The sequence below is a fragment of the Amycolatopsis sp. NPDC003861 genome (assembly GCF_053605405.1).
Window position 1 is genome coordinate 1 of the sequence record NZ_JBSGJD010000025.1, and the last position, 53,573, is coordinate 53,573.

The following is a 53,573-nucleotide window of genomic DNA, read 5'->3' on the forward strand; positions in this document are numbered from 1 at the left end:
CGGTGCGTCAGACGCACCGAACGCCACATTGGGGCGCTTTGGTCACTCCGCCACGATGGCCGCGCGGGCTGCCTCGGCGCGGTCGGCGTACGCGCCCACCAGCTGTTCTTCGGCGTCGTCGAGGTACTTCAGCAGCAGCTGTTCCGCGCCCGGGCCGTCGCCGGCCTCGATGCGGTCGAGGATCTCGTGGTTGCGGGGCAGGTAGCGCTCGTGGAAGCGCCGCGGCTCGGCCATGATGTGGAACACCAACCGCAGCTCGGCGGTCAGCCGCCCGACCAGTTCGTTCACCCGCTCGCTGCCCGACAGCGCGGCGAGCTCCTGGTGGAACCAGACGTTCGCGGTGCCGAGGTCCTTCCAGTTGCCGGTGCGCGCGGCCTCGTCGCCGATCTCGACCTTCTCCTTGATCCGCGCGAAGGACGCCGGCTTGGCCTTCAGCCCGCGGACCGCGGCGCACTCGATGATCTTGCGCACCCGGTAGATGTCGACGACGTCCTCGACGCTCGGGATGCGGACGAAGACCCCGCGGTTGAGCTCGTGGGCGAGCAGCCGCTCGTGCGTGAGCAGCCGGAACGCCTCGCGCAGGGTGTTGCGGGAGACGCCGAGCGCGTTGCCGATGTCCTGCTCCGAGAGCCGCCCGCCGGGCAGGAAGAACCCCTCCGCGATGCGCTTGCGGAGGACGCCGGCGACCCGCTCGGCCGTGCTCTTGCGCGTGACCAGGCCGCGGTCGGCCTCCAGGCCCGAAACCACGCCGTCTTCGATGACCACGAGGACAAGGCTACCCGCCACTCGGGGGACGATCCAATCGGCATCTTGTGGAATTGTTCAACAATCTCTACCGTGTGAGGTACGCCACGATGAGAGACACTGGCCAGGAGGTGCCCCATGACTGCCACAGCTACCGAGGCCCGGCCGTTCGACTGGTTCCGCACACTCGGAAAACGCGGACGCCGCGCCTTCCTCGGCGCGTTCGGCGGGTACGGCCTGGACTCGTTCGACTACCAGACCCTGCCGCTCGGGCTCGCCGCGATCACCGCGTTCTTCGGCATTTCGAGCGGCGAAGCCGGCCTGCTCAGCACGACGACGCTGGTCGTGTCGGCCGTCGGCGGCGTCGGCGCCGGCATCCTCGCCGACCGCATCGGCCGCGTCCGGACGCTGCAGATCACCATCGCGATGTACACGATCTTCACCGTGCTCTGCGGCTTCGCGCCGAACTTCGAGACGCTGCTGGTCTTCCGCGCGCTGCAGGGCCTGGGCTTCGGCGGCGAGTGGGCGGCGGGCGCGGCCCTGGTCGCCGAGTATTCGCAGGCCAAGTACCGCGGCCGGACCGTGGCGTTCGTGCAGAGCGCGTGGGCCGTCGGCTGGGGCCTCTCGGTGATCGTCTACACGATCGTCTTCAGCTTCGCGAGCGACGACGTGGCCTGGCGGATCATGTTCTGGACCGGCGTCATCCCGGCGCTGCTCGTGCTGTGGGTCCGCCGCAGTGTGCAGGACGCCCCGCGCGCGGAGGAGCGCCGCGTGGCCGTGCGGACCCGCGGTTCACTGGCCCGGATCTTCCGGGCCGACCTGCTGCGGACGACGTTCTTCGCCTCGCTGCTGGCCACCGGCGTCCAGGGCGGCTACTACGCGATCAACACCTGGCTGCCCGCCTACCTGAAGAAGACGCGTGAGCTGACCGTGATCGGCACCGGCGGCTACCTCGTCTTCCTCATCACCGGCGCCTTCGTCGGGTACGTCTGCGGCGGCTACCTCACCGATCTGCTGGGCCGTAAGAAGACCTTCCTGACGTTCGCGCTGCTCTCGGCCGTGCTCATCGTCGCCTACACGCAAATCCCGAAGGGCGCCAACGGCCTCGTGCTGGTGCTCGGCTTCCCGCTCGGCTTCTCGATGTCCGCGATCTTCAGCGGCTTCGGCGCGTTCCTCGCCGAGCTGTACCCGACCGCGCTGCGCGGCACCGGGCAGGGCTTCACCTACAACTTCGGCCGCGCGGTCGGGGCGATCTTCCCGACCATCGTGGGCTTCCTCGGTGCGGGCGGCGCGATCGTGATCGGCGCGGCCGGGTACGGCATCGCGGTGCTGGCCCTGCTCGGCCTTCCCGAAACCAGGGGTATCGAACTCGTCGACTGAGGGGGAACTCATGACGACCTTTGACGAACCGGCCACCTACACGCCGGCGCAGGCCCGGGCGGCGTTCCGCACCGGCACCGCCCACCCGACCACGGGCTGGGCCAACGGCTTCACCCAGACCAACCTGATCGCCGTGCCCGAGGACTGGGCCTACGACGTCCTGCTGTTCTGCACCCGCAACCCGCAGGCGTGCCCGCTGCTCGACGTCACCGACCCCGGCGATCCGGAAACCCGGCTCGCCGAGGGCGCGGACCTGCGCACCGACCTGCCGCGCTACCGGATCTGGCAGAACGGCGTCCTCGCCGGCGAGGTCTCGGACGCGACCGGCCTGTGGCGCAGCGACATGGTCGCGTTCTCGATCGGCTGCAGCTTCACGTTCGAGACGGCGCTGGCCGCCGAGGGCGTCCCGCTGCGGCACGTCGACCAGGGCCGCAACGTCGCGATGTACGTGACGAACCGGCCGTGCGAGCCCGCCGGGCGGCTGTTCGGGCCGATGGTCGTGTCGATGCGGCAGATCCCGGAGGACCGGGTCGCCGACGCGATCCGGATCACCCGCGCGATGCCCGCCGTGCACGGCGGCCCGGTGCACATCGGCGACCCGGGCGCGCTGGGCATCGACGACCTTTCGCGGCCGGACTTCGGCGATCCGGTGGACGCCGAACCCGGCGACGTCCCGGTGTTCTGGGCCTGCGGGGTCACCCCGCAGGCGGCGCTGATGGCGTCCCGGCCCCCCTTTGCGATCACCCACGCACCGGGGTACATGTTCATCACCGATCGGTACGACAGCGAATACCGGGTGGGGTGAAATGGATCTGAACAGCGATCTCGGCGAAGGCTTCGGCGCCTGGAAGATGGGCGACGACGAAGCCATGCTCGACATCGTGACCAGCGCGAACATCGCGTGCGGCTTCCACGCCGGAGACCCGTCGGTGATGCGGCGGGTGTGCGAACTGGCGGCCGAGCGCGGCGTCGCGATCGGCGCACACGTCGGGTACCGCGACCTGGCCGGCTTCGGCCGGCGCGCCCTCGACATCGCGCCGGACGACCTGGCGAACGAAGTGCTCTACCAGATCGGCGCGCTGGACGCGTTCGCCCGCGCGGCCGGCAGCCGCGTGACGTACGTGAAGCCGCACGGCGCGTTATACAACACCGCGGCGGTGGACACCGAGCAGGCCGCGGCGATCGTCGACGGCCTGCGCCGCTACGACCCCGCGCTCGCGCTGCTGTGCCTGCCGAATTCGGAAATGCAGCGACAGGCGGAGGCAACGGGCGTGGTGGCGTACGCGGAGGCGTTCGCGGACCGCGCCTACACCGCGGAGGGCAAGCTCGTGTCGCGCAAGCAGCCGGGTGCGGTCATCCACGACGCCGACGTGGTCGCCGAACGCGCGGTCGGCATGGCGACCGGCGGCGTCGTGACGGAGAACGGCACCAAGCTCGAGGTGCGCCCGGATTCCCTGTGCGTGCACGGGGACACGCCGGGCGCGGTCGAGCTGGCCCGGCGGATCGAGGCGGCGCTGACCGGGGCGGGCATCCAGCTCGGCGCGTTCACCGGATGACCGTCCGGCTGCTGCCGTGCGGGCGGCGCGCGGTGCTGGTGGAGACCGCCGACGTGCTGGGCTACCAGACGGCGTTGGCCGGCCTGGCTCCGGACGGCGTCGAAGAGCTGGTCCCGGCGGCGCGGACCCTGCTGGTCCGCTTCGACCCGTCGGTGACGAACGCGGAAAGGCTGGGTGAGCTGCTGCGCGAGGTGTCCCCTGTGGACAGTGTGGCGGCGGACGCGGGAGAGGTGGTGATCCCGGTGGTGTACGACGGCGAAGACCTGGCCGACGTCGCCGCGGAGACGGAAATGAGCGTGCCGACGCTGGTTTCCCGGCACACCGCGGGGACGTACGTCTCGGCGTTCTGCGGCTTCGCGCCGGGGTTCGCCTACCTCACCGGGTCGGACCCCGCCCTGCACGTGTCCCGCCGGTCTTCGCCGCGCACCCGCATCCCGCCGGGTTCGGTGGCGATCGCCGGCGAGTACAGCGCGGTCTACCCGAGCGCCTCCCCGGGCGGCTGGCGGTTGCTGGGGAGGACGGACGTGCCGGTGTGGGACGTCGAGCGCGACCCGCCGAACCTGCTGCCACCGGGCACCCGCGTCCGGTTCACGGCGGTGCGGTCGTGAAGCTCGAAGTCGTCCGGCCCGGCTTCACGACGACGGTGCAGGACCTCGGCCGCCCGGGCCACGCGGCCCTCGGCGTCGGCCGCTCCGGCGCAGCCGACCGCGGCTCGTTCCGGCTGGCCAACCGGCTCGTCGGGAACCCGGCCGGGGCGGCGGCGCTGGAGGTCACGCTCGGCGGGCTGGTGCTGCGGGCGTCGGCCGTGACGACGGTGGCGGTCACCGGCGCTTCGTGCCCGCTGTCGAAGGGTGGGTTGAACGGGCCGATCACGTTGTGGCCGGGGGAAGAGCTGACGGTGGGCACGGCGGTGTCGGGGCTGCGGTGTTACGTCGCGGTGCGCGGCGGGATCGACGTGCCGCCGGTGCTGGGTTCCCGGGCGACGGACACACTCGGCAAGCTCGGCCCGCCCCCGGTGACGGCCGGGATGCTGCTGCCGATCGGCCCGGCGCCCGGGGAGTTCCCGGTGGTGGACCTCGCACCCCGGGCGTCGCTGCCGGCGGAACCGGTGCTGCGCGTGACGCCGGGCCCACGCCGCGACTGGTTCGCGGAGCCGGAGAAGTTGTTGTCCACTGTGTACACGGTGTCGCCGGACTCGGACCGCGTCGGCATCCGCCTGACCGGACCACCGTTGTCCCGGGCGCGCCACGACGAGCTGCCGTCGGAGGCGTGCGTGCCGGGATCGTTGCAGGTCCCGCCCTCGGGCCGGCCGATCCTGTTCCACGCCGACCACCCCACGACGGGCGGCTACCCGGTGATCGCGGTCGTCGAGGAGGAGGACCTCGACGTGGCCGCCCAGCTCCGGCCCGGCCAGACCGTGCGCTTCGCTCGGGCCTGAGCTGCAGCTTTCACGTGAAAGCGTCGAAGCTTCCGTCCCGCGTCGTGAGTGGCAGGCGGTCAGCCCCGCCTGCCACTCACGACCAATAAAATTCGCGTACGCATCTCGATCGTGACCGCACGCAACGCCCCCTCCCACGAGAGAGCTGTCACCAGCCTCAAGTCGTGGGGCGTAACCGTCAACGAGGCATTCTTTCTGGGCGGAATCGACAAGAGTGTCATTTTGGACATCATGAAGCCTCATGTGTTTTTCGACGATCAGGCAAGGCACCTTCGAAAGACGACGCAGATTCCCAGCGTCCACGTGCCATTCGGAATAATCAATGAGAGATCAACCGCTGATAAGCGCAGCGACAACAGTACAAGCTGACCGCCACCAGCCAAGCCATCACAACAAAGATCCTGACTTGGCCGCCCCGCTCCGGCCGGCAACTACGCTTCCGTCCCGCGTCGTGAGTGGTAGGCGGTCAGCCCCGCCTGCCACTCACGACCACCAGCCAGGCGACGTTCGTGGCCGCGATCGCGAGCCACGCCGCCCAAGCCGCGCCCGGGACCAGCCAGGTGGTGACGACCCCCAGTGCCACCGTCACCACCACCGGCCACGCGCGCTGGGACCGCCGCGGGAGCCGCTCGGCGAGGTAGGCGTCCAGGGCCTCGACGACTTGGTCGTCGATCTCGTCGCGCAGCCGCGCGTCCAGTTCAGACATGCGCCGGCACCGGCCGCGGGGCGGCCACCGACAGGCAGGCCAGCGCCAGCGGCACCTCCAGCGCGGCCATGAGCAGCGAAAACACCACGTCGTCGCCGGCCGTGACTACGTCGAACCAGGCGTCGGCCAGCAGCAGCGTCGCCGTGGCCGTGGCGACCAGCGGCGTCCACGGGTCGCCGCGGCCGAGCAGCCAGGCCGTGAGCAGCAAGCCGGCCGCCTCGGCCGCGTCGAAGCCCGTCCAGGCCAGCCGCCAGTGCTGTGCCGCCGCGACCTCCGGCAGCGTCGTCCCCAGTACCGCGATCCACGGCAGCAGGCACAGTCCTGCGGCCCAGAAGAGCTTCTTCATGCGAACCCCCGAGTTCTCTCCCGACCCAAGGTAGCGATTGCAGAGGTTCTTTGCAAACAATCTCTGTAGTATCCTTCGGGCGTGGTCGAACGTCCCGAAAAGCGCGTCCTCACCGGCGCGGACCTCAAGGCCTTCTACAAGGCACTGGCCAACCCGGTGCGCCGCGACATCCTGTCCTACCTGGGCAAACACGGCGAAGCGAACTCGACGAGCGTCGCGAAGGCGCTCGGCGAGAGCACCGGGACGACCAGCTACCACCTCCGCAAGCTCGCCGACCTGGAGCTGATCGAGGAGCTGACCGACCGCGGGGACGGCCGCGAGCGCTGGTGGAAGTCGCGGTCGAAGGACCTCTACACCCCGCCGGACCTCGACCTGGCGCCGGACGAGCGCGAAGCGATGCTCCAGCTCGGCGCGCTCAAGATGAGCCACGACCTGGGTCTGGTCACGCGGGCGTACGCGGGCTACGAGAACTCCGAAGGGTGGAACCACATCTTCCGCGCCGGGCTGCACCTGACGAAGGAGCAGGTCACGTCGTTCGTCGAGGAGTACCAGAATCTCGTGTGGAAGTACGCCACCGAGCCGGGGCAGCACCCCGTAGGCTCGCGAGCGGTGGCCGTCCGGTTCATCGTGGTGCCGGAGGAAGAGTCCACAGAGGACTAGAGCCCGGACACCCGGAGCGTGATGTTCAGCCGGCCGTCGAGGCCCAGCGCCGGGTCCGCCGTGCCGGGCAGCGTCTTCGGGACGCCGTGGTAGGCGAGCCGGGACGGGCCGCCGAACACGAACACGTCACCCGATCGCAGCTCGACGTCGGTGTACGGCCGGCCGCGGGTTTCGGTGTTGCCGAAGCGGAACACGCACGCGTCGCCGAGGCTGAACGACACCACCGGGTCGAGGCTGCGCTCGTCCTTGTCCTGGTGCAGCCCCATCTTCGCGGCGGCGTCGTAGAAGTTGACCAGCGCGATGTCCGGCTCGTAAGGCCGGGCCTCGCCGTACGCGGCCGCCAGCGCGCGGCGGCCGAGGTCGCCGAGCCAGTCCGGGAACGGCAGCACCGGCTTGCCTTCGCCGGTCGTGCGCGAGTAGCCGTACGGGTACCAGTGCCAGCCGAGGCAGACCGACTTCACCGACATCACCCCGCCGTTGGGCAGCCGAGTGTGCCGGTAGCCGGACCAGCCGCGGCAGGCCGCGACCAGCGCACGTTGTTCGTCGAAGCCGAGCCAGTCGGGCAGGTGCACCGCTCCGGGCGCGAGCTCGGCGCGGGGGCGCGGCAGGAGGGCGTCCATTACTTCGATTGTGCCGGAGACTCCCGCCGCACACGTTCGGTGATCGAAGAAGGCACCACGCGATGACCGCGGAACGTGACATCCGCGGTGGCGAACAGTCGCAGAAGCCGCCCGATCGGACCAACGGAAAGACCCTGCGACCGCATCCCCTCGCTTTGGGCCACCATGGCCTCGACGTTCCCACACCTGAATGTCACAAACCAGCGTGGATCAGCTACGAACGCGTCTCTTGACCGCGGCGCCGCCGATCAGTCACGGAACGTCACAACGGTGACGCCCGCCTGCGCCGGAACCGGGTCGTTCATCGCGGCCAGCGCGGCGGGGACGTCGTCGAGCCCGATGCGCCGGCCGATCAGCGCGGCGAGGTCGATGCCCGCCGTCTCGACGACGCGCAGCAGTTCCGGGTACTCGTGCGCCTGGAGCCCGTGGATGCCGACCAGCTCCAGCTCGCCGCCGATGACGCGGTGCATCGGGATGGGCGCGACCCCCTGCGCGGGCGGCATCAGGCCCGCCTGGACGTGCCGGCCGCGCTTGCGGAGGCTGCCGACCGACGCGGCGCAGGTCGACGGCGCACCGAGGCAGTCCAGCGAGACGTGCGTGCCGCCGCCGGTCAGCTCGCGGACGTGCGCGGCGACGGCTTCCGGGCCGTCGAACGCCGAGGAATCGACGGTCCTGGCGGCGCCCGACTTCGCGGCGAGCTGCAGGGCGGCCGGTGAAACGTCGACGGCGACGACCTTGGCGCCCGCCGCGACAGCGAGCAACACCGCGGAGATCCCGACGCCGCCGCAGCCGTACACCGAGACCCACTGGCCCGCGGTGACGCGCCCCTGCCGCAGCACCGCGCGGAACGCCGTCCCGAACCGGCAGCCCAGCGCCGCGGCCTCGGCGGCGCCGAGTGTGTCCGGCAGCGCGACCAGGTTCGTTTCGGCGTGCTCGATGGCGACGCGCTCGGCGAACGACCCCCAGTGCGTAGCACCGGGCTGGAACTCTCGGTCGCAGATCTGCTGGTCGCCGCGGGCGCACTGGGCGCAGCTGCCGCAGGCGCAGACGAACGGCACGGTGACGCGCGCGCCGAGCTCCCAGCCGCGGACGCCGGCGCCGAGCGCGACGATCCGGCCGGCGAGCTCGTGCCCGGCGACGTGCGGCAGCGTGACGGCGGCGTCGTGCCCCTGCCAGGTGTGCCAGTCGCTGCGGCAGACGCCGGTGGCGTCGACCTCGATCACCGCACCGCCCGGCGCGGCCACCGGCTCGGGCACGTCCCGCACGACGGGCGGGACGCAGAACTCCTCCATCACGACAGCTCGCATGCCGCGAGCCTAACCGTCGCTCAATTGAGCGCGTGGAACCTCGTTCTCGCCCGCGGCGGGCCGAGGAGTTTGCTGAGCGAGCCGTCGGGCACGTTCAGGATGTCCTCGAGATTCCGCAGGGCCTCCAACGATTCCGGCCGCTCGGGCCGGCACCGTCCGGACTGCCAGTGGCTGAGGGTGGCCAGGCTGACCGTGGTTCCCCTGCCGCGCAAGCGATAGCGGATCCGCTCGAGGCCGAGGCCGCGGGCCCGGATCGCCGCCCGCAGGGCCACGTCGAACGGTCCGGCTGCCAGCAGCCGGCTCAGCTCCGCCTGTTCCCCCCGGTCGATGGTGCGTGTTCGCTGACCGGTCATCACAACGCTCCGAAGCACTCCCGATTACAGAACATTGGAGCGTAGGCGCAGCTTCCCAAGATCGGAAGGGCCCTCACCCACCTGCCTTGCGCGTCTCGTCCGCGATCGCCGCAAACGGTTCCGCGTAGCCGGAGTTGATCGTGACGTAGGAAATCCCCCACCGGTCCCGCCACCGGAGAAGCGTTTCCGCGGCCGCGCCGGGATCCTCGGGCAGGACGGTCACGGCACCCCCGGCGGCGAGTTCGGGCACGTCGACCCCGGCCCACCGCGCGATTCCCGGCGACGGCGCGGTTCCGACGGCCATCAGGTTCAGGCCGAGTTCGATGTCGGGAAGGCGCGCCCCGGCGAGTTCTCGGAATCGATCCACAATGGACTGCGCTTCGGTTTCGGTGGTCCTCGGCATCCAGGTGAAGGTGACGATGTCGGCTTCTTGCGCGGCGAGCGCCAGCATTTTCGGCCCACCGCCGGCGAGCATCAGCCGAGGCCGCTCGCTGTCCCGCTTGAGGTGCGCGACGGTGGCGGCCATCCGAGTGATCCGCTCACCCGGTGAGGGGAATTCCCGCCCGAGGCTGTTCGCGTGCCCGTCGGCCCCCGGACGTCCGACGCCGAGCCCGAGCTCGAACCGTCCGCCCGTCTGCTGGTGCAGGGTTTTCGCCTGCCAGTCGAGAGCCCGGGCGTCGCGGAACGGATCGGCGAGGACGAAGGTGCCGATGGTGAGGTCGATGGTGACCGCGGCGGCCGCCCCGAGCAGGACGAAGGGATCGGCGGTCCCGACGGGATCGGTGGCGAGCAGGGTGTCGAAGCCGAGCTTCTCGACCCGTTCGGCCTGGGCGGTCCAGGACGTGAGATCAGGCGCATGACCGGCGACGACGCCGAAGCGGAAGGAGTTCATGCGGCCATGGTCTTGCGGAGGCGGTCGTCACCACATCCGCTCCACGACGTCACCCGCGCGTACGCCCCTCAGCGCAGGGTGACCGACAACGCCTGCGCGATCTCCTTGCCGATCGCGTGCGTCGCCGCGTCCGGGGGCGAGCCCACCTTCACCACCATCGGGCCGCCGAACGGCTGCCGCTCCACGACCTCGATGCGCTCGCCGAGGTTGATCGCGTGTTCCGTCAGGTACCTCAGCAGCTCCGGGTCCGTGTCCCAGACCCGGACGATCTCGCCCACCGCGCCCGGCGGCAGGTCGTCCAGGATGCGAACCGGCAGCTCCTCCACGCTGCCGTCCGGGGCCGGGATCGGGTCGCCGTGCGGGTCGCGGACCGGGTTGCCGAGCTTGGCCGCGATGCGCTCGACCAGCCTGTCCGACACCGCGTGCTCCAGCGCGTCCGCCTCCGCGTGGACCTCGTCCCACGTGTAGCCGAGCTCCGACACCAGGTACGTCTCGATCAGCCGGTGCCGCCGGAGCACCGACCGCGCCAGCAGCCGGCCGTCGGCGGTGAGCTCGATGCCGCGGTACGGGGCGTGGGTGACCAGGCCGAGCTGGGACAGCTTCGTGACCATCCCCGACGCCGAGGACGGGCTGACCTCCAGCCGGCCGGCGAGCGACGCGTTGGTGACCGCCTCACCCCGCTCGACCAGGCCGTAGATCACCCGGACGTAGTCCTCGACCGACGAGGACCTCCGGACCGAACCATCTCCCATGCCGCATACGATACGGGGCCGCGTACTTTCTCGTGAAAGTTCACGGCCGCCAGCGGTAGCGGATCCAGCCCGGCACCGGTTCGGCGCCGAGCTGGGCGTAGAACGCCTCACCTTTCTCGTTGCCCGCCTGCATGTCCCACTCGACGCGGCCGGTCGTGCGGTTGCGCAGCTCGTCCAGCAGCTCGCCGCCGAGCCCGTGGCGGCGGTGCGCGGGCCGGACGAACAGGTCGTCCAGCCAGATCCCCGGCCGCGCTTCCCAGGTGGAGAAGTTCCAGCTGCAGAACGCGAAGCCGGCCACCGTCCCCGGCTCGCCGGGCGGGGTCGCGATCAGCACCCACGCCTTCGGGTCCGGCCCGAACAGGTGCCCGCTCATCTCGGCGCGGTCCAGCTTCAGGTCGTGGTTGTCCTCGTAGACGGCGTGCTCCTCGATGAGCGCGCAGATTTCCTCGATGTCTTCGAAGACGGCGTCGCGGACGGGCATCTCGCCTCCCGGTTTTGTCGGTGGTGGTCGTTACGGTCGGGCATGGAAGAGACGGAGGTGGTCGATGTCCCCAGAGGAGAAGTTCGAGGACCTGGTCGACGAGTTCACCGGACGTCCGGGCATCACGCCACCCGGCACGACCGGCGGGTTCGGGCGCACGGCGCTGCGTGCGCACGGCCGGATCTTCGCGATGTTCGTCCGCGGGCAGCTCGTGCTCAAGCTGCCCCGGGTCCGGGTGGACGAACTGGTGGAGGGCGGGCACGGGGTGCGCTTCGACGCCAACAAGGGCACCCCGATGAAGGAATGGCTGGCGCTGGCCCCGGGGTCGCCACACCCCTGGGCCGAGCTGGCCGAGGAGGCACTCGAACACGTGGGAAGGAAGTGAGTCATCACGCTTGATAACGCAGTTCGCCGCCGACGGCGGTGCCTTGCACGGTGAGGCCGTCCGAACCGGACTCGTCCAGGGGCGAACCGGACAGCACGGCGAAGTCGGCGAGCTTCCCGGGTTCGAGCGTGCCCAGGTCACGCTCGGCGAAGGTGGCGTACGCCGAGCCGTACGTGTACGCGCGCAACGCCTGCTCCGGCGTCAGCGCCTCTTCGGGTGCGAAGGGCGCGCCTGACGCCGTGCGCCGACGCACCATGTCGGCGAGGGCGAGCAGGGGCGCGCCGTTCACGACGGGCCGGTCCGAAGACGCAGGGAGCACGCAACCCGCGTCGAGGACGCTGCGCAGCCGGTAGCACCACGGGACGCGCGCCTCGCCGAGCGCGGCGCGCATGCCGTCGCCGAGCTCGTTGACGAACCGGCCCTGCGGCGACGGGATGATGCCGAGCGAGGCGAGCCGGCGCAGCTCCGCGGGCTGAAGCACCGCGCAGTGCTCGATGCGGTGCCGGTGGTCCGTGCGCGGCGAAGCGGCCAACCCGGCTTCGTAGGCGTCGAGGACGACGGTGATCGCGCGGTCGCCGATCGCGTGCGTCGCGATCTGCCAGCCCGCTTCGTGGGCACGGCGGATCGTGCGGGCCAGCTCGTCCTCGGGCACCTGGAAGTAGCCGCGGTTGTCCGGCTCGCCGTCGAAGGGCTCGTGCATCGCACAGGTGCGCCCGACCAGGGAGCCGTCGGCGAACAACTTCATCGGGCCGACGCGCAGCCACTCGTCGCCGAGGCCGGTGCGCAGGCCGAGGTCGAGGCCGAAGCCGGCGTCGTCGGGCAGGTCGTGCAGCACGCTCGCGGCGACCATCACCGTGCTGCGCACGCGCAGCACGCCGGTGTCGCGCGCCTGCTGGTAGGCGGCCAGCTCGGCGGGCGTCTCGCCGACCAGGCCGCCGCCGATCCCGGCCTCCTGGACGCTGGTGATGCCCTCGGCCAGGTACCGCTCGGACGCGCGCGCGAGCCCGCGCACGACGCGGTCGACCGGCGTCGGGTACGTGAGCGGCCGCAGCAAGAGCTGGGCCTGCTCGCGGAGCAGGCCGGTGGGCGAGCCGTCGGCGTCGTGCACGACGTCGCCGCCGACCGGGACGTGCGCGAGGTCGAGCTGGTCGAGCACGGCCGAGTTGACCACGGTCATGTGCCCGGACGTGTGCTTAAGCCGCACGAGCATGCCCGGCGCGGCGCGGTCGAGGCCGCGCCGGTCCGGGTGCCCGCCGGCCAGCTTGTTCTGGTCGTACCCGCTGCCGACCACCCAGCTCCCGGCCGGCAGCGTCGCGGCGCGCGCGGACACGGCGTCGTAGACCTCCTCGACGCTGCGGCAGTCGCCGAGCGGGACGTCGTCGAGGCCCATGCCGAACCACGCCATGTGGTTGTGGGCGTCGTGGAAGCCGGGGACGACGAAGCCGCCCGCGAGGTCGACCCGGGAGCGCGCGGACAGCCCACGGGCGTCGTCGCCCAGCGCGACCACCCGGCCGTGCAGGACGGCAAGTGCGCTGGTGACGCCCGCGCCCGTCCACACCGTGGCGTTCTCGTAGACCGCGTCGACCTTCATGGCTCGGAGGCTATCGATCGATCGATCGAACGTCTAGCATCGGCCTCATGCCCACCGTGGAGTTCGCCGTCGAGGACGGCATCGCGCACATCCGGCTGAACCGGCCCGAGCGGCTGAACGCGGTCGCCGCCGTCCTGGTCGAAGACTTCCTCGCCGCCCTCGACGCGGCCGCCCGCAGCGATGCGCGCGTCGTCGTGCTGTCCGGGAACGGGCGCGCCTTCTGCGCCGGCCACGACCTCAAGGAACCCACCCCCGAGGGTGATTCGCGGGCGCGGCTGGACCGGCTCCAGGACGTCACGCGGCGGCTGCGCGGGCTGCGCCAGCCGGTGATCGCGGCGGTGCACGGCTACGCGATCGGCGCCGGCGCGGAGTTCGCGCTCGGCTGCGACCTGATCCTGGCCGCCGAGGACGCCGTGTTCGCCTTTCCCGAGGTCTCGCTCGGGCTGAGCGTCACCGGCGCGGCGTCGCGGCTGCTCCCGCTGCTGGTCGGCCCGCTCAAGGCGAAGGAACTCCTGCTGCTCGGCGAGCGCTTCGACGGCCGGAAGGCGGCCGAGCTGGGCATGGTCAACGCGGCCGTCCCCGCCGAGCAGTTGCAGGCCGAGGCGCTGAGCTGGGCCAAGCGGATCGCCGAGCACCCCCCGGCCGCCGCGGCGATGGCGAAGCGGGTCCTCGACACGCCGATCGACGTCGAGCCCGCCCTCGAACTCGAGGTCAGCCACGCCCTGATCACCGAGCACTCGGCCGCGGTCGCCGCGTCCACCGAAGCCTTCCGGAGCCGGGCGTGACGCCGCTGGCCGAGATCGGGACCCTCGCGCAGCTCGTCACCCGGGCGGCCGCGCTGTGGCCGGAGCGCACCGCCTGGCTCTTCGACGAGCACGACCGGCGCTTCACCTTCGCCGAGGTCGATCGCGAAAGCTCCCGGATCGCCGCGGCGCTGGCCGAGCGCGGCATCGGCTCCGGCGACCGGGTCGCGGTGATGCTGCGGAACGTGCCCGCGTTCCCGCTGACCTGGCTCGCGCTGGCGAAGATCGGCGCGCAGCTGGTGCCGGTCAACACGAACTACCAGGAGTTCGACGGCGCCCACATCCTCCGGCACTCCGGCGCGAAGCTGGTCGTCGCCGCCGCGGAGTTCACCGGCCTGCTCGGCCGGATCGGGGTGACCGAGGTCATCACCCCGGACGAACTCCGCACCGACGCCGAACCGCCGGAATTCACCCCGGTGCCCGAATTGCCGGTCAACATCCAGTACACGTCCGGCACCACCGGCGCGCCCAAGGGCTGCGTCCTGCCGAACCGCTACTGGACCACCCTCGCGGTGGGCCTGGCCACCGACTTCCCGGCCGTCGGCGAGGACGACGTCATCCTGACCGCGCAGCCGTTCCACTACATCGATCCACAGTGGAATGTCGCGTTGGGACTGGCGGGCGGCGCCACCCTCGTCGTGCTGGACCGGTTCCACCCCAGCACGTTCTGGGCGAAGGTGCGCGAGCACGGCGTCACCTGGTTCTACTGCCTCGGCCTGATGCCGACGCTGCTGCTGCGGCAGGAACCGTCCGAAGCCGACCGCGACCACCGCGTCCGCGCGATCTGCGCGTCCGCCATCCCGCACGACCTGCACGCCGAGCTGGAGGCGCGCTGGGGCGTGCCGTGGTACGAGGCGTTCGGGATGACCGAAACCGGCGGCGACATCCGGATGACCGCCGCCGACCACGACGAGACCGTCGGCACCGGCTGCATCGGGCGGCCGAGCCGCGATCGCGAGGTGCTGATCGCCGGCGAGGACGGGAAGCCGCTGCCGCGCGGGGAAACCGGGCAGCTGCTGATCCGCGGCATCGGCCTGATGCACGGCTACCACGACGATCCGGACGCGACGGCGAAGGCGTTCGAAAACGGCTGGTTCCACACCGGCGACCTCGCCCGGATGGACGCCGCCGGCCGCGTCTACTACGTCGGCCGCACGAAGGACATGATCCGCCGCAGCGGCGAGAACGTCTCCGCCGACGAGGTCGAGCGCGCGCTGCTGCTGCACCCGGCGGTGCAGCTGGCGGCCGTCGTCGCGGTGCCCGACGAGCTGCGCGGCGAGGAGATCAAGGCGTACGTCGTCTGCGACGGCGACCGGCCGGACCCCGCCGAGCTGGCCGCCTTCTGCGCCGGGAAACTGGCCTACTTCAAGGTTCCGCGGTTCTGGGCCTTCGCCGAAGCGCTCCCGATGACGCCGTCGGAGCGGGTGGCCAAGGGCGAGCTGCGGAAGGTCGCGGACCCGCGCGCCGGGTCCTGGGACGCGAAGGCGGCAGCATGGCGGTGAGCAGCCGGGAGCGGGTGCGCGCGGCGGCGGTGAAGCTGTTCGCCACCAAGGGCTTCCACGGCACCGGCATCCGGGATCTGGCGCAGGAGGCGGAACTCTCCTCGGCGAGCCTGTACCACTACATGGGCACCAAGGAGGATCTGCTCGCCGAGATCATGCACACCGCGCTCAACCGGCTGCTCGACGCCGCCCGCGAGGCGACCGCGGGTGGCGGCGACCCGGTGCACCGGCTGCGCACGCTGGTCGCGCTGCACGTCCTCGCCCACGCCGTCGGGCCGGCGGAAACCCGGGTGGTGGACAACGAAGTCGACGTGCTGTCCCCGGCCGCGCGCGAGCCGGTGGTGGCCCTGCGGGACGCCTACGAACGGCTGTGGGCGGCCGCGATCGACGAGGGCGTGGCGGCCGGGGTGTTCCGTGTGGAGCACCCGGCGGTGACCCGGCTCGCGCTGCTGGAGATGTGCAGCGGTGTCGCGAGGTGGTATTCCCCACGCGGCCCGCTGGCGCTGGACGAGCTGGCGGAGCACTACGCGGAACTGGCGTCGAGGGCGCTGGGCTGCACGTCCGCGCCCGGCGTGACCGACTTGCGACGGTGCCGGGAAATCGTCGCGAAAGAGTGGGGCGTGTCCGTTTAGCGGCGCTTTTACCTGTGTACGCCTTGCCCAGACGGCGCGGGTGGGGGACGCTCGAAGGGTGACTGAGGAAACGATCCAACTGGAACTGGACGACTCGGGTCTCGCGCCGGGCCTCCCGGCGCCGGCACACCCCCGCGATCAGGTGCAGGATGTCCCCTATCGCCCCGTCGAGTTCCGTGACGACGATCTCCCCGCGGCTCTGGAGCGCTGCGCCAAGTGGCTGCGTCAGGCACAGGAGTGGCTCGGCGAGCCGCTCGACGTGCTGGCCATCCACCTCGACTACGACGACCGTCAGGGTTCGCCGTACTACGACGTGAAGCTCCTGTGCAACGAAGAGGACCTAGCGGGCGTCCCGATCGCCATTCGCAACAAGAAGTAAGCAGGTTGAAGCGCCGTCAGGGCCGCCGAAAGGCGGCCCTGACGGTTTCGTGCGTTCTCAGCCCAGCGTGCCGCCGACCTTGACGTGCCCCTTGAGCAGGTTGCGCGCGATGGTCCGGCGCTGGATCTCGTCGGTGCCTTCGTAGATGCGCAGCAGCCGCAGCTCGCGGTACCACCGCTCGACCGGCAGCTCCCGCGTGTAGCCCATCCCGCCGTGGATCTGCAGGACGCGGTCGACGATCTCGTTGGCCTTCTGGCCGCCGTACAGCTTGGCCATCGACTGCGCGTGCCGCGAATCGAGGCCCTGGTCGACCTGCCAGGCGGCGTGCAGCACCAGCCACCGCAGCGCTTCCAGCTCGACCCCGGAGTCGGCGATCATCCACTGGATGGCCTGCCGCTCGGCAATCTTCTGCCCGAACGTCTCGCGCGTGTTGGCGTGCTCGATGGCCATCGAGATCAGCCGCTCGCACGAGCCGATCGCGCGGGCGGGCAGCAGGTAGCGGCCCTGGCCGATCCACTGCATGGCGAGCTCGAAGCCGCGCCCCTCCTCGCCGAGGATCTGCGTTTCCGGGACGCGGACGTCCTGGAAGATCAGCGACGCCGGGCCCCACTCGCCCATGGTGTCGATGTATTCGGACTTCCAGCCGGCCTCGCGGTCGACGAGGAAGCAGGTGACACCGCCGTTCGCGCCCTTCTCGGGGTCGGTGATGGCGAAGACCATGGTGAAGTCGGCCTCGTTGCCGCCGGTGATGAAGGTCTTCTCGCCGTTGATGATCCAGTCGCTGCCGTCCTTGCGGGCGGTGGTCCGGATGGCCTTGGCGTCCGACCCGGCGCCCGGCTCGGTGATCGCGAAGCACGACTTGCGCTCGCCCGAGATGGTCGGCAGCAGGTAGGTCTGCTTCTGCTCTTCGTTGGCGTGGAACAGGATGTTGTCGGCGGCACCCCCGAAGCGGAACGGCACGAAGGTGCGGCCGAGCTCGGCTTCCAGCAGCGCGGCCATCACGGCGGACAGGCCCATGCCGCCGTACTCCTCGGGCGTGAGGACACCCCAGAAGCCGGACTCCTTCGCCTTGAGCTGGAGGTCCTTGAGCTCCTCGCCGGTGAGGCCGGGCTGGTGGGCGCGCTCGCGCCGGAGGACTTCCTGCTCGAGCGGGACCAGCTCCCGCTGGACGAACGTGCGGACCCAGTCGCGCACTTCCCGTTCTTCGGTGCTGAGTGAAAAGTCCATGGGGTGGCTGCTCCTCCGACACTGGCTAAGCGCTTGCTTACTCCCATAGTGCGGCACGCGCCACCCGGGCGCAAGGACGGCGGGACCCACCGGGGCAGCCGGAGCAGCCCGGGAGGCGGCATCCGGGGGCAGGACGGGCGGCCACGGACGGGCTTACCGTGTCCGCGTGACGAAGGCGACGCGCACCGGCGAGCAGGAGCCGCGCGCTGCCGCCCGGGCGATGCCCACGCCGGCGTTCGCCGCACGCTCCGACCCGCGGGGCGCGCTGACCGCGGGCTCCGCCCTCGCCCTGCAGCGCCAGGCGGGCAACCACGCGCTGACCGGGCTCCTGGTGCAGCGCCAGAGCGCACCCGCCCGGGCCGCCGGCCGCCGCGTCACGACCCCGTTCGGCCGGTTCGTGGTCGTCGATCGCGACGCACGGGGTGACGACCGGATCACCCGCGCCGAGCTCGACGCGGCCACGCGGACGTGGTCCGCGATCACCTCCGGCCAGTCGCCGCTGACCATCTCGGACACCCAGACCTTCGGCCGCACCTACCCCGGCTTCCGCGAACGCGTCCTCGCCGCGCTCGCCGCCCTGATGTCCCGCCGCCACGGCCGCCGGCTGGTCGTCGAGCTGGCCGCCGGATCGCACCGGGTGCGGATCGAGCCGTCCGAGGCCGTCGCCCTGCTGCAGGACGGCGGCGAAACCCAGGCTCTCGACCAGGCCGGCGCGCACGATCCGCACACCGGCTCCGACGTGGTGATCAGGCTCGACCCGGCGTGGAGCGCGGTCCACGTCCTGGATGCGCACGGCGCGGCGCTGACCGTCCCCGACGTCGTGCGCGTCGGCCACGAACTGATCCACGCCCGCCACGACACCGCGGGTACGAACGCGAGCACCCGGCCCGCCGCCGATCCCGCCTACGACAACCGCGAGGAGGAGAACACCATCGAGACCGGGGACCTCACCGAGAACCAGCTGCGCGAGGAACACCACGTCGGCGCCCGGCCCGGGCAACCGGCACCGCGGCGCCACGGCCACCACGGCTACGGCCGGTCCCTCGACCCGCTGCCGAGCCTCCCGTCCGTGCCGCGCCGGCTGTGACACCCCTGTCCTGGGCCCGATCCCGTGACAACGGCCGCCGGGCCCGGAAGGATCGGAGGGGTGATGGAGATCGAGGTCCGCTGGTCGTCGCCGTTGCCCGCCGAAGATCGCTTCCTGCGCCTGCTCGACGACGTCGAGCAGGGGCGGTTCGAGGCGTACCGGCAGGAGGCGGACAAGCGGCGGTTCCTCACCGGCCGCGTCCTGGCGAAGACGGTCGCGGCCGAGCGGCTCGGCCTGGCCATCGAGACGGTGGAGTTCGACGCGACCTGCGAAGACTGCGGCAAGCCCCACGGGCGGCCCCGGATCCCGGGCGCGGACCTGACGCTGTCGATCTCCCATTCGGGCGACCTGATCGGCATCGCGGCGACGCCCTCGGTCCCGGTGGGCCTCGACGTCGAGACGGCCACCCGCCGAGCGGACGACGGCCTGATCGAGTACGCGCTGAGCCCCGCGGAGGCCGAGCACCTGGCCGGCCTCGACGGGACCGCGAAGGCGGCGGCGTTCTTCGTCTACTGGACCCGCAAGGAGGCGGTGATGAAGGCCACCGGCAAGGGCCTGCGCATCCCGCTGCAGAGCATCACGTTCTCGCGTTACGACGAGCCGGCCAGCCTGGTCGCCTCGGGCGACCCGGCCCTGGACCCGGCGACGACCCGCCTGGTCGACCTGAAGGCCACCGACGGGTACCGGGCGGCCATCGCGGTGCTGACCACCGAGGAGCTGTCGGTCACCGAGGAACACTGGGTCCCGTAGCTCCGCCCGGGCTCAGACCGGCAGGTCCGCCAGCCCCATCGCCGTCAGGAGCGTCCGGAACTTCGCCGTCGTCTCGTCCAGCTCCGAGCGCGGGTCCGAGGCCGCGACGATCCCGCCGCCCGCGTACAGCCGCATCGAGGTCGAGGCGATCTCCGCACAGCGGATCGCCACCGCCCACTCGCCGTCGCCCGCCGCGTCGACCCAGCCGACCGCGCCCGCGTAGTAGTCGCGGTCGAACGGCTCCAGCTCCTGGACCAGCTCGCGCGCGCCCTCCGTCGGGGTGCCGCAGATCGCCGGGGTCGGGTGGAGGGCCGCCGCGAGGTCCAGCGCCGTGATGTCCGGGTCCGCCAGCTCGCCGGTGATCGGGGTGCGCAGGTGCCAGATCGCCGGCGTGGTCACCAGCTCCGGGCCGGCCGGGACGTCCAGGGTCCGGCAGAACGGCCGCAGCGCCTCGACCAGGTAGTCGATCACCACCGCGTGCTCGAGCTGGTCCTTCCGGGACGTCCGCAGCGCCTCGCCGTTGGCCCGATCGACAACCGGGTCCGCCGAGCGCGGCATCGACCCCGCGTGCGGCGACGAGAACACCGTCCGGCCGGTGCGACGCAGCAGCAGCTCCGGCGTCGCCCCCACGAGTGACCGGCCGCCCGGCAGCTCGGCCGCATACGTGAAGTGGCGGGGATTGCCCACGGCCAGGTTCCGCACGATGCTCTCGGCGGGCACCGGCGCGGAGAACTCGAGGTCCAGGGCCCGAGCCAGGACGGCTTTGCGCAGGTCACGGTCCTCAAGAGCGGAAACGGCGGCACGCACGGCCGCCATGTGCGACGCCGGAGACGGCACCGCACGGACCCGCACGGGTGCCGGCAGGGCCTCTCGCGGCAGTGAAGGCGCCCCCGAGGACCGGTGGACGGTCCGGGGCACCACGAGGTGGCCCGGCACCTTCGTGTCGGGCCCGGTGTCGAACGGCAGGACGCCGACGGCCAGCGGGGCACCCGTCTCGGCCAGGACACCGGGGATCGCCGAGGCGAGCCGCCGCGGGTCCGTCTCGGTGACCGTGCGGATCGTGCCCTGCGCGAGGAGTGCGCGCGCGGCCGTCGTGAACAGGAAGTCGCCTCGCTGGTAGCGGGCGGCGAGGTCAGCCGGGGTCACCGGATCAGGAGAACTCACAAGACCAGCCTCCCAGGCGACGGGAGATCCGCGAGGGAAGTGTCGCCAGCGACACTCCCCTCGCGGTCAGCTCCTGGTGACGAGCTACTTGAGCGCGTCGATGAGCGCCTCGCGCTGGCGCTCGCCCAGGCCGGCCGCACGCCGGTCCGGGTCGATGCCGGCCTGCTCGAGCAGGGCGGCGACCTTCACCGCGCCGAGGCCGGGGACGGCCTTCAGCAGCTGGGTGACCTTCGTCTTCCCGATGGTCTTGTTCTCCTTGGCCTGCTTGAGCACCTTTTCGATGCTCTCCTTGCCGGACTTGATCGACGCGAGCAGCTCCGAACGCGCCTTGCGAGCCTCGGCGGCCTTGGCCAGGGCCTCGGCGCGCTGCTCCGGAGTCAACGTAGGCAGAGCCAACGTAGTGTCCTTTCCTCTCAGGTCTCCGCTTTCGCGGCCGACAGCTTTTGTGAGTGCTTGCTCCTGCAAGCGCTGCTCAGCCGTCTCTTGCCACGGGCCCAGTAAACGCCACCCGCTTCCTGGCCGTGCAACCGACACGCACTTATTACCCCCGGAGGTGATACCGGGCAACCCGCTCCGGCCTGCGGAAACGCTCCCAAGAAGCGCTTCACGTGGCCCTTCTCACCCGGAAGTGGAGCCTCCGTTACCCGCTGTTCTCGTGCACATTTCCTTGCACATAAGGAAAAGCCGAAAAAGAGATGATCTTGATCATCGTCCGGTCGTCGCCCGATCGCGCGACGACCGTGACCGAACGGAGCCGTTGTTGACCATGCCCGCTTCACCCGATCCGCACTAGAGTCGGCGCAACCCCAGTTCACCGGCGAGCGACCCCCGGGAGCGACCATGTTGAGCACCATGCAGGACGGCCAGCTGTCGCTGGCGAACCTGCTCCGTCACGGCACGTCGGTGCACTCGGCGAGCGAAGTCATCACCTGGACCGGTTCAGAAGCCCGCCGCGAGACCTACGGCGACCTCGGCAGGCACGCCGCCCGGCTCGCGAACGCGCTCCGGGGCCTCGGCGTGACAGGCGACCAGCGCGTCGGCACGTTCATGTGGAACAACGCCGAGCACATGGCCGCCTACCTGGCCGTTCCGGCCATGGGCGCCGTGCTGCACACGCTGAACATCCGGCTGTTCCCGGAGCAGCTCGTGTTCGTCGCCAACCACGCCGAGGACCACGTCGTCATCGTCGACGGCACCCTCGTCCCCCTGCTGGCCAAGCAGCTGCCGCAGTTCAAGACGGTCCGGCACGTCATCGTGGCCAACGGCGACGCCGCGTCCCTCGAAGCCCCCGACGGCGTCGAGGTGCACTCCTACGCCGAGCTGCTGGCCGCCCAGCCGGACACCTTCGACTGGCCGGACGTGGACGAGCGCTCGGCCGCCGCGATGTGTTACACGTCGGGCACCACCGGTGACCCCAAGGGCGTCGCCTATTCACACCGGTCGATCTGGCTGCACTCGATGCAGGTCTGCATGAGCGACAGCATGAACCTCGCGCAGAGCGACAAAGCGCTGGCCATCGTGCCGATGTTCCACGCGATGGCGTGGGGCCTGCCGTACGCGGCGCTCATGGTCGGTGCGTCGCTGCTGATGCCGGACCGGTTCCTCCAGCCGGCGCCGATCTCGGCGATGCTGGCCGCCGAGAAGCCGACCTTCGCCGGCGCGGTCCCGACCGTCTGGCAGGGCCTGCTCGCCCACCTCGAAGCCCACCCGCAGGACATCTCGCACCTGCGCGAGGTCGTCGTCGGCGGGTCCGCGGTGCCGCCGTCGCTGATGCACGCCTTCCAGGAGCGGCACCACGTGTCGATCCTGCACGCCTGGGGCATGACCGAGACGTCGCCGCTGGGCAGCGTCGCCCGGCCGCCGGCGTCGGCGACCGGCGACGACATCTGGAAGTACCGCTACACGCAGGGCCGCTTCCCGGCGTCGGTGCGCGCGCGGCTGATCGACGACGACGGCGCGGTGCTGCCCTGGGACGACGACGCCGTCGGCGAGCTCGAGGTCCAGGGCCCTTGGATCGCGGCTTCGTACTACGGCGGCACGGAAGTCGACCCGGACAAGTTCCACGACGGCTGGCTGCGCACCGGCGACGTCGGCAGGATCAGCGCCGACGGCTACCTGACGCTGACCGACCGCGCCAAGGACGTCATCAAGTCCGGCGGCGAGTGGATCTCCTCGGTCGACCTGGAGAACCAGGTGATGGGCCACCCCGCGGTGGCCGAGGCCGCGGTCGTCGGCATCCCGGACGAGAAGTGGGACGAGCGGCCGCTGGTCGCCGTCGTGCTCAAGGAAGGCCAGAGCGTCACGCCGGAAGAGCTGCGCGACTACCTCAGCGACAAGGTCGCGAAGTGGCAGTTGCCGGAGAACTGGACGTTCGTGGACGAAGTGCCCAAGACCAGCGTCGGCAAGTTCGACAAGAAGCGGATCCGCGCGTCCTACTCCGAGGGAAAGCTCGACATCGCACAGCTCTAACGGGTAAATCTCCGGCGAGTCTCATGCCTCTGGCGGTCACCATAGGGGACCCTGACCCCCCTATGGTGGCCTTCGGAGCACGTCGGAGGAGTTCTGGGGATGCAGCGGAACAGGCGGAATTTCCTCGCACTGGCGGGAATGGGCGCGCTGGCGACGGCCTGCGGGTCGAACACCGGGCGGCAGGGTGACCCGCCGCCCTCGACGGCGTACTCGGCGGGCCCGCCGCCGTCCCAGGCTTCGAAGGTCGCGCTCCAGCAGTGGTACCACGCGTACGGCGAGGAAGGCGTCCAGGACGCCGTCAAGCGGTACGCGGCGAGCTACCCCGGCGCCGCCGTCACCGTGCAGTGGAACCCCGGCGACTACGACTCGAAGATCGTCACCGCGCTGCAGAACAGCAAGGTGCCGGACGTCTTCGAGGCGCAAGTCAAGATCGACTGGGTGCGGCAGAAGCAGGTCGTCCCGCTCGACGACGTCATCGGGCCGGTCAAGGACGACTTCAGCCCGGCCGTGCTGGCCGCGCAGACCGTCGACGGCCGGGTCTACGGCATCCCGCAGGCCACCGACACGCAGGTGCTCTTCTACCGCAAGAGCCTGCTGCAGGCCGCGGGGGTGCAGCCGCCGCAGACGGTCGACGAGCTCATCGACGCCGCCGGGAAGCTCACGAAGGACGGCGTCAAGGGCTTCTTCGCGGGCAACGACGGCGGCGTCGGCGTGCTCACCGGCCCGCTGCTGTGGTCCGCGGGGCTCGACTTCCTGAAGAACGGCAACCGCGAGGTCGGCTTCGACGACCCGCGCGCGGCGACCGCGCTGGCGAAGCTGCACACGCTGAACGCCAACGGTTCCCTGCTGCTCGGCGCGCCGGCGGACTGGTCGGACCCGGGCGCGTTCGTCGACGGCCTGACCGCGATGCAGTGGACCGGCCTGTGGAACGTGCCGAAGATCCGCCAGGCGTTCGACGACGACTTCGGCGTCCTGCCCTTCCCGAAGCTGGACGGCAGCGGCGCGCCGTCGGTCCCGGTCGGCGCGTACGGCGCGATGGTGAACGCCAAGAGCGCGCACGTCACCGAGGCGAAGGCGTTCGTGAAGTGGCTGTGGATCGACCAGACGCAGGACCAGCTGGAGTTCGCGACGAAGTTCGGCTTCCACGTGCCGGCCCGCCAGAGCCTGATCGGCCGCGCGGACAACCTCAAGTCCGGCCCGGCCGCCGACGCGGCCCGGTTCGTCAAGGAGAACAGCCACCTCGTCGGCGGCCCGGTGTGGACGCAGCAGTCGAACACGGCGCTGTCCGACGCGGTCGCGAAAATCGCCAAGGAGGGCGCGGACCCGACGGCCCAGGTGAAAACCGCGGTCGAGGTGGCGAAGGCCGAGCTGAAGCGCCTCTTCGAATGAAGCGGCGCGATGCGCGCGCGTTCTGGCTGTTCGTCGGGCCGTTCCTGATCGGGTTGGCGATCTTCGCGTACCTGCCGATCGGCTGGAGCGCGTACCTCTCGTTCTTCGACGCGCGCAACACGGTGACGCCGACCGAGTTCGTCGGGCTGGACAACTACGGGCACATGCTCACCGACGAGCCGTTCCTGTCGAGCCTGGGGACGTTCAGCGTGTTCGCGGTGTTCATCGTGCCGCTGACGTTCGTGTTGTCGCTGGCCCTCGCGCTCGGCGTCAACCAGCTGCGGTTCGCGCGGGCGTTCTTCCGGTCGGTGTTCTTCCTGCCGTTCGCGTGCTCGTACGTGGTGGCGTCGCTGATCTGGAAGACGTCGCTGTTCTCGGGGGTCCGGTACGGCCTCGCGAACACCGTGCTCGGCCTGTTCGGCGCCGACCCGGTGGCCTGGACCGGAACGGTCGACCCGCCGCTGTACTGGGTGGTGCTGGTGACCGCGCGGCTGTGGCTGCAGCTGGGCTTCTACATGATCCTGTTCATCGCCGCGCTGCAACGCATCCCGGCCCAGCTGTACGAGGCGGCGTGGCTCGACGGCGCCAAACCGGGCTGGCAGGTGTTCCGGTACATCACCCTGCCGCAGCTGCGCGCGACGGCGGTGGCGGTGCTGCTGCTGAACTTGATCAATGCCTACCAGGCGTTCGACGAGTTCTACAACATCATGGGCGACGCCCGCGGCTACCCGCCGTTCGCCCGGCCGCCGCTGGTCTACCTGTACTACACGTCCCTGGGGTCAGGCGGCCAGGACCTCGGCCGCGGCAGTGCCGGCGCGGTGATCCTGGCGCTGATCATCGCCCTGGTGACGCTGTTGCAGGGCCGGGTGCTGCGGTTCGGGCGTGCCTCATGAGGGCGTTCCTGCGGTGGATTTGCCTGGTGGTGGCGGCGGTGTTGTTCCTGCTGCCGTTCTACCTGCTGCTGCGCAACGGCCTGGCTTCGCGATCGGATATCACTTCTCCACAGTGGACGTTCTTCCCGTCCACAGTGCACTGGGAGAACTTCTCGCGGCTGTTCTCGCTGTCGGACGTCCCGTTCGCCCGCAGCCTGCTGAACTCGGCGCTGGTCGCGACCCTGCAGACGGTCGGCCTGCTGGTGATCTGTTCGCTGGCCGGTTACGGGCTGGCGCGGATCCCGTACCGGCACGCCAAGATCGTGTTCTACGCGGTGCTGGCGACGCTGATGATCCCGACGTCGGTGACGTTCGTGCCGAGCTTCGTGGTCGTCTCGTCGCTGGGCTGGCTGTCGGACTTCCGCGGCCTGGTGATCCCCGGGCTGTTCAGCGCGTTCAGCGTCTTCCTGTTCCGGCAGTACTTCCTGGACTTCCCCCGTGAGCTGGAGGAGGCCGGCCGGGTGGACGGCCTGTCCCGCTGGGGCGTGTTCTGGCGGATCGTCGTACCCAATTCGAAGGGCTTCTTCGCGGCGATCGCGGTGATCACGGTGATCGGCAGCTGGAACGCGTTCCTGTGGCCGCTGATCATCGCGCAATCACCGGATTCGTGGACGGTTCAGGTGGCGCTGTCGGGGCTGCTGACGGCCCAGAACCCGCAGCTGAACCTGCTGTTCCTGGCGGCCGCGGTGTCGATCCTGCCGATCGTGCTGCTGTTCGCGTTCCTGCAGCGGTACCTGGTGCGCGGCGTGGCGGAGTCCGGTTTGAAGGGCTGAAGCGGGTCCGCCGAAATGACCACGACCTTCGGCGGTACAGCCATCCCGACACCTGTGACAAGGTAGCTCGAAATGTCACGTTCACCGTCCGGTCACCGGCGTCCGGCACGGTGCCGGTCAACCGAGAAGACTGGGGAGCGAACTCATGGCCGAACTCACCCGGCGCACCTTCACCACCGCGGGCGCCGCCGGTGTCGGGCTGCTGCTCTGCACGCCTGCCGCGAACGCCCTCGACCGCGCCCTGCGGCTCACCAGCACGCGCTCGGTCAGCACCGCCGGCACCACGCTCGAGCAGGTCGCCACCGGCGGCGGCACCAGCACCTACTCGCGCCTCTCCGCGGGCCCCGGGTGGCCGCTGGTCGTCCGGAGCGATCTCGCCACCGCGAAGAGCGGGCGCGACGACCGGCGCCGGGCGCTGTCCGCCTTCGTCCAGTTCACCGACCTGCACATCACCGACGCCGAGAGCCCCGCGCGGTTCGAGTACCTGCACCCCTTCATCGGCTCGGCGCACCGGCCGCAGGAGGCGCTCGGCACCGTCGCCACCAGCGCGCTCGTCGAGCGCGTCAACAGCGTGCGGCAGGGGCCGTTCACCGGGCGGCCGTTCGACCTGATGGTCACCACCGGCGACAACACCGACAACCACGAGCTGATCGAGCTCGACTGGTTCCTCAAGGTCCTCAACGGCGGCACGGTCACCCCGAACTCCGGCGACAAGAACGCCTACGAAGGCGTCCAGAGCTCCGGCAACGACGAGTACTGGAACCCCTCGATCCCCGGTGTGGGCGACAACTACTCGGCGAAGGGCTTCCCGCAGCTGCCCGGCCTGCTCGAAGCCGGCCTGCGGACCTTCACCGCGCCCGGCCTCGACGTCCCGTGGTTCTGCACCTTCGGCAACCACGACGACAGCATCGTCGGCTCGCTGCCGGCGCAGATCCCCGGGATCGACGCCTGGTACACCGGGAAGTACAAGGTGATCGGCAAGGACGAGACCACCTCCAAGAAGCTCGCCGACGCCATCAAGAAGGGCTCCGGCGTGCCGGTCGCGGAGCTGTTCGGCGGCAGCGGCACCATCCGCGAGGTGACGCCGGACGCGCGGCGCCGTCCGTTCAGCACCGGCGAGTTCGTCCGAGCCCACCTCGACAGCGCCAACACCGGCCCCGGCCCGGTCGGGCACGGCTTCACCAGCGCCAACGCCGACGGCCAGAACGTCTACTACACCTTCCGGATCGCGCCCGGCATCACCGGGATCAGCCTCGACACCACCACCGACGCCGGGTTCGCCGACGGGTCGATCGGGCTCGCGCAGTACTCCTGGGTCGAGTCGACGCTCAAGCGCAACAGCTCGACCTACTACGACTTCTTCGGCCGCAAGGTCACCCACTCCGTCACCGACGAGCTGTTCCTGCTGTTCAGCCACCACACCAGCGGCTCGATGGGCAACCTGCTGCCGGATTCGCGCCACCTGCTCGACCCGCGGCTGGACGGCAACGCCTTCGTCGCGCTGCTCAAGCGGTTCCCGAACATGCTGGCCTGGGTGAACGGCCACACGCACCTCAACAAGATCACGCCGCACGCCGGGAACACGCCGCAGCAGGGCTTCTGGGAGATCAACACGGCGTCGCACGTCGACTTCCCGCAGCACGCGCGGATCGTCGAGGTCGCGGACAACGCCGACGGCACGTTGTCGCTGTTCACGACGCTGATCGAGGCCGAAGCGCCGTACGCCGTGGACTACGACGCCCGGACGCCGCAAGCGCTTGCGTCGCTGTACCGCGAGCTGTCCTACAACGACATCCACACCGACCTGGGCCGCGTCGGCGCGGCCGAAGACCACAACACGGAGCTGCTGCTCGTCAACCCGCTGAGCTGAGGTGCGGCACAGTGGTCGCATGACCGATCTTGAAGGCACGCAGCTCTTCCACCGCTCCATGCCGTTTTCCGAACGCCTCGGCGTGGAGGTGCTGGAGCACGGGCGGGAGCTCGTCCGCAGCCGGCTGAAGTGGGACGAGAGCCTCTGCACGCTCGGCGGCGCGCTGCACGGGGGCGCGCTCATGGCGCTGGCCGACTCGACCGGCGCCGTGTGCGCGTTCCTCAACCTGCCCGAGGGCGGGCAGGGCACCACGACCGTCGAATCGAAGACGAACTTCCTGCGTGCCGTGCGTTCGGGCTACGCCGTTGCGTCGTCCAGACCATTGCACGCGGGCCGCAAGTTCGTCGTGGTGGAGACCGAAATCCACGACGATGACGGCAAGCTGGTCGCGAAAGTGACACAGACGCAGGCCGTCCTGTAGGTACCTGTTTACAGACCCGGCCGGAACGGCGAAAATCCCTGGCAACTGGGTGGGTCTATCAGGGAGCCGCGATGCGCGCACGTGAGTTGTTCACCTTATTGTCAGTGGTCGTGTTATCTGCCGTAACCACGCAAGTCGCCGAGGCCACGCCCGTCCGGCCGCACGACGACGAGGCGATCGACTACCACGAGTGGACCGGCGGCCGCTTCCACGAAGGCGGCTTCGCCGGGGTCGCGCTCACCCGGGACGGCCTGCGCATCACGCACCCGGCCGGCACGGTCCAGCACACCGAGCCGGAACTCGGCACGACCAGGACGTACGAGTACGGCCAGTGGACGTCGCCGGAGTACCGGCAGGGTTTCGGCGCGACGCAGCTGGTCGCGTCCTGGAACGCGAAGACGCCCGCGAAGACCTGGCTGCAGGTCGAGGCGCAGGGCCGGACGTCGGCGGGCGCCGAAACGGCGTGGTACGTGATGGGCCGGTGGGCCAGCGGCGACGCCGACGTCCTGCGCACCAGCGTCGACGGCCAGGACGACGCGAACGCGCTGGTCGACGTGGACACGCTGGTGATGAAGACCGGCGTGACGCTGAAGTCCTACCACCTGCGGGTCAGCCTCTACCGCGAAGCCGGGTCGGGCGCGACGCCGTCGGTGAGCCTGCTGGGCGCGATGACCTCGGCCGTCCCGGACCGCTTCGAGGTCCAGCCGACGAAGCCCGGGCGCGCCACCGGGATCGAGCTGAAGGTGCCCGCCTACGCGCAGAACCTCCACAAAGGACAGTTCCCGGAGTACGGCGGGGGCGGCGAGGCCTGGTGCAGCCCGACGTCGACCGAGATGGTGGCCGAGTACTGGGGCAAGAAGCCGTCGGCGGCGGAGATGTCGTGGATCCCGGCGGACTACGTCGACCCGCAGGTGGCCTTCGCCGCGCGCTACACCTACGACCACGCCTACGACGGCACCGGCAACTGGCCGTTCAACACGGCGTACGCGGCTTCGCGCGGGCTGCGCGGCCACATCACGCGGCTGCACTCCCTGAACGAGCTGGAGAACTACATCGCGCGGGGCATCCCGGTGATCACGTCGCAGTCGTTCCTGTCGTCGGAACTCGACGGCGCCGGCTACGGCACGTCGGGGCACATCATGGTCGTCGTCGGCTTCACGAAGGACGGCGACGTGATCGCGAACGACCCGGCGTCGAGCAGCAACGACCGCGTCCGAAACATCTACCAGCGCGATCAGTTCGAGAAGATCTGGCAGCGGACGAAGCGGTACCGCGCGGACGGCACCGTGGCGAGCGGCCCGGGCGGCGTCGCGTACATCATCACGCCGGCATGACCACCGGCCGGGTCCGGCGGGGCGCCTTCCCGGCGCCCCGCCGGGCTCACCAGGTCTTGCCGGCCTGCTCCCGGATCGCCCGGTTGATCCGGTTGAAGAAGCCGGTGAGCGCGATGTGCGTGACGATCGCGGACAGCTGCGTCTCGTCGAAGTGCCCGGCGGCGGCCGCCCAGATCTCGTCGGTCACGCCGGGCTGGCCGTCTTCGATCCGCGTGGCGGCCTCGGTGAGCGCGAGCGCGGCCCGTTCCGGCTCGGTGAAGAACGGCGTTTCGCGCCAGGTGACGACGCTGTGCAGGCGGTCGTCGGTCTCGCCCTGCCGCTTCGCCGACCGGACGCCGGCGTAGGTGCAGGGGGCGCAGCCGTTGATCTGGCTGGCCCGCAGGTGGACCAGCTCGAGCAGCAGCGGATCGGCCCCGGCGCGGTGCACTGATTTGTAGAGCTGCTGGACCGCGCCGGTCACGTCGGGATCGCTCTGGGTCGTCAGCCGTGGTTCCATCGGTTCCTCCATCGGTTACCTGTGCCCCTCCGGGCCCGTCATGTCCACGACGGAGCGGAAGCGAGGAAGGTAACGACCATGTCCGACAGGTTGGCTTCGACGTTCGAAGCGCAGCGAGACCGCCTGCGCGCGGTGGCCCACCGCGTCCTCGGCTCCCACGCCGACGCCGAGGACGTGGTCCAGGAGGCCTGGTTGCGCCTGTCCCGCCAGGACGAGGCGACGATCGAGAACCTCGAGGGCTGGCTGACGACGGTGGTCGGCCGGATCAGCCTGGACGTGCTGCGGGCGCGCCGAGCGCGACCCGAGGGGCTGTACGAGGAGGTCGTCGTCACGGTGGCGGCCTCCCCGGAGGAGGACGCGGAGCTGGCCGACTCGGTGGGCCTGGCGCTGCTGGTGGTCCTGGAGTCCCTCGGCCCGAGCGAGCGGCTGGCGTTCGTGCTCCACGACCTGTTCGCGGTGCCGTTCGAGGAGATCGCCCGCATCCTGGGCAAGTCGACGGCGGCGGCCAAGATGCTGGCCAGCCGGGCCCGCCGCAAGGTCCGGACGCCCTCGCCCCCGACAGGGCCTTCCCAGCACGAGGTGGTCCAGGCATTCCTGACGGCAGCCCGCGACGGCGACTTCGAGCAGTTGCTGCGCGTACTGGACCCGGAGGTCCGCTTGACGGTGGACACCCCGGACGGAGTGGTGGTGGTCCTGGGGGCGACGAACGTGGCAACGGGAGCCCGCTTCGGAGCGGCGGCAGGGGGCCGCGCGGTGTTGGTGGGCGGCTTGCCGGGCGTGGTGGCATGGCGCCCGGACGGAACGCCGCTGTCGGTGGTGGCATTCACGGTGACGGACGGCCGCATCACGAACATCGCGGCGGTGGCCGACCCGGCGAAGCTGGCGTCGATGGCGCTCCCGGAGCCGCCGGAAACTGTCGGTGGTGCCCGGTAAGCTGGATACCGGGGGCCGGAGGCCCACGCACGACCTGCACTGAGCCGCGGTTTCCGGCGCCGACCACCCGCGCGGCGGCCTTGCGCGACAGTGGCCACGCGGGCAGTAGCCGCCGCGCCGGGACTCCTACGCGGTAGAGGCCGCCCGCCATGCCGGGGCTGTTGCGCGGCAGTGTTCTTCCAGTGCAGCGTGGAGAGGCTGTCGTCCGGGAAGTCCAGCGCCGGGGGCGGCGGCGGGCCCAGCAGCGGGCGGGGCATGGTTTCAGCGGTTTGGCACGGGTCGCATGCGAGGTCGCCTGCCCGGGCGTGGCGGGCCGCTGCTGCGTGAGACGTCCCGGGCGCGCGGCTGCCTTACCAAAGCGATCGTCGAGTGGGCGGCGAGGCACCCCTTCGCCTGGGTCGCGGGCCACCACCCGGGCCCGGCCCTCCTGCTCACCGTCGACCACGCCACCGGCCTCACCGGCCAAGACCTCGCCGCCATCGCCGACCGGCGACGCACAGTTGCGTAACACGCAACATGTTGCGCAAAACCTCACTCATGCGGATGTCGCCATCTCCGCATGATCCGTGATTAGCTGCGGTCGACCAGCAGCGCAGCCGGAAGGTGGTTCGAATGCCGTACGAGGTCCAGGGGGTCGTTTCGCGGGCGAAGGGCGAGCCCGTCTCGCTGGAGACCGTCCTCGTGCCCGATCCCGGTCCCGGCGAAGCCGTCGTGAACGTCCAGGCCTGCGGGGTCTGCCACACCGACCTGCACTACCGCGAGGGCGGGATCAACGACGACTTCCCGTTCCTGCTCGGCCACGAGGCCGCCGGGGTCGTCGAGGCCGTCGGCGAGGGCGTCACCGATCTCGAGCCCGGCGACTACGTCATCCTCAACTGGCGCGCCGTCTGCGGCACCTGCCGGGCCTGCAAGCGCGGCAAGCCGTGGTACTGCTTCGCCACCTTCAACGCCACCCAGCCGATGACCCTGCAGGACGGCACCAAGCTGTCGCCCGCCCTCGGGGTCGGGGCCTTCCTCGAGAAGACGCTTGTCCACAGCGGACAGTGCACGAAGGTCGACCGGGCCGCCGAGCCCGCCGTCGCCGGGCTGCTCGGGTGCGGGGTGATGGCCGGGCTCGGTGCGGCCATCAACACCGGCGCCGTCACGCGCGGGGACTCGGTCGCCGTCATCGGGTGCGGCGGGGTCGGGGACGCCGCCATCGCCGGGGCGAAGCTGGCCGGGGCCACCACGATCGTCGCGATCGACATGGACGACCGGAAGCTCACCTGGGCGAAGGACTTCGGGGCCACCCACACGCTCAACAGCAAGGGCCTGTCCGAGGCGCAGGTCGTCGAGGCCATGCAGGACGCCACCAGCGGCTTCGGCCCCGACGTCGTGATCGACGCCGTCGGCCGTCCCGAGACCTGGCGGCAGGCCTTCTACGGGCGCGACCTGGCCGGCACGGTCGTCCTGGTCGGCGTGCCGACGCCGGAAATGCGGCTGAACGACCTGCCGTTGATCGACTTCTTCTCGCGCGGCGGCTCGCTCAAGTCCTCCTGGTACGGCGACTGCCTGCCCAGCCGCGACTTCCCGATGCTCGTCGACCTCTACTTGCAGGGCCGGCTGCCGCTCGACAAGTTCGTCACCGAGCGGATCGGCGTCGACGGCGTCGAGCAGGCCTTCGAGCGCATGCACCACGGCGACGTCCTGCGCAGCGTGGTGACCTTCTAAACCAGCTTCCCGGGGTTGAGGATCCCGGTCGGGTCCACGGCGGATTTCGCCGCGCGCAGCACCTCCACGCCCAGCGCGCCGATTTCCGCGTGGAGGTACGGCGCGTGGTCGACGCCGACGGCGTGGTGGTGCGAGATCGTGCCGAGCCCGGCGATCGCTTCGCACGCCGCGGCTTTCGCGCGCTGCCACTGCCCGACCGGGTCCGCTTCGTCGCGGGCCGTCAGCACCGTGAAGTACAGCGACGCCCCCGTTTCGTACGCGTGCGAAATGTGGCACATGACGATCGAGCGGCCCAGGGCCGCCGTCAGCGCCGCGCGGACGTCGTCGCGCAGCTCGTCCACATTGGACCAGTAGGCGGCGGTCTCCAGCGTCTCGACGCAGACACCCAGGTCCAGCAACGTGTCCCGCTGCCGGGGCCCGGAGAACCGGCCGTGCCGCCACGACTCGCCGAGCGCCTTGCCGACGCGCACGGCACCCGAAGCCTTCAGCCGCCGGGCCGTCTCCCGGCGCCGCAGCGCCACGTCGTGCGCGGTGCCTTCCCAGCCCACGATGAGGAAACACGGCCGGCGCACGCCCCGCACGGCCAGATAACGGCGCAGCGCCGCCGTCTTCAATCCTGCGTTCAGCGCGAGGGACACTTCGGTCTCGTCCACATCGGACAGCCGGGTGACGTCGGCGAGCGCGTGGTGCTGCGCGAGGTCCCGCACCGCTTCGGCGCCGGCCGCCCAGCCCGGCAGCGCATAACCCTCGTAGCGCCGGACCGCCGGCGCCGGCCGCACCCGCAGTGCCACCTCGGTGATCACGCCGAGCGTCCCCTCGCTGCCGATCGCCAGCTGGCGCAGGTCCGGCCCGGCCGCCGACGCCGGGGCGACGCCGAGCTTCCACGCGCCGCGCGGGGTGGCCAGCCGCACGCCGGTCACCATGTCCTCGAAGCGTCCGTAGCCCGACGACGCCTGGCCGGCCGAGCGCGTCGCCGCGAAGCCGCCGATCGTCGCGCGCTCGAACGACTGCGGGATGTGCCCGAGCGTCAGGCCGTGCCCGGCGAGCAGCCGCTCCGCCTCGGGGCCGCGGACGCCCGCCTGCAGGACGGCGATGCGCGACTCGGCGTCCACCGACACCAGCGCGTCGAGCCGGACGAGGTCCAGCGCGATCACCGACGTCTTCTCCCCGCTCAGCGCGGCGACCCCGCCGACCACCGACGTCCCGCCGCCGAAGGGCACGACGCCGATGTCGTGCTGCACGCAGACGTCGAGGACTTCCTGGACCTCGTCGGGGCCGGCCGGGAGCACGACGGCGTCGGGCACCGGGAAGTCCGCCGAAGGCGAACGGCGGCGCAGGAGGTCGAGGTAGGACAGCCCGGTCGCCCGCGCGAGCCGCGCCGGGTCGTCGACCTGCACGTTTTCCGCGCCGACGACCTTGGCCAGCGCCTCCTCGGCAGATTTCGCGAGTTTCGTCGACGGTATTTTTACCGGCAAGTCGTCGGTTGGGGCGGCATCGGGGGCCACCGGACCGATACGCTGTTCAAGCCACTTGGCCGCCCGCGCGGGCAGCGGGGCGGCGCCGGCGGCTTCCGCGGTCCAGGACCGGCGGAGGCGGTGGTCAATGAGAGCGTTCACGACTACAGTGTGACACATGGACGTAAAACGTCACACCACGCAGACGGCGGGTTCGTCCGCGCTCGCGGACACCCGCAACCGCCAAACGGCGACGCGAGTGGCCGATGACGTGCTGCTCGACGCCGCGCGCTCGTGCGTGCTGGCCGTCGGTGTGCGCCGCACCACACTCGCCGAGATCGCCCGCACCGCGCGCGTCAGCCGGATGACGGTCTACCGCCGGTTCCCCGACGTCCGCAGCGTGCTCGCGGCGCTGATGACCCGCGAGTTCAGCGGGCTGCTGCGCACGGCGAGCGAAAGCGGCGCCGACGCGGCGACCAGCCGCGACCGCCTGGTGCTCATCGCGGCGGCCGGCGTCCGCGCGCTGTCGACCGACCCGCTGTTCCGCACGCTGCTCGACGTCGACCCGGAGCTCGTCCTCCCGTACATCGTGGAGCGGCTCGGCGCGACGCAGAAGTTCGCCGAGCAGGCGCTGCACGGGCTCCTGGAGGCCGGCCACCGGGACGGCTCGATCCGGCGCGCGCCGGTCGCGGTGCAGTCGCGGTCGGTGCTGCTGGTGGTGCAGTCGTTCGCGTTTTCGCTGCGCCCGGCCACCGCGGACGTCGACGAGGCGGCGCTGATGGCGGAGTTCACCCACGTGCTCGACGCGGCACTGCGGCCATGACGTCCGGCTCGCTCAACGCGCGGCGCCGCGAACGCGAGCTCGCGCGGCTGGCGTCGGGCGAGCGCGTGGACATCGCGGTGGTCGGCGGCGGCGTCACCGGCACGGGCATCGCGCTGGACGCGGCTTCGCGCGGCCTGTCGGTGGCGCTCGTGGAGGCGCACGACCTGGCGTTCGGGACGTCCCGCTGGTCGTCGAAGCTGGTCCACGGCGGCCTGCGGTACCTGGCGCACGGCGAACTCGGGCTGGCGCACGAGAGCGCGGTGGAGCGCGGGATCCTGATGACGCGCACGGCCCCGCACCTGACGCGGGCGATGCCGCAGCTGTTCCCGTTGTACCCCAGCACCTCCCGGGCTCAGCAGGCTCTGGTCGCGGCGGGCCTGCGCGCGGGGGACGCGCTCCGCCGGGCGGCGCGCACGCCGTCGTCGGTGCTGCCCCGGCCTCGCTCGATTCCCGCCGCACTCGCCTTGTCCCTGGCTCCGGGGCTTTCTTCCCACGGCCTGCGCGGCGCACTGCTGGCCTACGACGGCGCTTTGGTCGACGACGCGCGGTTGGTGGTCACCCTCGCCCGCACGGCGGCGTCGTTCGGCGCCCGGATCCTGACCCGGCTCTCGGCCACTGCGGTTTCGGCGGACCGGGTCCAGGCGCGCGACGGCCTTTCGGGATCCACAGTGGACATCCACGCCCGGCAGGTGATCAACGCGACCGGGGTGTGGGCCGGAACGCTGACGGGCGCGGTGCGGCTGCGGCCCTCGCTCGGTTCGCACCTGGTGCTGGCGCCGGGGACGGTGCCGATGGGGACGACATCGGTGAACATCGGCGTGCCCGGCGAGACGAACCGGTTCGTCTTCCTGCTCCCGCAGCCGGACGGGCGGGTCTACTTGGGACTGACCGACGAACCCGTCGCCGGGCCGATTCCGTCCGTGCCGGCGGTTCCCGAGTCCGATGTGGACTTTCTGCTGTCGCTGGCTTCGTCCGTTCTGTCGCGGCCGCTCACGCGCGCCGACGTCGCCGGGTCCTACGCGGGGCTGCGGCCGCTGGTCGAGGGAACGGGCGGCCGGTCGGCGGACCTGTCCCGCAAGCACGCGGTCCTGGCCGGTTCCGACGGGCTGCTGACCGTGGTCGGCGGCAAGCTCACGACGTACCGCCGGATGGCCGAGGACGCCGTCGACGCGGCCGTCCGCCTGGCGGGCTTGCCGGTTTCGCCCTGCCACACCGCGCGCTTGCCGTTGCTGGGGGCGGCTCCGCGGCCCGAGTTGTCGTTTGTGGACGCCGCGCCGCGGCTGGTGGAGCGGTACGGCACCGAAGCACCCCGGGTGGCGGCGCTGGGCGAGCTGGACGCGGAGTTCGCGGCCCCGGTGGGCCCGGGAACGGAGATCACGGCGGCCGAGGTGGTGTGGGCGGTGCGGAACGAGGGAGCGCTGGACGTCGAGGACGTCCTGGAACGCCGGACGCGGCTGTCGCTGATCCCGTCGGACGCCGAAGCCGCGCGGGCACGGGTGGCGGAACTTGTCGACAAATCGCTAGCGGGGTTGACCTGAGCACGTCAACCCTTCTTGATGTTCTCTTAGGTTGACGAGTCGTTGGGTTTTTGCAACAGTTGGCTGCATGAGCCCGGTCAGACGCGGCAAAGAGCTGCCGATCTACAACCGGCTTCCCGTGCTCCGGGCCGAGCGCGGGATGACCCGAGCCGCGCTGGCGAGCGCCGTCGAAGTCAATCCACAGACCATCGGCGCGCTCGAACGCGGTGATCACTATCCGAGCCTGGACCTGGCGTTCCGGATCTGCGCGGTGTTCGACCTGCCCGTCGAGGCGGTCTTCAGCCGCGCGCCGTTCACGCCTCTTTCCACCCAGGTCTACCGCGAGGGGGGAGCATGACCGAGCAACCGGGCCGTCTCACGGCCTACTGGGAACGCCAGCTCGACAAACTCGAAGAAGCCGAACAGAACCGAGCGCGGAAGCTGCCGGGCTGGCGCACCCGGAAGCACCGCCGGACGCTCGTCGTCGTCCTGGTGCTCGCCGACCTGGCTCTGGTCGCCGGGGCCTCGCAGTTCGAAAGCCAGCCCAAGTGGGCCTTCCCGGCCTTCTGGCTGACCGGGCTGGTCGTCGGCGGGTGCGCGTTCCTCACGCTGCGCATCCTGACCGGCCGGATGTGCGGCAGCTTCTCGCGGCTGCTCGACGAACGCGAGCGCGAGTGGCGCCACCGCGTCACCTACATCGGTTACCAGGCGCTCAGCTACCTGATGCTGATCGCCATGCTGTACGGCCTGTTCGCCGCCGGCACCCCGGAACGCGGCGCCATGATGCTGTCCGCGCTGCTGGTCACCGGCACCACCATCCCGGCCATCGTGCTGGGCTGGTCGCTGCCGGACGACGACCCCGAAGACTTCGAAGAGGGGATCGGAAATGCCTGAGGGGACCCTGGAGATCGACCGGATCTCCAAGCGCTACGGCGCCAAGGTCGCGCTGGACGGCGTCTCGTTCGACGTCCGCGCCGGCGAGCTGTTCGGCTTCGTCGGCAGCAACGGCGCCGGCAAGACCACCACCATGCGGATCGCGCTGGGCGTGCTGGCCTCCGACGGCGGTGAGGTGCGCTTCGACGGCAAACCGGTCACGCACGAGACTCGTACCCACATCGGCTACATGCCCGAAGAACGCGGGCTGTACCCGAAGATGAAGGTGCTCGACCAGCTCGTCTACCTGGCCGAGCTGCACGGCCTGAACGCCAACGAGGCCCACCGCAACGCGGAAACCTGGATCACCCGGCTCGGCCTGGCCGAGCGCCGCAAGGACGAGGTGCAGAAGCTGTCCCTCGGCAACCAGCAGCGCGTCCAGCTCGCTGCCGCGCTGGTGCACGACCCGGCCGTGCTGGTGCTCGACGAACCGTTCTCCGGTCTCGACCCGCTCGCCGTCGACGTGATGAGCGGCGTCCTGCGGGAGAAGGCCGCCGCGGGGGTGCCGGTGGTGTTCTCCAGCCACCAGCTCGACCTCGTCGAGCGGCTGTGCGACCGGGTCGGGATCATCCGCGGCGGCCGGATGGTCGCCGTCGGCACGGTCGACGAGCTGACCGCGGGGGCGCGCAGCAAGCTCGTCGTCACCGCGCCCGCCGCGTCCCCCGGCTGGGCCGCGGGCCTGCCGGGGGTCGGGGTCCTGGAGCAGAACGGCGGGACCACCGTGCTCGACCTCGAACCGGGCGCGGACGACCAGGCCGTGCTGGCCGCCGCGCTGGCGACCGGGCCGGTCACCGAGTTCAGCCGCCGTCGCCGTTCGCTCACCGAGCTGTTCCGCGACGCGGTGTCCGAGAAGGGGGAAGCGCGATGAGGACGTTGAGTGGCCGGCGCGCCGTCTGGCTCGTGCTGAAGCGCGAGCTGAACACGCGGCTGCGCACGCGGTCGTTCGTGGTCGGCACCGGCGTCCTGCTGGTGCTGCTGCTGGGGTACGTCTTCTTCCAGACGTCGCTGGCCAGTTCGTCGGACAAGAACACGGTCGGGCTGACCGGCCAGGCGATCGGCATCGCCCGCCAGCTGCAGACCGAAGCGGCGCTTTCGGGCCGTGAGATCAGCACGGTCGTCGTCACCGATCCGGCGGAGGGCCGGGAGAAGGTCGAAGACGGCGACCTCGACGCGCTCGTCTCGGGCAGCGCTGCGCAGCTGACCGCCACCTACAAGTCCTCTTTGGACGACCAGCTGCGCCGGGTGCTCGACCAGGTCGCCCAGCAGCAGGTGCTCGACGGCGTGCTGTCCTCGGCGCAGCTGGAGCCGGCCGAGGTGATGGCCAGGGTCAACGGCACCCACGTCCAGGACGACGCGCTTTCGCCGCAGCCGGCGGACCAGACGCAGCGGCTGGTCGTCGGGCTGGTCGTGGCGTTCCTGCTGTACATGAGCATCATCACCTACGGGATGATGGTCGCCCAGGGCGTGGTCGAGGAGAAGTCGAGCCGGGTCGTGGAGATCCTGCTCGCCAGCGTGCGGCCGTGGCAGCTGCTGCTGGGCAAGGTGATCGGGCTCGGCCTGGTCGGCCTGACCCAGCTGGTCATCCTCGCGGTGGTCGGCCTCGGTGCGGCGTCGGCGACCGGCGTGTTCACGCTGTCCGGCTTCGCGACGGGCGCGGTGCTGTGGGGCCTGCTCTGGTACCTGCTGGGTTTCCTGTTGTACGCCACCATCTACGGCGCGCTGGGCTCGCTGGTCTCCCGGCAGGAGGACACCCAGTCGGTGGTCGGGCCGCTGAACATCATCCTGGTCGTCGGGTTCATCGCGGGGTTCAACCTGCTGGTCCAGAACCCGGCGGGCTCGGCGACGCGGATCGTCTCGCTGATCCCCCTGCTCTCCCCGATCCTGATGCCGGCCCGCATTGCGACGGGCGCGGCGGCGGGCTGGGAGATCGGGCTGTCGCTGACGCTGACGGTCGCCCTGGTCGCGCTGCTGACCTGGATCGGCGGGAAGATCTACGGCAACAGCGTGCTGCGGATCGGCAGCCGGATCAAGCTGACGGAGGCCCTGCGTGGCTGATCACGACGTGATCTTGCCGTACCGCTCCAAGGAAACCTGGCGCTCGTGGCTGTGGTCGACCATGGGTTCCGGGTACTCCTCGGGGCGCTCCTTCAGCTTGTGGACCGCCTTGCCCGGCACCGAACGCAGCTCCGGCACGTACTTGCGCACGTAGTCCCCCTGCGGGTCGAACTTCTCCCCCTGGGTCGTCGGGTTGAAGATGCGGAAGTACGGGGCCGCGTCGGTGCCGCAGCCCGCCACCCACTGCCAGTTCAGCTGGTTCGACGCCAGGTCGCCGTCCACCAGGTGCTTCATGAAGTGGCGGGCACCCAGCCACCACGGCAGGTGCAGATCCTTCACCAGGAAGCTCGCCACGACCATCCGCACCCGGTTGTGCATCCAGCCCTCGGCGAGCAGCTGCCGCATCCCGGCGTCCACGATCGGGTAGCCCGTCCGGCCCTCGCACCACCGCGCGAAGGCCTCGGGGTCGTCGTCGTGCTTCATGCCGTCGAACCGCTTGTCGTAGTTCTCGCGGGCCGTTTCCGGGCGGTGCCACAGGACGTCGGCGTGGAACTCGCGCCAGCAGATCTCGCTGCGCAACGACTTCGCGCCCACCCGGTCGTCGCCGGACAGGTCGGCCAGGATCGTGCGCGGGTGGATGCAGCCCCAGCGCAGGTACGGCGAAAGCCGCGTGGTGCCTTCGCGGTCCGGGCGGTCGCGATCCTCGTCGTAGGTCTCGATGCCGTCGTCGAGGAAGGCGTGCCAGACGTCCAGGGCCGCCTGCTCGCCCGGCTCGGGCAGCGCCGCGGAAACCTTGGGCGGACGCGGGATCTTCAGCGACTTCACCGGTTCGATCCAGTCCACAAGGGCCGGTCCGGTGTCCGCGGGCGAAGGCCAGCCACGGCCGGTCCAGGCGCGGAAGAACGGCGTGAAGACGCGGTACGGGCTGCCGTCCGGCTTGGTGACGCGCCCCGGCGTCACCGCGTACGGCGAACCCGTCTCGACCCACTCGATGTTGTGCTCCGCCAACGCTTTCGCCACCGCTTCGTCCCGGCGACGGCCGTAGGGACCGGTGTCCGCGCTGACGTGCACCGCGGCCGCGCCGATCTTGCGCGCCGCGCGGACGACCTCGGCCGCCGGGTCGCCGCGGACCAGCATCAGGCGGCCGCCGAGTTGCTCGTTCAGCTTTTCGAGACAGCCGTACAAGAACGCTTCCCGCGGCGCGCCACCGGGCTTCAGCAGCGCCTCGTCGAGGACGTACAGCGCGAGCACGTGCTTGCTGTGCTTCGACGCCTCCAGCAGGGCAGCGTGGTCGCCCAGCCGCAGGTCACGGCGGAACCACAGGACAACCGGCGCTTCTCGGGTCACGACGGTAAACGATAAACGCCCCGCCGTGCGGGTGCACGACGGGGCGTTTTCGCGGAATTGATCAGCGCTCGGACATCGGGATGTAGTCCCGGGTCGCGTGGCCGGTGTAGATCTGCCGCGGGCGGCCGATCTTGGTGGCCGGGTCGTTGATCATCTCGCGCCAGTGCGCGATCCAGCCCGGCAGGCGGCCGAGCGCGAACAGCACCGTGAAGAACTTCGTCGGGAAGCCCAGCGCCCGGTAGATCAGGCCGGTGTAGAAGTCCACGTTCGGGTACAGCTTCCGCTCGACGAAGTAGTCGTCGGAAAGCGCGGTTTCCTCGAGCTTCTTGGCGATGTCGAGCAGCTGGTCGCCGCCCTTCAGCTTGCCGAGGATCTCGTCGGCGGTGTTCTTGATGATCTTCGCGCGCGGGTCGTAGTTCTTGTAGACCCGGTGCCCGAAGCCCATCAGCTTCACGCCCTTTTCCTTGTTCTTCACGCGCTCGACGAACTTGGCGACGTCGCCGCCGTCCTGCTGGATGCCCTCCAGCATGTCGAGCACCGCCGCGTTCGCGCCGCCGTGCAGCGGGCCGAACAGGGCGTTGATGCCGGCCGAGATCGAGGCGAACAGGTTCGCCTCGGACGAGCCGACCAGGCGCACGGTCGAGGTCGAGCAGTTCTGCTCGTGGTCGGCGTGCAGGATGAACAGCAGGTCGAGCGCCTTGACGACGTCCGGGTCGACGTCGTACGGCTCGGCCGGGAAGCCGAACGTCATCCGCAGGAAGTTCTCGACCAGGCCCAGCGAGTTGTCCGGGTACAGCAGCGGCTGGCCGACGGACTTCTTGTACGCGTACGCCGCCAGCGTCGGAACCTTGGCGAGCAGGCGGATGGTCGACAGCTCCACGTTCGGCTCGTCGAACGGGTTGAGCGAATCCTGGTAGAAGGTCGACAGCGCCGAGACCGCGCTCGACAGAACCGGCATCGGGTGGGCGTCGCGCGGGAAGCCGCTGAAGAACGCCTTCAGGTCCTCGTGGAGCAGCGTGTGCCGCTGGATCTTCTCGGTGAAGTCGGCCAGCTGGGCCTGCGTCGGCAGCTCGCCGTAGATGAGCAGGTAGGAGACCTCGATGAAGGTCGACTTCTCGGCCAGCTGCTCGATCGGGTACCCGCGGTAGCGGAGGATGCCGGCGTCACCGTCGATGTAGGCGATGGCGGACGACGCGGCACCGGTGTTGACGAAACCGGGGTCGTAGGTGATGTACCCCGTCTGCGCCAGCAGCTTGCCCAGCTCGATCCCGGGCGCGCCCTCGACCGGGTGGACGATCTTGAACTCGTGCTCGCCACTCGGCAGGGTCAGCTTCGCGGTTTCTCCGCCGGACTGCCCCGCAGTCGTCGCGTCGGACATACAAGTCCCTCTCACGTTGGGCACGGGCCGGCGGCGCCTGTACGTTCCACAGGTAGCCACGTGTTCACGCGAGGAAACACTGGCGCCTCGCTGCACACCGCCCCGCTGGGGTATGAAGAATGCCCCTCAACGTTAGTCGAGAAACCCGCCTTCGCGCAGCGGCGACGTTGCCCGTGGGGGCCCATTTGGGACCAGGTTCACACGGTGGCCGCCAGGTCGGCGGACGTGGGCGGCTCGGCGCCGCTGCGGGACACCGTGATCGACGCCGCTTTCGCCGCGAAGGTGAGGGCCTCGCGCCACGCGCCGGCGTCGAGGGAGGCCAGGTCGGTGGCCTCGCGGGTGTGCAGCCAGGCCAGCAGCGCGCCGTGCACGGTGTCGCCCGCGCCGATGGTGTCCACCACGGTGACTTTTCGCGACGGCACGTGGGCCAGCTCACCTGCGGCGGTGATCACCGAAAGCCCGTCGGCGCCCCGGGTGAGCACCACGGCGTCCACACCGGACTCGATCCACGTCTTCGCGGCGGCGACCGGATCGGCGCCTCCGGTGAGCCACGCGGCGTCGTCGTCGGAGATCTTCAACAGCCGGACGTCCGGCAGCCAGGAGGTGAACCGGGCGCGGTAGGCGGCCGGGTCGGTGATGAGCGCCTCGCGGATGTTGGGGTCGAGCACGGTCAGCACGCCGCGGGCCGCTTCGCGCCGCAGCATCGCCTCGTACGCGGAGGCGCCGGGTTCGAGGACCATGCCGAGCGTGCCGAGTGAGAGCGCTGTCACAGCGTCGGCCAGCGGGCCGGGATCCGCGACCAGCCGGTCGGCGGTGCCCTCGACGTAGAACGTGTAGCGCGCGGCGCCCTTCGCGTCGAGCGCCACGACGGCCAGCGTCGTCGGCTCGTCGCCGCGCTGCAGCAGCGAGGTGTCGACGGCGGAGGCGTGCAGCCGCTCGATCATCGCCTCGCCGAACCGGTCGGTGGAGACGCGGGAGAAGAACGCCGCCGGCACGCCGAGCCGCCCGGCGGCCAGCGCGACGTTGTACGGGCCGCCGCCCAGCCGGGGCAGCAGCGCGCGCAGCCCACCGTCCACAGTGGAATCCAGGGGGTCGCCGGGAACCAGGTCGACCAGAGCTTCTCCGCCTACGACGATCACGCCGGGAGTTTAATTGACGCGGGCCTGACAATTCCTGTCCGCTATTTGTTCAAGCCACCGAGCAGCAGTTCGCCCAAAGCGGTGAACGCCTCGGCGTCGGACACCTCGGTCCGCTGGGCGAGCACGCCGGTCTGGATGCCCTCGATGATCAGCCCGGTCATCTCGGCCAGCAGCCGGGCGTGGACGTCGCGGAACACCCCGTCGGCGACGCCCTTGTCGATGAACTGCCGGAGCCGTTTCGCGGCGAACCGGCTGTTGAGCTGGTAGGCCTCCCGGGCCGGGCCGAACGCGGCGAGGTCGTGCATGAAGGCGGGCGACGCCCGGTTGAGGTGCTCGGCGACGCCGGCCAGATACTCCCCGATCAGCTTGCGGGCGTCGTCGATCCCGGCGATGCGCTCCTCGATCCGCTCCGCGGCGCCGCGGAAGAACCGGGTGACGACCTTGACGGCGAGCTGTTCCTTGCTGGGCGCGAGCGCGTAGAGCGTCGATTTCGAGCAGCGCAGCCGGCCGGCGAGGTCGTCCAGCGTGAAGGCGGCGAAGCCCTCGGCCAGGAAGAGCGCCTCGAGGTCGCCGAGCAGCGCCAGCTGGCGGGCGGTCGGCCGGCGGCGTGGTTCGGGGCGCATCGGCTCACTATCTCCTACGTCTTCCGGCCACCCGAGACGTGCCGTACGGTACTCTGCACTAGCCCACAGTACTGTTTTCAGTACCGCTTTGGAGGACAACGATGCCCGCCGAACGCTTGCTGCCCTCGTCGGAAGCGGCGGAACTGGTCGCGCTGACCAGGGAAATCGCGCGCGATGAGCTTGCGCCCCGCGCGGCAGCGGCGGAGGAAGCCGAGCAGTTCCCGCGCGAGCAGTTCCGCCTGCTCGGCAAGTCCGGCCTGCTGGGCCTGCCCTACCACGAGCGGTGGGGCGGCGGCGAAGTTTCGTACGAGGTCTACCTGCAGGTCCTGGAGGAGATCGCGGCGGCGTGGATGACGGTCGGCGTCGGACTGTCGGTGCACACGATGTCCTGCTACGCGCTCGCGGAGTACGGCACCGACGAGCAGCGCGACCAGTGGCTGCCGGACATGCTCGAAGGCTCACTGCTGGGTGCGTACGCGCTGTCGGAGACGAACGCGGGCTCGGACGCGGCGGCGCTGTCGACGCGCGCGCGTCTCGACGGCTCGGACTACGTCGTCAACGGCACCAAGGCGTGGATCACCCACGCGGGCGTGGCGGACTTCTACACGACGATGGTCCGCACGGGCTCGGACGAAATCTCGTGCCTGCTGGTCGACGGGGCCACCGAGGGGCTGTCGGCGGCTCCGCGGGAGCGCAAGATGGGCCTGACCGGCTCGCCGACGGCCCAGATGATCTTCGAAGACGCCCGCGTACCGGCCACGCGGCTGCTGGGCTCGCGCGGCGACGGGCTCCGCATCGCGCTGTCGTCGCTGAGCTCGGGGCGGCTCGGCATCGCGGCCTGCGCGGTGGGCCTGGCGCAGGCGGCGCTGGACGAAGCGGTGGCGTACGCGAAGGGCCGGTCGCAGTTCGGCCGTCCGATCATCGACTTCCAGGGCGTCGAGTTCATGCTGGCGGACATGGCGGCGACGGTGGAGGCGTCCCGCGCGCTGTACCTGGACGCGGCCCGGTGGCGTGACCGCGGGATGCCGTTCAAGCGCCAGGCGTCGATCGCCAAACTGGTGGCGACGGACGGCGCGATGAAGGTGACGACGGACGCGGTGCAGGTCCTCGGCGGGGCCGGGTACACGCGGGACTTCCCGGTGGAGCGGTACATGCGCGAGGCGAAGGTGCCGCAGATCTTCGAGGGGACGAACCAGATCCAGCGGGTCGTCATCGCTCGCGAGCTGAAGAACGCGTAGCTCGATCCAGCGATCGGTGTCACCGTTCGGGGACGGCTAGCGTTTTCGCATGCCCGGCCATCTGCTGACCATCGAGGAGTACGCGGCGCTCGACGCCACCGGTTTCACGGAGCTGGTGGAGGGCCGCGTGGTGCCCTCGCCCGGCTCCGGCCGCCGGCACGACCTCGCGGTCTGCCTCCTGGCCGCCGCCCTCGAGCGGCAGCTGCCGCGCGGGCTGGCGTTCGTCGTCGCCAACGACGTGGACCTGGGGTTGTCCCCGGACGGCGAGCCCGGCTTCGTCCGCCGTCCGGACCTGCTGGTCCTCGACCGTGCCGCGTTCGGCCGTGCGGAAGGCCTGCTGCGCGCGGAGGACGTGGTCCTGGTGGCCGAGGTGGTGGTGCCGGGTTCGAAGCGCACGGACTACCGGGTGAAACGCGACGAGTACGCCGACGCCGGCATCCCGCACTACTGGATCGTCGACATCACGGGGCCGGTATCGCTGGTCGCCTGCGACGGCCACCTGGCCGCCGCCGCGGTCACCGGCGTGTTCAGCGCGCAGGTCCCGTTCCCCGCACGGCTCGACCTCGACGCCTTGGCCCCTTGAACGCATGGTTCACCGCGTCGAGGTAGAAGTGTCACACGCTCGGTACAGATACGGTCACTCTTGGTTGCACTTGAGCCCGTGAGACAATGCCAGGCGACGTGAGGAGCCGCTGTGATTGCACTTCCCAAGCCGGGCGCTGCTCGACGGTGGGAGATCCCGGATCACCTGCTGACGATCGAGGAGTACGCGGCGCTCGGTGAAACCGACACAGGTTTCACCGAACTCGTGGAAGGCCGCGTCCTGATGTCCCCCAGCCCTGTCGCCGATCACAACATCGCGGTGTTCGAACTCGGGCAGCAACTTGCCCCGCAGTTGCCGAGCCACCTCCGTGTTCTGCCCGAAACCGATGTGAACCTCGGCTTGGCGCCTCCGGGCAAACCCGGTTTTTCCCGGCGCCCGGACCTGCTCATCGTCGAGAGAGCGGCCATCGCCCGCGTGCGGCAGGACAGTGCCATGCTCCGAGCGGAGGACGTCGCCGTCGTCATCGAGATCGTGTCCCCGGGTTCGAAACGCACCGACTACCACGTGAAGCACGACGAGTACGCCGATGCGGGAATCCCGCACTACTGGATCATCGACATGAGCGAGCCCATCTCGCTGGTCGCGTGTCACCAAGCCGGCGAATTCGGCCATATGGACGCCGCCGCGGTCACCGGGACCTTCGCCACCGACGTCCCGTTCCCGGTCAAGCTGGACCTGACCGCACTGCTCGGCTGATCGGGCAGCACGCCGGTACCGCCCGGTCACCGGCGTGCCACCCGAAACTCAGCGCGTCTCCCGGTAGCGGCGGTCCTTCGAGACGCCCTCACCCAGTGACTCGTCGAAGTGGTACACCTCGTCGCCCCGGACGAACACGCGCAGCGCGCGGTTCATCACGTCCAGCGGGTCGCCGCTCCACAGCACCACGTCCGCGTCCAGGCCCGGCGCGAGGGAGCCGATCTGCCCGTCCAGCCCCAGCATCGACGCCGGGTTGACGGTCAGCGCACGCAGCGCCGTCGCCGGGTCGAGGCCGTCCTTCACCGCGAGGGCCGCCTGGTAGACCAGGAAGTTGATCGGGATCACGGGGTGGTCCGTCGTGATCGCGATCCGCACGCCGGCCCGCGCCAGGATGCCGGCCGAGCGCAGGGTGCGGTTGCGCAGCTCGACCTTGGACTTCGTGGTGAACAGCGGCCCCAGGATCACCGGCACCTCGCGCTCGGCCAGCAGGTCCGCGATCAGGTGGCCTTCGGTGCCGTGGTTGATCACCAGCTTGTAGCCGAACTCGTCGGCCAGCCGGATCGCCGTCACGATGTCGTCCGCGCGGTGGACGTGCTGGTCCCAGTACAGCTCGCCGTCGAGGACCTTCGACAGCGTCTCCAGGGTCAGGTCCACCTCGTGCGGCTTGCCCTCGGACTCCGCGTGCGCGCGCTTCGCCTGGTAGTTGCGGGCCTTGGTGAACGCCTCGCGCAGGATCGCCGCGACCCCCAGCCGCGTCGACGGCGTCTGCTTCTTGTCGCCGTACACGCGCTTCGGGTTTTCGCCGAGCGCGCTCTTCACGCTGACGTGCTCGGCGAACGTCATGTCCAGGACGCTGCGGCCCCAGGTCTTGACGCCGATCGTCTGGCCGCCGATCGGGTTCCCGGACCCGGGCTTGATGACGACGCTCGTCACACCGCCGGCCAGCGCGTCGTCGAAGCCGGGCTCGTAGGGGTCGATGCCGTCGACGGCCCGGAAGCGGGCGCCGTTCGGGTCGGTCATCTCGTTGGTGTCGTTGCCGGCCCAGCCTTCGCCGTCCTCGTGGACGCCGAGGTGGGCGTGGGCGTCGATGAAGCCGGGCAGCACCCAGGTGCCGGCCGCGTCGACCAGTTCGGCGTCCTCCGGGATGTCGACGTCGGCCTCGGTGCCGACCGCGACGATCCTCCCGCCGTCGATCAGGACCGTGCCGCCGTCGATGGGATCACCGTCGATGGGGACGACATAGCCCCCGACAATTGCCTTCGCCATAGTTCGCCACGCTAACGAACTCACCCCGGCGTCTGCACGCGGGTGTAGGGCCAGCCGGCCAGTCCGGTCTCCAGAAGCTCGAAGGCCCGAGCCGCCTCGGCGCCGATGGTGTCGGCAATCCGGTCGTCGGCCTGCCCGGCGAGGGTCAGCGCCCGAACGCGCTCGAAGAGCACGCGATGGACGGCGCCCAGCATCCCGGCGGCCGTCTCGACGGCGACGTCGTCCGGCCGGACCCGGGCGGCCTCGGCCAGCGTCTGGGCCAGCCGCTGTTCGCGCTGGTCGTGGAGGCCACGCAGGCACGTCGTCAGGGTCGGGCTGTCGGCGATCACGCGGGCGAGTTCCGGCCCGCAGAAGCCCGCGACCGGACTGCGGGTGGCGACGGCGTCGGCGAACGTGCGCCGCAGCGCAGCCGGCACCGATTCGCCCGGCGAGCGCGTGGCGACAGTCTCGGCCAGGGAGCCGACGAACTCCTCTTGGTCGCCCAGGGCGAGGTCTTCCTTGCGCGCGAAGTAGTTGGTGACGGTCTTCTTGGCGACGCGGGCAGCGTCGGCGATCTCGACGATGGTCGTCTGTTCGTACCCCTGGGCGATGAATAGCCTGGTGGCATGTTCGGAGATGAGCTGCCGGGTTTCCCGCTTCTTCGCCTCGCGTAGCCCGGTGGTCTCGATAGCCATCACGCAATTTTACGCTCGTAGCAAGTTTATGTTGACACTCTTTTGAGTGAAAAAGCCGGGTAATCTTACGTCGACACTAAGTTTACGATGGACTTAAAATTCCTACTCTTCTCCAAGTGCACCAGCTCGTGGTTGTTCTCGGGCGTCCGATGCGTCTCCTGGTACCCATGCTTGGCGTAAAGATGCAACGGTCCGACACTTTTCGAGCCTGTGAACAGCCGGAACAGCGTCACCTCCGCGGGCGCCGCCGATTCCGCGAACCGCAGCAGCGACCCGCCCAGCCCGGACCCCTGCCGGTCCGGCGCCACGACCAGGCGGCCGATCACCGCGACCGACCCGGTCACCGTCAGCCGCACCGACGCCACCAGGCGACCCGACTCACGAAGCCCCCAGGACAAGCCGGCCAGGGCCGCCCGCGTCTCCTCCAGCGTCTCCAGCAGCGGCGGCAGGTCCAGGTCCCCGTGCGCCCGGGCCTCGGTGACGTACGCGGCCCGTTGCAGCGTCAGGACTTCGCCCGCGTCGGCGACGCCCAGGCGAAGCGGCGTCACGGGACCCGGATGCCCCAGCTGCCCGTCCACGACGCCGACGGCTCCAGCTCGATCAGGTCGGTGCCCGTGTTGAGCGCGTCGGCCGGGCAGGTCATCGGCTCGATCGCGACCGCGCGGCCGCGGCCGATCAGGTCGTCCGGGGTGAACACCTGGGCCCAGCGGAAGTCGGGGCCGGTCCAGACGAGCAGGTGCGTGCCGTCGTGGCTCAGGACGATGTGGTGCCGGCCGTCCTCGGCCGCCGCGAGGCCGCCGAACGCCGTGTCGAGGTTGACGCCGGCCAGCACGCGGCCGGCGCGGAAGTCGTACTCCGTGCCTTCGACGTCCTGCTCTTCGGCGTACGGCATCTGCTCCTCGGGAAGCGACGGGCGGACGCGGCTCGCCGGGAGCGTCAGCGTCAGCTCGTCGGTCGGGACGTCGCCGATCCGGAAGTACGGGTGCGTGCCGACGCCGACGCCGATCGGCTGCTCGCCCTCGTTGCGGATCTCGTGGGTGACGGTCAGTTCGCGCGGCGCGACTTCGTACGTCACCGTCGCGCGCAGCGGCACCGGCCAGCCGGGCAGCACCTCGACGTCGACGGCCAGGGTGACCGACGACTCGGCGTGCTCCAACAGCTCCCACTCGAGGTGGCGGGTCAGGCCGTGGATGGCGTTGCCGCGCGCCTCCTCGGTGACCTCGAGCTGCTGGGTCTCCCCCTGGAACGTCCACCGGCCGCCCTTGGTGCGGTTCGGCCAGGGCAGCAGCACCTGCCCGGCGCCCATCGGCGGCTTCGCGTCTTCGGGGAACTCCTCGACGTACGGCACGCCGGCGACTTCGAACGCGCGCAGCCCGGCACCGATTTCGGTGACGACGGCGCGGGCGTTGCCGCGGGTGATCTCGAACTGCTGACCGGTCGGGTTGCCCATGCGCACGACCTTACCGATCCACGAAGTCACTAGACCGGTCGTCATAGTTTGCGCTACGGTTCGGTCATGGTTCGCCGCACCGACACGCGGCAGCGGATGCTCGACACCGCCGCCGACCTGTTCCAGACGCAGGGCTACCACGCCACCGGGCTCACCCAGCTGACGACGGCCGGCGGCGCGCCGAAGGGGTCGCTCTACTTCCACTTCCCCGGCGGCAAGGAGCAGCTCGCCGCCGAAGCCGTCCGGCTGTCGAGCGAGCGCACCGGCGCTCTCCTCGAAGCCATCCTGAACGACGCCCCCAACGCAGCGACCGGGATCGACCGCGCGGTCGAGGCGCTCGCGAACTTCCTCACCGAATCGGACTTCCAGCGCGGCTGTCCGATTGCGACGGTCGCCCTCGATGCCGCCGCGACGAGCGAATCCATCCGGGAAGCCTGCACGGACGGCTACGAGTCTTGGCACGGCATCCTCAGCGGCTACTTCGCAGCACAGAACCTCTCCGCCGAGCGCGCCGACGAGCTCGCCACCATCGTGCTCGCCGCGATCGAAGGCGGGCTGCTGCTGGCCCGCACCCGACGCGACCTCGCGCCGTTGCGCGCCGTCGCCGCCCACCTGCACACGACCCTCGACCGGGAGTTCTCCTGATGCGCGTCCACCACCTGAACTGCGGCACCCTGCGCCCGCTCGGCGGCCGGCTAATCGACGGACGGCCGGGCCTGCTGCGGCGCGCCACCATGGTCTGCCACTGCCTGCTCCTGGAGACGGACACGGGCCTCGTGCTCGTCGAGACCGGCATGGGCACGCCGGCCGCCGTCGACCGGAACGCCTGGCTGGGCACGGGTTTCGTCCGCCAGTCCAACCCGGTTGCCGACCCGGCGCAGACGGCGATCGCGCAGATCCGCGCGCTCGGCTTCGACCCGGTGGACGTCCGCGACATCGTCCTGACCCACCTCGATCTCGACCACGCGGGCGGGCTCATCGACTTCCCGTGGGCGCGGGTGCACGTCTACGCCGAGGAGCTGCGGGCGTTCACCGACCCGCGCGCCGACGAGCGCGGCCGGTACCGCCGGATCCAGTTCGCCCATGGTCCACAGTGGACGTCCTATGCGGACACCGGCGAGCCGTGGTTCGGTTTCGGCGCCGTCCGGCAGCTGGACGGGCTGCCGCCGGAGATCCTGCTGGTCCCGCTGTCCGGGCACACGCGCGGGCACGCCGGGGTCGCCGTCGACACCGGGCACGGCTGGCTGCTCAACGCGGGCGACTCGTACTTCTTCCACGGCCAGGTCGGCGCCGGCCCGCACTGCCCGCCGGGGCTGAAGTGGTTCGAAGGCCACATGGAGACGGTGCGGGGTGCCCGGCTGGACAATCACCGCCGCCTGCGCCAGCTTGTTCAGGAGCACGGCGACGAGGTGAGCGTCTTCGCCGCGCACGACGAGACCGAATTCCTCCGGCTGAGCACCAGGAGCAGCGTATGAAGGTGCACCACCTGAACTGCGGAACGATGCGCCCGGCGGGTGGCAAGCTGCTCGACGGCGAGCCCGGCCTGCTCCGGCGGGCGGAGCTGGTCGCGCACTGCCTGCTCATCGAAACCGGTGACGGCCTGGTGCTGGTCGACACCGGCTTCGGCAGCCAGGCCGTGGCACGCCCGGGCGAGTGGCTGGGCCGCCCGTTCCTGGCGATGGTCGGCGCGAAGCCGGCGGCCGCCGAGACGGCGGTCGCGCAGATCAAGGCCCTCGGCCTCGACCCGGCCGACGTCCGCCACCTCGTGATGACGCACCTCGACGTCGACCACGCGGGCGGGCTGGCGGACTTCCCGAACGCGGTGGTCCACGTCCGGTCCGAGGAGCACCGCGCGGCGACGGCCCCGGCGAACGCGGCGGAGAAGAACCGGTACCGCGCGGCGCAGTTCGCGCACCGCCCGCTGTGGAGCACCTACGACGAGAAGGGCGAGCCCTGGTTCGGCTTCGAGGCGGTCCGGTCGCTGAAGGGCCTGCCGGAGGAGATCCTGCTGGTCCCGCTGACCGGCCACACGCGCGGCCACACGGGCGTGGCGGTCGACACGGGCACCGGCTGGCTCCTGCACGCGGGCGACGCGTACTTCTTCCACGGCCAGCTCGACCCGGTGGCCCCGCACTGCCCGCCGGGGTTGACGGCGTTCCAGACAATCGTCCAGACGCTGCGCGGTCCCCGGCTGGAGAACCTGGCGAGGCTGCACGAGCTGGCGCGGACCCACCAGGACGAGGTCACGGTGTTCTCGGCCCACAGCGCGATCGAGCTGGCCGCACTGCGCCGATGATTCCCACCGGACGATTTTTCGCCCCATCCGACCCTCCGGCGACGGGAGGTCAGATGGTGGCGAAGACGTCGTGGAGCGCGGCCGTGCCGACGGCGGACGCCGCGCAGCCGGGCAAGCTCGTGGAACGGTCCGAGCCGCGGATCGCCAAGGCGTCCGCCGCGCCGGACCGGGCCACCAGACCGCGCCGGGCGAGTGGTTCTCGTCGCCGGGCGCGGTCGCGCGGCCCCGCTTGCCGCAGTTGCCGCCCGCCGAGACGTTGCCGGAGCGGCAGCTCGCCGGCCGGTTGTGATCAGCCGGCCGCGAGGGCCTGCTTGACGAGCGGGGCGAGCTGCTCCGGCGTCATCTTCGCCGGGCCGGTGTAGTTGACCAGCACCGGAGTGCCCCCGACCAGCTCGCCCGAGACGAGGGTCGCGGCCTGCTGGCCGTCGACGTAGTAGACGGCGCCGTCCGGGAAGCCCGGGACGTCCTGTGCGCCCGGCTTCGCCTTCTTGATCGCCGCGAGCATCTCGGCGGGCTTGCCCTTTTTGCCCTCGTAGCGGGTCACCGCGAGCGCGCCCGCGGCCTTGCCGCCGTTCTGGTACTCGCAGCTGCGGGCCTTGCCGCCGTTGGCCGCGTTGTCCCGGACCGGGCCCGGCACCGCCTTGAGGTTGTCGAGGAACAGCGCCTTCGAGACGGCCTCGGCGGGCAGCAGCTTGCACGGGTCGAGCGACGCCGCGGAGGCGTTCGTGCTCGGCGCGGGCTTCGGGGCGGCGGACGGCGAGGGCGTCTTCGACGGCTCGTCGCCGGAGGAGCAAGCGGTCAACGCGGCGGCCAAAGCGACAAAAGCGACAACTAGGGTACGCATGTTCGCACCCTACCTAGGCCGTCGGCGCCCGGTATCGCCAGAAGGCCGGGAGCACGAGCATCGACGCGCAGACGAGCACGATCACCAGCAGCCCGCCGCCGGTCGCCGCGGCCGTAGTGCCGAACGCGGCCGCGCCCCAGCCGTGGGTGAGGTC

The 53,573-nt window shown here is 70.8% G+C and carries 62 protein-coding genes (1 of these 62 running past the window's edge); 36 read left to right on the forward strand and 26 right to left on the reverse strand.

Annotation, left to right across the window (positions count from 1 at the left end):
• Positions 1–42: 42 nt before the first annotated feature.
• Positions 43–765, reverse strand: a complete 723-nt coding sequence (locus ACWEVN_RS09505; RefSeq protein WP_452050901.1) for a GntR family transcriptional regulator — start codon at positions 763–765, stop codon at positions 43–45.
• Between the two features lie 117 nt (positions 766–882).
• Here ACWEVN_RS09505 and ACWEVN_RS09510 point away from each other — a divergent pair, with 117 nt between their 5' ends.
• Genes ACWEVN_RS09510 through ACWEVN_RS09535 form a run of 6 tightly spaced genes read left to right on the forward strand, consistent with a single transcriptional unit; the run spans position 883 to position 5,487 of the window.
• Positions 883–2,124 carry an MFS transporter gene (locus ACWEVN_RS09510; RefSeq protein ID WP_452050902.1) on the forward strand — a complete coding sequence of 414 codons (1,242 nt, stop codon included), beginning with the start codon at positions 883–885 and terminating at the stop codon, positions 2,122–2,124.
• Positions 2,125–2,134: 10 nt separating this feature from the next.
• Positions 2,135–2,929 (forward strand): putative hydro-lyase, encoded by a 795-nt coding sequence (locus ACWEVN_RS09515; protein WP_449685796.1) that lies wholly within the window; start codon positions 2,135–2,137, stop codon positions 2,927–2,929.
• A gap of 1 nt (position 2,930) precedes the next feature.
• Positions 2,931–3,680, forward strand: coding sequence for a LamB/YcsF family protein (locus ACWEVN_RS09520; RefSeq protein ID WP_452050903.1), 750 nt, complete (start codon positions 2,931–2,933; stop codon positions 3,678–3,680).
• Positions 3,677–4,288: a 5-oxoprolinase subunit B family protein gene (locus ACWEVN_RS09525; protein ID WP_452050904.1), complete on the forward strand. Its 612-nt coding sequence runs from the start codon at positions 3,677–3,679 to the stop codon at positions 4,286–4,288. The genes ACWEVN_RS09520 and ACWEVN_RS09525 overlap by 4 nt, the downstream gene beginning before the upstream one ends.
• Positions 4,285–5,118, forward strand: a complete 834-nt coding sequence (locus tag ACWEVN_RS09530; protein ID WP_452050905.1) for a 5-oxoprolinase subunit C family protein — start codon at positions 4,285–4,287, stop codon at positions 5,116–5,118. Before ACWEVN_RS09525 ends, ACWEVN_RS09530 begins: the two co-directional genes overlap by 4 nt.
• Positions 5,119–5,166: 48 nt before the next feature.
• Complete coding sequence (locus ACWEVN_RS09535; protein ID WP_452050906.1) at positions 5,167–5,487, forward strand: 5'-nucleotidase; 321 nt, start codon at positions 5,167–5,169, stop codon at positions 5,485–5,487.
• 97 nt (positions 5,488–5,584) lie between these two features.
• Here the strand turns inward: ACWEVN_RS09535 and ACWEVN_RS09540 are convergent, their stop codons facing one another.
• Both ACWEVN_RS09540 and ACWEVN_RS09545 read right to left on the reverse strand, forming a co-directional pair.
• A complete protein-coding gene (locus tag ACWEVN_RS09540; RefSeq protein WP_452050907.1) occupies positions 5,585–5,824 on the reverse strand; it encodes a hypothetical protein in 240 nt (79 codons plus the stop codon).
• A complete protein-coding gene (locus ACWEVN_RS09545; RefSeq protein ID WP_452050908.1) occupies positions 5,817–6,170 on the reverse strand; it encodes a hypothetical protein in 354 nt (117 codons plus the stop codon). Before ACWEVN_RS09545 ends, ACWEVN_RS09540 begins: the two co-directional genes overlap by 8 nt.
• Before the next feature lie 81 nt (positions 6,171–6,251).
• Between ACWEVN_RS09545 and ACWEVN_RS09550 the strand changes: the two genes are divergently transcribed.
• On the forward strand, positions 6,252–6,830 hold the full coding sequence (locus tag ACWEVN_RS09550) for an ArsR/SmtB family transcription factor (RefSeq protein WP_452050909.1): 579 nt from the start codon (positions 6,252–6,254) through the stop codon (positions 6,828–6,830).
• On the opposite strand, the gene ACWEVN_RS09555 is transcribed toward ACWEVN_RS09550, so the two are convergent.
• The 6 genes from ACWEVN_RS09555 to ACWEVN_RS09580 form a co-directional block, all read right to left on the reverse strand.
• On the reverse strand, positions 6,827–7,450 hold the full coding sequence (locus ACWEVN_RS09555) for an alpha-ketoglutarate-dependent dioxygenase AlkB family protein (protein ID WP_452050910.1): 624 nt from the start codon (positions 7,448–7,450) through the stop codon (positions 6,827–6,829). The two genes, ACWEVN_RS09550 and ACWEVN_RS09555, sit on opposite strands and share 4 nt — an antisense overlap.
• Before the next feature lie 248 nt (positions 7,451–7,698).
• Entirely contained in the window at positions 7,699–8,757 is a 1,059-nt protein-coding gene (locus ACWEVN_RS09560) for a zinc-binding dehydrogenase (RefSeq protein ID WP_452050911.1), read from the reverse strand.
• Positions 8,758–8,777: 20 nt separating this feature from the next.
• Positions 8,778–9,110, reverse strand: coding sequence for a transcriptional regulator (locus ACWEVN_RS09565; RefSeq protein WP_167384931.1), 333 nt, complete (start codon positions 9,108–9,110; stop codon positions 8,778–8,780).
• Between the two features lie 73 nt (positions 9,111–9,183).
• Positions 9,184–10,002, reverse strand: a complete 819-nt coding sequence (locus ACWEVN_RS09570) for an LLM class flavin-dependent oxidoreductase (RefSeq protein ID WP_452050912.1) — start codon at positions 10,000–10,002, stop codon at positions 9,184–9,186.
• A 68-nt stretch (positions 10,003–10,070) separates the two neighbouring features.
• Positions 10,071–10,754, reverse strand: a complete 684-nt coding sequence (locus ACWEVN_RS09575; RefSeq protein ID WP_086839591.1) for a metal-dependent transcriptional regulator — start codon at positions 10,752–10,754, stop codon at positions 10,071–10,073.
• 40 nt (positions 10,755–10,794) lie between these two features.
• Entirely contained in the window at positions 10,795–11,235 is a 441-nt protein-coding gene (locus tag ACWEVN_RS09580) for an N-acetyltransferase family protein (protein WP_452050913.1), read from the reverse strand.
• Between the two features lie 64 nt (positions 11,236–11,299).
• Here ACWEVN_RS09580 and ACWEVN_RS09585 point away from each other — a divergent pair, with 64 nt between their 5' ends.
• A complete protein-coding gene (locus ACWEVN_RS09585; RefSeq protein ID WP_310968621.1) occupies positions 11,300–11,620 on the forward strand; it encodes a hypothetical protein in 321 nt (106 codons plus the stop codon).
• Positions 11,621–11,624: 4 nt separating this feature from the next.
• Here ACWEVN_RS09585 and ACWEVN_RS09590 read toward each other — a convergent pair whose 3' ends face one another.
• Positions 11,625–13,211 (reverse strand): amidohydrolase, encoded by a 1,587-nt coding sequence (locus tag ACWEVN_RS09590; RefSeq protein ID WP_452050914.1) that lies wholly within the window; start codon positions 13,209–13,211, stop codon positions 11,625–11,627.
• 47 nt (positions 13,212–13,258) lie between these two features.
• Here ACWEVN_RS09590 and ACWEVN_RS09595 point away from each other — a divergent pair, with 47 nt between their 5' ends.
• From ACWEVN_RS09595 to ACWEVN_RS09610, 4 genes are read left to right on the forward strand one after another with little or no spacing between them, the layout of a single operon-like run.
• Positions 13,259–13,996, forward strand: a complete 738-nt coding sequence (locus ACWEVN_RS09595) for an enoyl-CoA hydratase/isomerase family protein (protein WP_452050915.1) — start codon at positions 13,259–13,261, stop codon at positions 13,994–13,996.
• Positions 13,993–15,516 (forward strand): ATP-dependent acyl-CoA ligase, encoded by a 1,524-nt coding sequence (locus tag ACWEVN_RS09600; protein WP_452050916.1) that lies wholly within the window; start codon positions 13,993–13,995, stop codon positions 15,514–15,516. The genes ACWEVN_RS09595 and ACWEVN_RS09600 overlap by 4 nt, the downstream gene beginning before the upstream one ends.
• The gene (locus tag ACWEVN_RS09605) at positions 15,507–16,148 is read left to right on the forward strand and encodes a TetR/AcrR family transcriptional regulator (protein ID WP_242545469.1); all 642 of its coding nucleotides are present in this window, start codon (positions 15,507–15,509) and stop codon (positions 16,146–16,148) included. The genes ACWEVN_RS09600 and ACWEVN_RS09605 overlap by 10 nt, the downstream gene beginning before the upstream one ends.
• Before the next feature lie 58 nt (positions 16,149–16,206).
• On the forward strand, positions 16,207–16,527 hold the full coding sequence (locus ACWEVN_RS09610; protein ID WP_004561305.1) for a hypothetical protein: 321 nt from the start codon (positions 16,207–16,209) through the stop codon (positions 16,525–16,527).
• A gap of 57 nt (positions 16,528–16,584) precedes the next feature.
• Here ACWEVN_RS09610 and ACWEVN_RS09615 read toward each other — a convergent pair whose 3' ends face one another.
• Positions 16,585–17,754: an acyl-CoA dehydrogenase family protein gene (locus tag ACWEVN_RS09615; RefSeq protein ID WP_091318329.1), complete on the reverse strand. Its 1,170-nt coding sequence runs from the start codon at positions 17,752–17,754 to the stop codon at positions 16,585–16,587.
• Between the two features lie 166 nt (positions 17,755–17,920).
• On the opposite strand from ACWEVN_RS09615, the gene ACWEVN_RS09620 reads away from it, so the two are divergent.
• Together ACWEVN_RS09620 and ACWEVN_RS09625 are read left to right on the forward strand one after the other, a co-directional pair.
• Positions 17,921–18,841: a M91 family zinc metallopeptidase gene (locus ACWEVN_RS09620; RefSeq protein WP_452050917.1), complete on the forward strand. Its 921-nt coding sequence runs from the start codon at positions 17,921–17,923 to the stop codon at positions 18,839–18,841.
• A gap of 63 nt (positions 18,842–18,904) precedes the next feature.
• A complete protein-coding gene (locus ACWEVN_RS09625) occupies positions 18,905–19,591 on the forward strand; it encodes a 4'-phosphopantetheinyl transferase family protein (protein ID WP_452050918.1) in 687 nt (228 codons plus the stop codon).
• Positions 19,592–19,603: 12 nt separating this feature from the next.
• Here ACWEVN_RS09625 and ACWEVN_RS09630 read toward each other — a convergent pair whose 3' ends face one another.
• The gene (locus ACWEVN_RS09630; protein WP_452050919.1) at positions 19,604–20,755 is read right to left on the reverse strand and encodes an isochorismate synthase; all 1,152 of its coding nucleotides are present in this window, start codon (positions 20,753–20,755) and stop codon (positions 19,604–19,606) included.
• Positions 20,756–20,839: 84 nt separating this feature from the next.
• The gene (mihF, locus tag ACWEVN_RS09635) at positions 20,840–21,151 is read right to left on the reverse strand and encodes an integration host factor, actinobacterial type (protein ID WP_051767699.1); all 312 of its coding nucleotides are present in this window, start codon (positions 21,149–21,151) and stop codon (positions 20,840–20,842) included.
• Between the two features lie 444 nt (positions 21,152–21,595).
• Between mihF and ACWEVN_RS09640 the strand changes: the two genes are divergently transcribed.
• The 7 genes from ACWEVN_RS09640 (at position 21,596) to ACWEVN_RS09670 (ending at position 29,943) form a co-directional block, all read left to right on the forward strand.
• Positions 21,596–23,224, forward strand: coding sequence for a long-chain fatty acid--CoA ligase (locus tag ACWEVN_RS09640; RefSeq protein WP_449685814.1), 1,629 nt, complete (start codon positions 21,596–21,598; stop codon positions 23,222–23,224).
• Positions 23,225–23,323: 99 nt separating this feature from the next.
• Positions 23,324–24,613 (forward strand): ABC transporter substrate-binding protein, encoded by a 1,290-nt coding sequence (locus ACWEVN_RS09645; protein ID WP_452050920.1) that lies wholly within the window; start codon positions 23,324–23,326, stop codon positions 24,611–24,613.
• Positions 24,610–25,506, forward strand: a complete 897-nt coding sequence (locus ACWEVN_RS09650) for a carbohydrate ABC transporter permease (RefSeq protein ID WP_452050921.1) — start codon at positions 24,610–24,612, stop codon at positions 25,504–25,506. Before ACWEVN_RS09645 ends, ACWEVN_RS09650 begins: the two co-directional genes overlap by 4 nt.
• Entirely contained in the window at positions 25,503–26,318 is an 816-nt protein-coding gene (locus ACWEVN_RS09655; protein WP_449685817.1) for a carbohydrate ABC transporter permease, read from the forward strand. Before ACWEVN_RS09650 ends, ACWEVN_RS09655 begins: the two co-directional genes overlap by 4 nt.
• Before the next feature lie 145 nt (positions 26,319–26,463).
• Positions 26,464–28,188 carry a TIGR03767 family metallophosphoesterase gene (locus ACWEVN_RS09660; protein WP_452050922.1) on the forward strand — a complete coding sequence of 575 codons (1,725 nt, stop codon included), beginning with the start codon at positions 26,464–26,466 and terminating at the stop codon, positions 28,186–28,188.
• A 19-nt stretch (positions 28,189–28,207) separates the two neighbouring features.
• Complete coding sequence (locus ACWEVN_RS09665; protein ID WP_191306884.1) at positions 28,208–28,609, forward strand: PaaI family thioesterase; 402 nt, start codon at positions 28,208–28,210, stop codon at positions 28,607–28,609.
• Between the two features lie 71 nt (positions 28,610–28,680).
• Positions 28,681–29,943 carry a peptidase C39 family protein gene (locus ACWEVN_RS09670; RefSeq protein ID WP_452050923.1) on the forward strand — a complete coding sequence of 421 codons (1,263 nt, stop codon included), beginning with the start codon at positions 28,681–28,683 and terminating at the stop codon, positions 29,941–29,943.
• Between the two features lie 46 nt (positions 29,944–29,989).
• Here ACWEVN_RS09670 and ACWEVN_RS09675 read toward each other — a convergent pair whose 3' ends face one another.
• On the reverse strand, positions 29,990–30,439 hold the full coding sequence (locus tag ACWEVN_RS09675; protein ID WP_452050924.1) for a carboxymuconolactone decarboxylase family protein: 450 nt from the start codon (positions 30,437–30,439) through the stop codon (positions 29,990–29,992).
• 78 nt (positions 30,440–30,517) lie between these two features.
• Between ACWEVN_RS09675 and ACWEVN_RS09680 the strand changes: the two genes are divergently transcribed.
• From ACWEVN_RS09680 to ACWEVN_RS09690, 3 genes are all read left to right on the forward strand, one after another.
• Positions 30,518–31,372: a sigma-70 family RNA polymerase sigma factor gene (locus ACWEVN_RS09680; protein WP_452050925.1), complete on the forward strand. Its 855-nt coding sequence runs from the start codon at positions 30,518–30,520 to the stop codon at positions 31,370–31,372.
• Between the two features lie 283 nt (positions 31,373–31,655).
• On the forward strand, positions 31,656–31,880 hold the full coding sequence (locus tag ACWEVN_RS09685; protein WP_452050926.1) for a hypothetical protein: 225 nt from the start codon (positions 31,656–31,658) through the stop codon (positions 31,878–31,880).
• Between the two features lie 104 nt (positions 31,881–31,984).
• Positions 31,985–33,082: an S-(hydroxymethyl)mycothiol dehydrogenase gene (locus ACWEVN_RS09690; RefSeq protein ID WP_449685822.1), complete on the forward strand. Its 1,098-nt coding sequence runs from the start codon at positions 31,985–31,987 to the stop codon at positions 33,080–33,082.
• On the opposite strand, the gene ACWEVN_RS09695 is transcribed toward ACWEVN_RS09690, so the two are convergent.
• Positions 33,079–34,698: an FAD-binding oxidoreductase gene (locus tag ACWEVN_RS09695; RefSeq protein ID WP_452050927.1), complete on the reverse strand. Its 1,620-nt coding sequence runs from the start codon at positions 34,696–34,698 to the stop codon at positions 33,079–33,081. The two genes, ACWEVN_RS09690 and ACWEVN_RS09695, sit on opposite strands and share 4 nt — an antisense overlap.
• A gap of 97 nt (positions 34,699–34,795) precedes the next feature.
• Here ACWEVN_RS09695 and ACWEVN_RS09700 point away from each other — a divergent pair, with 97 nt between their 5' ends.
• The 6 genes from ACWEVN_RS09700 (at position 34,796) to ACWEVN_RS09725 (ending at position 39,864) form a co-directional block, all read left to right on the forward strand.
• On the forward strand, positions 34,796–35,359 hold the full coding sequence (locus tag ACWEVN_RS09700) for a TetR/AcrR family transcriptional regulator (RefSeq protein WP_310969655.1): 564 nt from the start codon (positions 34,796–34,798) through the stop codon (positions 35,357–35,359).
• Entirely contained in the window at positions 35,356–36,897 is a 1,542-nt protein-coding gene (locus ACWEVN_RS09705) for a glycerol-3-phosphate dehydrogenase/oxidase (protein WP_452050928.1), read from the forward strand. Before ACWEVN_RS09700 ends, ACWEVN_RS09705 begins: the two co-directional genes overlap by 4 nt.
• 67 nt (positions 36,898–36,964) lie before the next feature.
• Positions 36,965–37,234: a helix-turn-helix transcriptional regulator gene (locus ACWEVN_RS09710; protein ID WP_452050929.1), complete on the forward strand. Its 270-nt coding sequence runs from the start codon at positions 36,965–36,967 to the stop codon at positions 37,232–37,234.
• Positions 37,231–37,770, forward strand: a complete 540-nt coding sequence (locus ACWEVN_RS09715) for a hypothetical protein (RefSeq protein ID WP_452050930.1) — start codon at positions 37,231–37,233, stop codon at positions 37,768–37,770. Before ACWEVN_RS09710 ends, ACWEVN_RS09715 begins: the two co-directional genes overlap by 4 nt.
• Positions 37,763–38,677, forward strand: coding sequence for an ABC transporter ATP-binding protein (locus tag ACWEVN_RS09720; RefSeq protein WP_449685827.1), 915 nt, complete (start codon positions 37,763–37,765; stop codon positions 38,675–38,677). The genes ACWEVN_RS09715 and ACWEVN_RS09720 overlap by 8 nt, the downstream gene beginning before the upstream one ends.
• Positions 38,674–39,864, forward strand: a complete 1,191-nt coding sequence (locus ACWEVN_RS09725; protein WP_452050931.1) for an ABC transporter permease — start codon at positions 38,674–38,676, stop codon at positions 39,862–39,864. The genes ACWEVN_RS09720 and ACWEVN_RS09725 overlap by 4 nt, the downstream gene beginning before the upstream one ends.
• Here ACWEVN_RS09725 and ACWEVN_RS09730 read toward each other — a convergent pair whose 3' ends face one another.
• The 4 genes from ACWEVN_RS09730 to ACWEVN_RS09745 all read right to left on the reverse strand — a co-directional run bounded on the left by ACWEVN_RS09730 (position 39,865) and on the right by ACWEVN_RS09745 (position 44,351).
• Positions 39,865–41,211, reverse strand: a complete 1,347-nt coding sequence (locus ACWEVN_RS09730; RefSeq protein ID WP_452050932.1) for a cryptochrome/photolyase family protein — start codon at positions 41,209–41,211, stop codon at positions 39,865–39,867.
• Positions 41,212–41,272: 61 nt separating this feature from the next.
• Complete coding sequence (locus tag ACWEVN_RS09735; protein ID WP_310968644.1) at positions 41,273–42,589, reverse strand: citrate synthase; 1,317 nt, start codon at positions 42,587–42,589, stop codon at positions 41,273–41,275.
• A 197-nt stretch (positions 42,590–42,786) separates the two neighbouring features.
• Entirely contained in the window at positions 42,787–43,728 is a 942-nt protein-coding gene (locus tag ACWEVN_RS09740) for a carbohydrate kinase family protein (protein WP_452050933.1), read from the reverse strand.
• A 41-nt stretch (positions 43,729–43,769) separates the two neighbouring features.
• Positions 43,770–44,351, reverse strand: coding sequence for a TetR/AcrR family transcriptional regulator (locus ACWEVN_RS09745; RefSeq protein ID WP_452050934.1), 582 nt, complete (start codon positions 44,349–44,351; stop codon positions 43,770–43,772).
• Positions 44,352–44,452: 101 nt separating this feature from the next.
• Here ACWEVN_RS09745 and ACWEVN_RS09750 point away from each other — a divergent pair, with 101 nt between their 5' ends.
• From ACWEVN_RS09750 to ACWEVN_RS09760, 3 genes are all read left to right on the forward strand, one after another.
• Complete coding sequence (locus ACWEVN_RS09750) at positions 44,453–45,589, forward strand: acyl-CoA dehydrogenase family protein (protein ID WP_452050935.1); 1,137 nt, start codon at positions 44,453–44,455, stop codon at positions 45,587–45,589.
• A 49-nt stretch (positions 45,590–45,638) separates the two neighbouring features.
• Positions 45,639–46,172: a Uma2 family endonuclease gene (locus ACWEVN_RS09755; RefSeq protein ID WP_452050936.1), complete on the forward strand. Its 534-nt coding sequence runs from the start codon at positions 45,639–45,641 to the stop codon at positions 46,170–46,172.
• A 111-nt stretch (positions 46,173–46,283) separates the two neighbouring features.
• Entirely contained in the window at positions 46,284–46,889 is a 606-nt protein-coding gene (locus tag ACWEVN_RS09760) for a Uma2 family endonuclease (RefSeq protein ID WP_452050937.1), read from the forward strand.
• 48 nt (positions 46,890–46,937) lie between these two features.
• Here the strand turns inward: ACWEVN_RS09760 and ACWEVN_RS09765 are convergent, their stop codons facing one another.
• From ACWEVN_RS09765 to ACWEVN_RS09780, 4 genes are all read right to left on the reverse strand, one after another.
• A complete protein-coding gene (locus tag ACWEVN_RS09765; RefSeq protein WP_452050938.1) occupies positions 46,938–48,155 on the reverse strand; it encodes an amidohydrolase in 1,218 nt (405 codons plus the stop codon).
• Between the two features lie 20 nt (positions 48,156–48,175).
• Positions 48,176–48,829: a TetR/AcrR family transcriptional regulator gene (locus tag ACWEVN_RS09770; RefSeq protein ID WP_449685835.1), complete on the reverse strand. Its 654-nt coding sequence runs from the start codon at positions 48,827–48,829 to the stop codon at positions 48,176–48,178.
• Between the two features lie 65 nt (positions 48,830–48,894).
• Entirely contained in the window at positions 48,895–49,407 is a 513-nt protein-coding gene (locus tag ACWEVN_RS09775; RefSeq protein ID WP_452050939.1) for a GNAT family N-acetyltransferase, read from the reverse strand.
• Complete coding sequence (locus tag ACWEVN_RS09780) at positions 49,374–50,279, reverse strand: aldose 1-epimerase family protein (protein WP_452050940.1); 906 nt, start codon at positions 50,277–50,279, stop codon at positions 49,374–49,376. The genes ACWEVN_RS09775 and ACWEVN_RS09780 overlap by 34 nt, the downstream gene beginning before the upstream one ends.
• Before the next feature lie 66 nt (positions 50,280–50,345).
• On the opposite strand from ACWEVN_RS09780, the gene ACWEVN_RS09785 reads away from it, so the two are divergent.
• From ACWEVN_RS09785 to ACWEVN_RS09795, 3 genes are read left to right on the forward strand one after another with little or no spacing between them, the layout of a single operon-like run.
• Positions 50,346–50,924 (forward strand): TetR/AcrR family transcriptional regulator, encoded by a 579-nt coding sequence (locus tag ACWEVN_RS09785; RefSeq protein WP_452050941.1) that lies wholly within the window; start codon positions 50,346–50,348, stop codon positions 50,922–50,924.
• A complete protein-coding gene (locus ACWEVN_RS09790; RefSeq protein ID WP_452050942.1) occupies positions 50,924–51,754 on the forward strand; it encodes an MBL fold metallo-hydrolase in 831 nt (276 codons plus the stop codon). Before ACWEVN_RS09785 ends, ACWEVN_RS09790 begins: the two co-directional genes overlap by 1 nt.
• Positions 51,751–52,575 (forward strand): MBL fold metallo-hydrolase, encoded by an 825-nt coding sequence (locus ACWEVN_RS09795; protein ID WP_452050943.1) that lies wholly within the window; start codon positions 51,751–51,753, stop codon positions 52,573–52,575. Before ACWEVN_RS09790 ends, ACWEVN_RS09795 begins: the two co-directional genes overlap by 4 nt.
• A 49-nt stretch (positions 52,576–52,624) precedes the next feature.
• Here ACWEVN_RS09795 and ACWEVN_RS09800 read toward each other — a convergent pair whose 3' ends face one another.
• The 3 genes from ACWEVN_RS09800 to ACWEVN_RS09810 form a co-directional block, all read right to left on the reverse strand.
• Positions 52,625–52,750, reverse strand: a complete 126-nt coding sequence (locus ACWEVN_RS09800; protein ID WP_449685841.1) for a hypothetical protein — start codon at positions 52,748–52,750, stop codon at positions 52,625–52,627.
• 114 nt (positions 52,751–52,864) lie between these two features.
• Positions 52,865–53,419: a DUF3558 family protein gene (locus ACWEVN_RS09805; protein WP_452050944.1), complete on the reverse strand. Its 555-nt coding sequence runs from the start codon at positions 53,417–53,419 to the stop codon at positions 52,865–52,867.
• Positions 53,420–53,432: 13 nt separating this feature from the next.
• Positions 53,433–53,573: the 3' portion of an MFS transporter gene (locus ACWEVN_RS09810; protein ID WP_449685843.1), read on the reverse strand. The gene runs 1,125 nt beyond the window's last position; only the last 141 of its 1,266 coding nucleotides appear in the window; its start codon lies beyond the right edge, outside the window; its stop codon occupies positions 53,433–53,435.

Coding starts and splice junctions, on each gene's coding strand:
- ACWEVN_RS09520 (WP_452050903.1), top strand. CDS start 2,931: ATGGATCTGAACAGCGATCTCGGCGAAGGCTTCGGCGCCTGGAAGATG.
- ACWEVN_RS09515 (WP_449685796.1), top strand. CDS start 2,135: ATGACGACCTTTGACGAACCGGCCACCTACACGCCGGCGCAGGCCCGG.
- ACWEVN_RS09575 (WP_086839591.1), bottom strand. CDS start 10,754: ATGGGAGATGGTTCGGTCCGGAGGTCCTCGTCGGTCGAGGACTACGTC.
- ACWEVN_RS09795 (WP_452050943.1), top strand. CDS start 51,751: ATGAAGGTGCACCACCTGAACTGCGGAACGATGCGCCCGGCGGGTGGC.
- ACWEVN_RS09560 (WP_452050911.1), bottom strand. CDS start 8,757: ATGCGAGCTGTCGTGATGGAGGAGTTCTGCGTCCCGCCCGTCGTGCGG.
- ACWEVN_RS09545 (WP_452050908.1), bottom strand. CDS start 6,170: ATGAAGAAGCTCTTCTGGGCCGCAGGACTGTGCCTGCTGCCGTGGATC.
- ACWEVN_RS09805 (WP_452050944.1), bottom strand. CDS start 53,419: ATGCGTACCCTAGTTGTCGCTTTTGTCGCTTTGGCCGCCGCGTTGACC.
- ACWEVN_RS09750 (WP_452050935.1), top strand. CDS start 44,453: ATGCCCGCCGAACGCTTGCTGCCCTCGTCGGAAGCGGCGGAACTGGTC.
- ACWEVN_RS09790 (WP_452050942.1), top strand. CDS start 50,924: ATGCGCGTCCACCACCTGAACTGCGGCACCCTGCGCCCGCTCGGCGGC.
- ACWEVN_RS09770 (WP_449685835.1), bottom strand. CDS start 48,829: ATGGCTATCGAGACCACCGGGCTACGCGAGGCGAAGAAGCGGGAAACC.
- ACWEVN_RS09625 (WP_452050918.1), top strand. CDS start 18,905: ATGGAGATCGAGGTCCGCTGGTCGTCGCCGTTGCCCGCCGAAGATCGC.
- ACWEVN_RS09785 (WP_452050941.1), top strand. CDS start 50,346: ATGGTTCGCCGCACCGACACGCGGCAGCGGATGCTCGACACCGCCGCC.
- ACWEVN_RS09555 (WP_452050910.1), bottom strand. CDS start 7,450: ATGGACGCCCTCCTGCCGCGCCCCCGCGCCGAGCTCGCGCCCGGAGCG.
- ACWEVN_RS09565 (WP_167384931.1), bottom strand. CDS start 9,110: ATGACCGGTCAGCGAACACGCACCATCGACCGGGGGGAACAGGCGGAG.
- ACWEVN_RS09615 (WP_091318329.1), bottom strand. CDS start 17,754: ATGGACTTTTCACTCAGCACCGAAGAACGGGAAGTGCGCGACTGGGTC.
- ACWEVN_RS09710 (WP_452050929.1), top strand. CDS start 36,965: ATGAGCCCGGTCAGACGCGGCAAAGAGCTGCCGATCTACAACCGGCTT.
- ACWEVN_RS09655 (WP_449685817.1), top strand. CDS start 25,503: ATGAGGGCGTTCCTGCGGTGGATTTGCCTGGTGGTGGCGGCGGTGTTG.
- ACWEVN_RS09680 (WP_452050925.1), top strand. CDS start 30,518: ATGTCCGACAGGTTGGCTTCGACGTTCGAAGCGCAGCGAGACCGCCTG.
- ACWEVN_RS09735 (WP_310968644.1), bottom strand. CDS start 42,589: ATGTCCGACGCGACGACTGCGGGGCAGTCCGGCGGAGAAACCGCGAAG.
- ACWEVN_RS09510 (WP_452050902.1), top strand. CDS start 883: ATGACTGCCACAGCTACCGAGGCCCGGCCGTTCGACTGGTTCCGCACA.
- ACWEVN_RS09640 (WP_449685814.1), top strand. CDS start 21,596: ATGTTGAGCACCATGCAGGACGGCCAGCTGTCGCTGGCGAACCTGCTC.
- ACWEVN_RS09705 (WP_452050928.1), top strand. CDS start 35,356: ATGACGTCCGGCTCGCTCAACGCGCGGCGCCGCGAACGCGAGCTCGCG.
- ACWEVN_RS09755 (WP_452050936.1), top strand. CDS start 45,639: ATGCCCGGCCATCTGCTGACCATCGAGGAGTACGCGGCGCTCGACGCC.
- ACWEVN_RS09590 (WP_452050914.1), bottom strand. CDS start 13,211: ATGAAGGTCGACGCGGTCTACGAGAACGCCACGGTGTGGACGGGCGCG.
- ACWEVN_RS09650 (WP_452050921.1), top strand. CDS start 24,610: ATGAAGCGGCGCGATGCGCGCGCGTTCTGGCTGTTCGTCGGGCCGTTC.
- ACWEVN_RS09580 (WP_452050913.1), bottom strand. CDS start 11,235: ATGCCCGTCCGCGACGCCGTCTTCGAAGACATCGAGGAAATCTGCGCG.
- ACWEVN_RS09585 (WP_310968621.1), top strand. CDS start 11,300: ATGTCCCCAGAGGAGAAGTTCGAGGACCTGGTCGACGAGTTCACCGGA.
- ACWEVN_RS09725 (WP_452050931.1), top strand. CDS start 38,674: ATGAGGACGTTGAGTGGCCGGCGCGCCGTCTGGCTCGTGCTGAAGCGC.
- ACWEVN_RS09685 (WP_452050926.1), top strand. CDS start 31,656: ATGCGAGGTCGCCTGCCCGGGCGTGGCGGGCCGCTGCTGCGTGAGACG.
- ACWEVN_RS09525 (WP_452050904.1), top strand. CDS start 3,677: ATGACCGTCCGGCTGCTGCCGTGCGGGCGGCGCGCGGTGCTGGTGGAG.
- ACWEVN_RS09570 (WP_452050912.1), bottom strand. CDS start 10,002: ATGAACTCCTTCCGCTTCGGCGTCGTCGCCGGTCATGCGCCTGATCTC.
- ACWEVN_RS09595 (WP_452050915.1), top strand. CDS start 13,259: ATGCCCACCGTGGAGTTCGCCGTCGAGGACGGCATCGCGCACATCCGG.
- ACWEVN_RS09540 (WP_452050907.1), bottom strand. CDS start 5,824: ATGTCTGAACTGGACGCGCGGCTGCGCGACGAGATCGACGACCAAGTC.
- ACWEVN_RS09670 (WP_452050923.1), top strand. CDS start 28,681: ATGCGCGCACGTGAGTTGTTCACCTTATTGTCAGTGGTCGTGTTATCT.
- ACWEVN_RS09765 (WP_452050938.1), bottom strand. CDS start 48,155: ATGGCGAAGGCAATTGTCGGGGGCTATGTCGTCCCCATCGACGGTGAT.
- ACWEVN_RS09645 (WP_452050920.1), top strand. CDS start 23,324: ATGCAGCGGAACAGGCGGAATTTCCTCGCACTGGCGGGAATGGGCGCG.
- ACWEVN_RS09690 (WP_449685822.1), top strand. CDS start 31,985: ATGCCGTACGAGGTCCAGGGGGTCGTTTCGCGGGCGAAGGGCGAGCCC.
- ACWEVN_RS09745 (WP_452050934.1), bottom strand. CDS start 44,351: ATGCGCCCCGAACCACGCCGCCGGCCGACCGCCCGCCAGCTGGCGCTG.
- ACWEVN_RS09675 (WP_452050924.1), bottom strand. CDS start 30,439: ATGGAACCACGGCTGACGACCCAGAGCGATCCCGACGTGACCGGCGCG.
- ACWEVN_RS09665 (WP_191306884.1), top strand. CDS start 28,208: ATGACCGATCTTGAAGGCACGCAGCTCTTCCACCGCTCCATGCCGTTT.
- ACWEVN_RS09660 (WP_452050922.1), top strand. CDS start 26,464: ATGGCCGAACTCACCCGGCGCACCTTCACCACCGCGGGCGCCGCCGGT.
- ACWEVN_RS09605 (WP_242545469.1), top strand. CDS start 15,507: ATGGCGGTGAGCAGCCGGGAGCGGGTGCGCGCGGCGGCGGTGAAGCTG.
- ACWEVN_RS09720 (WP_449685827.1), top strand. CDS start 37,763: ATGCCTGAGGGGACCCTGGAGATCGACCGGATCTCCAAGCGCTACGGC.
- ACWEVN_RS09715 (WP_452050930.1), top strand. CDS start 37,231: ATGACCGAGCAACCGGGCCGTCTCACGGCCTACTGGGAACGCCAGCTC.
- ACWEVN_RS09780 (WP_452050940.1), bottom strand. CDS start 50,279: ATGGGCAACCCGACCGGTCAGCAGTTCGAGATCACCCGCGGCAACGCC.